This window comes from Streptomyces sp. NPDC019937, from assembly GCF_040631655.1.
Lineage (GTDB): Bacteria > Actinomycetota > Actinomycetes > Streptomycetales > Streptomycetaceae > Streptomyces.
Genome location: NZ_JBEYAL010000013.1, coordinates 115,344 through 173,014 on the forward strand (window position 1 = coordinate 115,344; position 57,671 = coordinate 173,014).

Annotated in this window: 43 protein-coding genes and 3 pseudogenes (2 of these 46 cut by a window edge); 20 read left to right on the forward strand and 26 right to left on the reverse strand. The window is 72.9% G+C overall.

Annotated features, from left to right (window positions below):
- Positions 1 to 556: the 3' portion of a LacI family DNA-binding transcriptional regulator gene (locus ABZ562_RS15575; RefSeq protein WP_361478719.1), read on the forward strand. It extends 539 nt beyond the left edge of the window; the window shows 556 of its 1,095 coding nt (coding positions 540-1,095); the start codon falls outside the window, past its left edge; it ends in the stop codon at positions 554 to 556.
- A 99-nt stretch (positions 557 to 655) separates the two neighbouring features.
- Here the strand turns inward: ABZ562_RS15575 and ABZ562_RS15580 are convergent, their stop codons facing one another.
- Positions 656 to 2,251 carry a cation acetate symporter gene (locus ABZ562_RS15580; RefSeq protein ID WP_361478722.1) on the reverse strand — a complete coding sequence of 532 codons (1,596 nt, stop codon included), beginning with the start codon at positions 2,249 to 2,251 and terminating at the stop codon, positions 656 to 658.
- A complete protein-coding gene (locus ABZ562_RS15585) occupies positions 2,248 to 2,643 on the reverse strand; it encodes a DUF485 domain-containing protein (protein ID WP_361478725.1) in 396 nt (131 codons plus the stop codon). The genes ABZ562_RS15580 and ABZ562_RS15585 overlap by 4 nt, the downstream gene beginning before the upstream one ends.
- Before the next feature lie 556 nt (positions 2,644 to 3,199).
- Here ABZ562_RS15585 and ABZ562_RS15590 point away from each other — a divergent pair.
- The 5 genes from ABZ562_RS15590 to ABZ562_RS15610 all read left to right on the forward strand — a co-directional run bounded on the left by ABZ562_RS15590 (position 3,200) and on the right by ABZ562_RS15610 (position 8,895).
- Positions 3,200 to 4,615 (forward strand): OFA family MFS transporter, encoded by a 1,416-nt coding sequence (locus ABZ562_RS15590; RefSeq protein WP_361478727.1) that lies wholly within the window; start codon positions 3,200 to 3,202, stop codon positions 4,613 to 4,615.
- On the forward strand, positions 4,615 to 4,758 hold the full coding sequence (locus ABZ562_RS15595) for a hypothetical protein (RefSeq protein WP_199830980.1): 144 nt from the start codon (positions 4,615 to 4,617) through the stop codon (positions 4,756 to 4,758). The genes ABZ562_RS15590 and ABZ562_RS15595 overlap by 1 nt, the downstream gene beginning before the upstream one ends.
- Before the next feature lie 228 nt (positions 4,759 to 4,986).
- Positions 4,987 to 7,794, forward strand: coding sequence for a nitrate- and nitrite sensing domain-containing protein (locus ABZ562_RS15600; protein ID WP_361478730.1), 2,808 nt, complete (start codon positions 4,987 to 4,989; stop codon positions 7,792 to 7,794).
- 32 nt (positions 7,795 to 7,826) lie between these two features.
- Positions 7,827 to 8,261 (forward strand): roadblock/LC7 domain-containing protein, encoded by a 435-nt coding sequence (locus tag ABZ562_RS15605; protein ID WP_361478733.1) that lies wholly within the window; start codon positions 7,827 to 7,829, stop codon positions 8,259 to 8,261.
- A gap of 16 nt (positions 8,262 to 8,277) precedes the next feature.
- Entirely contained in the window at positions 8,278 to 8,895 is a 618-nt protein-coding gene (locus ABZ562_RS15610; RefSeq protein ID WP_361478736.1) for a DUF742 domain-containing protein, read from the forward strand.
- Here ABZ562_RS15610 and ABZ562_RS15615 read toward each other — a convergent pair.
- The 4 genes from ABZ562_RS15615 to ABZ562_RS15630 form a co-directional block, all read right to left on the reverse strand.
- Entirely contained in the window at positions 8,892 to 10,253 is a 1,362-nt protein-coding gene (locus tag ABZ562_RS15615) for a hypothetical protein (protein ID WP_361478889.1), read from the reverse strand. The genes ABZ562_RS15610 and ABZ562_RS15615 overlap by 4 nt on opposite strands.
- 62 nt (positions 10,254 to 10,315) lie before the next feature.
- Positions 10,316 to 11,701, reverse strand: coding sequence for an MFS transporter (locus ABZ562_RS15620; RefSeq protein WP_361478739.1), 1,386 nt, complete (start codon positions 11,699 to 11,701; stop codon positions 10,316 to 10,318).
- A 241-nt stretch (positions 11,702 to 11,942) separates the two neighbouring features.
- The gene (locus ABZ562_RS15625; RefSeq protein ID WP_361478742.1) at positions 11,943 to 12,764 is read right to left on the reverse strand and encodes a PaaX family transcriptional regulator C-terminal domain-containing protein; all 822 of its coding nucleotides are present in this window, start codon (positions 12,762 to 12,764) and stop codon (positions 11,943 to 11,945) included.
- A gap of 31 nt (positions 12,765 to 12,795) precedes the next feature.
- On the reverse strand, positions 12,796 to 13,236 hold the full coding sequence (locus tag ABZ562_RS15630) for a zinc-binding dehydrogenase (RefSeq protein WP_361478745.1): 441 nt from the start codon (positions 13,234 to 13,236) through the stop codon (positions 12,796 to 12,798).
- 123 nt (positions 13,237 to 13,359) lie between these two features.
- Between ABZ562_RS15630 and ABZ562_RS15635 the strand changes: the two genes are divergently transcribed.
- On the forward strand, positions 13,360 to 15,585 hold the full coding sequence (locus tag ABZ562_RS15635) for a family 43 glycosylhydrolase (protein ID WP_361478748.1): 2,226 nt from the start codon (positions 13,360 to 13,362) through the stop codon (positions 15,583 to 15,585).
- Positions 15,586 to 15,672: 87 nt separating this feature from the next.
- Positions 15,673 to 17,098, forward strand: a pseudogene (locus ABZ562_RS15640) (glycoside hydrolase family 2 TIM barrel-domain containing protein).
- A 15-nt stretch (positions 17,099 to 17,113) separates the two neighbouring features.
- On the opposite strand, the gene ABZ562_RS15645 reads toward ABZ562_RS15640, so the two are convergent.
- The 3 genes and pseudogenes from ABZ562_RS15645 to ABZ562_RS15655 all read right to left on the reverse strand — a co-directional run.
- Entirely contained in the window at positions 17,114 to 18,568 is a 1,455-nt protein-coding gene (locus tag ABZ562_RS15645; protein ID WP_361478751.1) for a glyceraldehyde-3-phosphate dehydrogenase, read from the reverse strand.
- Positions 18,569 to 18,871: 303 nt separating this feature from the next.
- Positions 18,872 to 19,303, reverse strand: a complete 432-nt coding sequence (locus tag ABZ562_RS15650; RefSeq protein ID WP_361478892.1) for a M20/M25/M40 family metallo-hydrolase — start codon at positions 19,301 to 19,303, stop codon at positions 18,872 to 18,874.
- A gap of 97 nt (positions 19,304 to 19,400) precedes the next feature.
- A pseudogene (locus ABZ562_RS15655) lies at positions 19,401 to 19,877 on the reverse strand (M20/M25/M40 family metallo-hydrolase); the annotation flags it as partial.
- On the opposite strand from ABZ562_RS15655, the gene ABZ562_RS15660 reads away from it, so the two are divergent.
- Entirely contained in the window at positions 19,758 to 20,033 is a 276-nt protein-coding gene (locus ABZ562_RS15660) for a hypothetical protein (protein ID WP_361478901.1), read from the forward strand. The pseudogene ABZ562_RS15655 and the gene ABZ562_RS15660 sit on opposite strands and share 120 nt — an antisense overlap.
- A gap of 158 nt (positions 20,034 to 20,191) precedes the next feature.
- Here the strand turns inward: ABZ562_RS15660 and ABZ562_RS15665 are convergent, their stop codons facing one another.
- The 4 genes from ABZ562_RS15665 to ABZ562_RS15680 all read right to left on the reverse strand — a co-directional run bounded on the left by ABZ562_RS15665 (position 20,192) and on the right by ABZ562_RS15680 (position 35,274).
- Positions 20,192 to 20,758, reverse strand: coding sequence for a cupin domain-containing protein (locus ABZ562_RS15665; protein ID WP_361478754.1), 567 nt, complete (start codon positions 20,756 to 20,758; stop codon positions 20,192 to 20,194).
- A 1-nt stretch (position 20,759) separates the two neighbouring features.
- The gene (locus ABZ562_RS15670) at positions 20,760 to 22,727 is read right to left on the reverse strand and encodes a class I adenylate-forming enzyme family protein (RefSeq protein WP_361478757.1); all 1,968 of its coding nucleotides are present in this window, start codon (positions 22,725 to 22,727) and stop codon (positions 20,760 to 20,762) included.
- Positions 22,724 to 34,384 carry an amino acid adenylation domain-containing protein gene (locus ABZ562_RS15675; protein ID WP_361478760.1) on the reverse strand — a complete coding sequence of 3,887 codons (11,661 nt, stop codon included), beginning with the start codon at positions 34,382 to 34,384 and terminating at the stop codon, positions 22,724 to 22,726. The genes ABZ562_RS15670 and ABZ562_RS15675 overlap by 4 nt, the downstream gene beginning before the upstream one ends.
- A 407-nt stretch (positions 34,385 to 34,791) precedes the next feature.
- On the reverse strand, positions 34,792 to 35,274 hold the full coding sequence (locus ABZ562_RS15680) for a hypothetical protein (protein ID WP_361478763.1): 483 nt from the start codon (positions 35,272 to 35,274) through the stop codon (positions 34,792 to 34,794).
- Positions 35,275 to 35,507: 233 nt separating this feature from the next.
- Between ABZ562_RS15680 and ABZ562_RS15685 the strand changes: the two genes are divergently transcribed.
- Positions 35,508 to 36,041: a calcium-binding protein gene (locus ABZ562_RS15685; RefSeq protein WP_361478766.1), complete on the forward strand. Its 534-nt coding sequence runs from the start codon at positions 35,508 to 35,510 to the stop codon at positions 36,039 to 36,041.
- A gap of 26 nt (positions 36,042 to 36,067) precedes the next feature.
- Positions 36,068 to 36,600, forward strand: a pseudogene (locus ABZ562_RS15690) (class I SAM-dependent methyltransferase).
- 24 nt (positions 36,601 to 36,624) lie between these two features.
- Here the strand turns inward: ABZ562_RS15690 and ABZ562_RS15695 are convergent.
- Genes ABZ562_RS15695 through ABZ562_RS15715 form a run of 5 tightly spaced genes read right to left on the reverse strand, consistent with a single transcriptional unit; the run spans position 36,625 to position 39,440 of the window.
- Positions 36,625 to 37,491, reverse strand: coding sequence for an AraC family transcriptional regulator (locus ABZ562_RS15695; RefSeq protein WP_361478769.1), 867 nt, complete (start codon positions 37,489 to 37,491; stop codon positions 36,625 to 36,627).
- Positions 37,492 to 37,520: 29 nt separating this feature from the next.
- Complete coding sequence (locus tag ABZ562_RS15700; RefSeq protein WP_361478895.1) at positions 37,521 to 37,967, reverse strand: DUF6010 family protein; 447 nt, start codon at positions 37,965 to 37,967, stop codon at positions 37,521 to 37,523.
- The gene (locus ABZ562_RS15705) at positions 37,967 to 38,257 is read right to left on the reverse strand and encodes a hypothetical protein (protein WP_361478772.1); all 291 of its coding nucleotides are present in this window, start codon (positions 38,255 to 38,257) and stop codon (positions 37,967 to 37,969) included. Before ABZ562_RS15705 ends, ABZ562_RS15700 begins: the two co-directional genes overlap by 1 nt.
- Before the next feature lie 7 nt (positions 38,258 to 38,264).
- Positions 38,265 to 38,726 (reverse strand): hypothetical protein, encoded by a 462-nt coding sequence (locus tag ABZ562_RS15710; protein WP_361478775.1) that lies wholly within the window; start codon positions 38,724 to 38,726, stop codon positions 38,265 to 38,267.
- 24 nt (positions 38,727 to 38,750) lie between these two features.
- The gene (locus tag ABZ562_RS15715) at positions 38,751 to 39,440 is read right to left on the reverse strand and encodes a DJ-1/PfpI family protein (protein WP_361478778.1); all 690 of its coding nucleotides are present in this window, start codon (positions 39,438 to 39,440) and stop codon (positions 38,751 to 38,753) included.
- 222 nt (positions 39,441 to 39,662) lie between these two features.
- On the opposite strand from ABZ562_RS15715, the gene ABZ562_RS15720 reads away from it, so the two are divergent.
- From ABZ562_RS15720 to ABZ562_RS15735, 4 genes are all read left to right on the forward strand, one after another.
- Positions 39,663 to 40,601 carry a helix-turn-helix domain-containing protein gene (locus tag ABZ562_RS15720; protein WP_361478781.1) on the forward strand — a complete coding sequence of 313 codons (939 nt, stop codon included), beginning with the start codon at positions 39,663 to 39,665 and terminating at the stop codon, positions 40,599 to 40,601.
- 83 nt (positions 40,602 to 40,684) lie between these two features.
- Positions 40,685 to 41,944 carry an MAB_1171c family putative transporter gene (locus tag ABZ562_RS15725; protein ID WP_361478784.1) on the forward strand — a complete coding sequence of 420 codons (1,260 nt, stop codon included), beginning with the start codon at positions 40,685 to 40,687 and terminating at the stop codon, positions 41,942 to 41,944.
- 177 nt (positions 41,945 to 42,121) lie between these two features.
- Positions 42,122 to 42,562, forward strand: coding sequence for a helix-turn-helix domain-containing protein (locus ABZ562_RS15730; protein WP_361478787.1), 441 nt, complete (start codon positions 42,122 to 42,124; stop codon positions 42,560 to 42,562).
- Entirely contained in the window at positions 42,559 to 43,140 is a 582-nt protein-coding gene (locus ABZ562_RS15735) for a toxin (RefSeq protein WP_361478790.1), read from the forward strand. The genes ABZ562_RS15730 and ABZ562_RS15735 overlap by 4 nt, the downstream gene beginning before the upstream one ends.
- 31 nt (positions 43,141 to 43,171) lie before the next feature.
- Here ABZ562_RS15735 and ABZ562_RS15740 read toward each other — a convergent pair whose 3' ends face one another.
- The 6 genes from ABZ562_RS15740 to ABZ562_RS15765 form a co-directional block, all read right to left on the reverse strand.
- Positions 43,172 to 44,452, reverse strand: coding sequence for a YeeE/YedE family protein (locus ABZ562_RS15740; RefSeq protein WP_361478793.1), 1,281 nt, complete (start codon positions 44,450 to 44,452; stop codon positions 43,172 to 43,174).
- Positions 44,453 to 45,024: 572 nt separating this feature from the next.
- Entirely contained in the window at positions 45,025 to 45,489 is a 465-nt protein-coding gene (locus tag ABZ562_RS15745; protein ID WP_361478796.1) for a ribose-5-phosphate isomerase, read from the reverse strand.
- Entirely contained in the window at positions 45,486 to 47,252 is a 1,767-nt protein-coding gene (locus ABZ562_RS15750; RefSeq protein ID WP_361478799.1) for a dihydroxyacetone kinase family protein, read from the reverse strand. Before ABZ562_RS15750 ends, ABZ562_RS15745 begins: the two co-directional genes overlap by 4 nt.
- Entirely contained in the window at positions 47,249 to 48,709 is a 1,461-nt protein-coding gene (locus ABZ562_RS15755) for an FGGY-family carbohydrate kinase (protein WP_361478802.1), read from the reverse strand. The genes ABZ562_RS15750 and ABZ562_RS15755 overlap by 4 nt, the downstream gene beginning before the upstream one ends.
- Positions 48,706 to 49,776, reverse strand: coding sequence for a 2-hydroxyacid dehydrogenase (locus tag ABZ562_RS15760; protein WP_361478805.1), 1,071 nt, complete (start codon positions 49,774 to 49,776; stop codon positions 48,706 to 48,708). Before ABZ562_RS15760 ends, ABZ562_RS15755 begins: the two co-directional genes overlap by 4 nt.
- A gap of 5 nt (positions 49,777 to 49,781) precedes the next feature.
- Positions 49,782 to 50,450 carry an HAD family phosphatase gene (locus ABZ562_RS15765; protein ID WP_361478808.1) on the reverse strand — a complete coding sequence of 223 codons (669 nt, stop codon included), beginning with the start codon at positions 50,448 to 50,450 and terminating at the stop codon, positions 49,782 to 49,784.
- Positions 50,451 to 50,557: 107 nt separating this feature from the next.
- Here ABZ562_RS15765 and ABZ562_RS15770 point away from each other — a divergent pair, with 107 nt between their 5' ends.
- Both ABZ562_RS15770 and ABZ562_RS15775 read left to right on the forward strand, forming a co-directional pair.
- Positions 50,558 to 51,343 (forward strand): DeoR/GlpR family DNA-binding transcription regulator, encoded by a 786-nt coding sequence (locus ABZ562_RS15770; protein ID WP_361478811.1) that lies wholly within the window; start codon positions 50,558 to 50,560, stop codon positions 51,341 to 51,343.
- 114 nt (positions 51,344 to 51,457) lie between these two features.
- Positions 51,458 to 52,720, forward strand: coding sequence for an MFS transporter (locus tag ABZ562_RS15775; RefSeq protein WP_361478814.1), 1,263 nt, complete (start codon positions 51,458 to 51,460; stop codon positions 52,718 to 52,720).
- A gap of 83 nt (positions 52,721 to 52,803) precedes the next feature.
- Here ABZ562_RS15775 and ABZ562_RS15780 read toward each other — a convergent pair whose 3' ends face one another.
- Complete coding sequence (locus tag ABZ562_RS15780) at positions 52,804 to 53,739, reverse strand: serine hydrolase (RefSeq protein ID WP_361478817.1); 936 nt, start codon at positions 53,737 to 53,739, stop codon at positions 52,804 to 52,806.
- Between the two features lie 190 nt (positions 53,740 to 53,929).
- Here ABZ562_RS15780 and ABZ562_RS15785 point away from each other — a divergent pair, with 190 nt between their 5' ends.
- Both ABZ562_RS15785 and ABZ562_RS15790 read left to right on the forward strand, forming a co-directional pair.
- A complete protein-coding gene (locus ABZ562_RS15785; protein WP_361478820.1) occupies positions 53,930 to 54,802 on the forward strand; it encodes an SAM-dependent methyltransferase in 873 nt (290 codons plus the stop codon).
- A gap of 244 nt (positions 54,803 to 55,046) precedes the next feature.
- Positions 55,047 to 55,739 carry a haloacid dehalogenase type II gene (locus ABZ562_RS15790; protein WP_361478823.1) on the forward strand — a complete coding sequence of 231 codons (693 nt, stop codon included), beginning with the start codon at positions 55,047 to 55,049 and terminating at the stop codon, positions 55,737 to 55,739.
- On the opposite strand, the gene ABZ562_RS15795 is transcribed toward ABZ562_RS15790, so the two are convergent.
- Positions 55,637 to 56,740: a LacI family DNA-binding transcriptional regulator gene (locus tag ABZ562_RS15795; protein WP_361478898.1), complete on the reverse strand. Its 1,104-nt coding sequence runs from the start codon at positions 56,738 to 56,740 to the stop codon at positions 55,637 to 55,639. The two genes, ABZ562_RS15790 and ABZ562_RS15795, sit on opposite strands and share 103 nt — an antisense overlap.
- A gap of 231 nt (positions 56,741 to 56,971) precedes the next feature.
- Here ABZ562_RS15795 and ABZ562_RS15800 point away from each other — a divergent pair, with 231 nt between their 5' ends.
- Positions 56,972 to 57,671 carry the beginning of a sugar porter family MFS transporter gene (locus tag ABZ562_RS15800; RefSeq protein WP_361478826.1) on the forward strand. It continues 755 nt past the right edge of the window, so 700 of the gene's 1,455 nt are visible here — the first part of the coding sequence; its start codon is at positions 56,972 to 56,974; the stop codon falls past the right edge of the window.

Consider the following 57,671-nt stretch of genomic DNA (forward strand, 5'->3'; position numbering starts at 1 on the left):
TACGGTGGTCGACACCGACCAGGCGGGCGGCACCCGCGAGGCGGTGGACCATCTGCTCGGCCTCGGCCATCGGACCGTGTGGCATCTCGCCGGACCCGAGGGGTCCTTCGCGGGACAGCGCCGCGCCGACGCCTGGCGGACGGCGCTCACCGAGGCCGGGCGCGTCCCGCCGCCGCTCGTACGGGGCGACTGGTCGGCCGAGTCCGGCTACCGGGCCGGGCTGGCACTCGCCGCCGAGGAGGACTGCACGGCGGTGTTCGCCGCCAACGACCAGATGGCGCTCGGCCTGCTGCGGGCGCTGCACGAGAAGGGGCGGAGGGTGCCGGACGACGTCAGCGTCATCGGCTTCGACGACATCCCCGAGGCCGGGTCGTTCCTGCCCCCGCTGACCACCGTGCACCAGGACTTCGCCGAGGTCGGACGGCGCTGCGTCGAGGGCGTCCTGCGCCAGATGCGGCCGAGCGCCCCGCGCCGTGGCACCACGCTCGTCCCCACCCGGCTCGTGGTGCGCCACAGCACCGCGCCCCCGCCTCCGCGGTCAGCGCGCTCGCGGTAACCGCCCGGGCGGTAGCCGTCCTCGGGGCACAACGGGCGCGGCCGGTACGGGAGACGTCTGCTCCTCGTACCGGCCGCGGCGGCGACTCACGCCTGTCGGCTACACCTTGCTGCCGATTCCGGTCAGCGACCGCACTTCCATCTCCGCCTGCTTGGCGGGGTCCGCGGGCTCCTTGCTGAGGACCGTGCCGAGGAATCCGCAGAGGAAGGAGAGCGGGATCGACACGATGCCGGGGTTGCTGAGGGGGAACCAGTGGAAGTCGACGCCCTTGAAGATGGACGTCGAGGTGCCCGAGATGGCCGGGGAGAAGATGATGAGGATGAGCCCCGACCCCAGGCCGCCGTAGATGCTCCACAGCGTGCCCGTCGTGTTGAACCGCTTCCAGTACAGGGTGTAGAGGATGGTCGACAGGTTGGCGGACGCGGCGAGCGCCAGGGCCAGCGACACCAGGAAGGCGACGTTCTGGCCGTTGGTGACGATGCCGCCGACGATGGCCAGGACGCCGACCGCGATGGCCGTCAGCCGGGCGACCCGGATCTCGGACTGCGCGTCGGCCTTCCCCTCCTTCATGACGTTGGCGTACACGTCATGGGCGAACGAGGCCGACGCGGTCAGGGTCAGACCGGCCACCACCGCGAGGATCGTCGCGAAGGCCACCGCGGAGACGATGCCGAGGAGCACCGCGCCGCCGATCCTGAACGCGAGCAGCGGCGCCGCCGAGTTCTCCCCGCCGGGGGCCGCCAGGATCGCGTCCGGGCCGACCAGCGCGGTGGCGCCGTAGCCCACGACCAGGATGCCCAGGTAGAACAGGAACATCGTCCAGGAGCACCACACCACCGACCGGCGCGCCTGCTTGGCGTCCGGCACGGTGTAGAAGCGCATCAGCACGTGCGGCAGGCTGGAGATGCCGAGGACCAGCGCCAGGGACAGCGAGACGAAGTCGAGCTTGTCCATCGCTCCGTCGCCGTACCAGCCGCCCGGTTCGAGCAGGCTCTGCCCCAGCGGGCTGCGCGCGGCGGCCTGGTCGAGGAGCGCCGAGAAGCTGAAGCCGAACTTGCCGATGATGAACACGCTGATGAACGTCACGCACATCAGCAGCAGACCGGCCTTGATGATCTGCACCCAGGTGGTGCCCTTCATGCCGCCCACCAGGACGTAGAAGACCATCACGAGTCCGACGGCCGTGATGACGAGGGCCTGCCCGCCCTTGCTGTGCACGTTCAGCAGGAGGGCGATCAGTCCGCCGGCGCCGGCCATCTGGGCGAGCATGTAGAAGAACGTGATCACCAAGGTGGCGTTGGCCGCCGCCGCGCGCACCGGGCGCTGCTTCATCCGGTAGGCCATCACGTCGCCCACGGTGAACCGGCCGGTGTTGCGCAGCCGTTCGCCGACGAGCAGGAGGGCGACCAGCCAGGCGACGAGCCATCCCACGGAGTAGAGGAAGCCGTCGTAGCCGTGGACGGCGATGGCCCCGGAGATCCCGAGGAAGGACGCCGCCGAGAGGAAGTCGCCGGAGAGGGCGATGCCGTTCTGGACGCCGGTGAAGGCGCTTCCCGCGGCGTAGTAGTCGGAGGCCGTCTGGTTCCTGGTGGTGGCCTTGTAGACGATGAACAGCGTAATCAGGACGAAGACGACGAATACGCTGACGTTGATGACCGGGCTGCCGGTCGCCTCACCCGCGATCTGCAATGTCATTCCTTGTCGGCCCCCGCCAACTCGCGCACCTTGTCCACCTGCGGGTCGATTTTCCTGTCGGCGAAACTCCGGTACAGCAGGACGATCGTGATCGTCGACACGAACTGCAGCAGACCGAAGAGAGTCCCCATATTGACCGAGCCGAACACCTTACGGCTCATGAACCCATGACCATACGCCGAGAAGAGCGCGAAGGTCATGTACCAGCAGAAGAAGAGCGCACTCATGGGGAAGACGAACCGGCGCAGCCTCTTGCGCAGCCGGTCGAATTCCGGACTCTGCTGGATCGCGGCGAAGTCGGGCTCGCCGTTTTCATTGCCGCGGTCGGCGAACCCGTGTCCAGTGGCCCGCTCGGATGAAATGGGCGCGGGAGGCCGCACCGCTTTCGTCATGGCCCTCTCCCGGGAGTTTCGGGCAGGAGAATTCGTACGGATCTGCCTGCAGTGGATGGTGGGGAGGAGGAGCAACCCGCAGCCCCATGGCGGGGTCAGTGTAGTAAGGCGCCGGACGCAGTCAACGACCGGGGATCCCCTGGAGACCGGCCCGGTCCGGGATGTGCGGGGAGCGCCTGCTTCCGGATGACAGCACGCCACATATCGGGCTACGGGATGCTTGTGAACTCCTGTCAGAATTTCTCAGGATGTGCACTTTTCCCGATCCTTCCTCCTTTCGATCCGTCTGACCAGGTGTCATCCGATGAACGCGCACCGACACCACCGGACTTGCGGATTTTTCGTGAACAGAGGATGCACGCGATGTGTTGATGTTGGTGGATCGCCCCATGTATGCGAACGTGTGGGAGGCTGCTCCACTGCGGGGCCCATGACGATCTCCGGTCGTTGTTGCCGCTGATCAGGGTGCTCTACACTCACCACCGCCCGAGACGTTTGACGTCTCCAGAAATAGAGCCTGCGGCAATGGGTTCCCGAGGACGGAGGTAGGTAATCGGTGGGTTTTCTCGACCGCTCTCGCATTATCGCAGGGCCGGGGTGGAATCGATGGCTGATTCCTCCGGCGGCACTGGCGATTCACTTCTCCATCGGCCAGGCATACGCCTGGAGCGTCTTCAAGACGCCGCTGGAAAAAGCACTTGACATCTCGGGGACGGCCAGCGCGCTCCCCTTCCAGATCGCCATTCTCGTCCTCGGTCTCTCCGCCGCCTTCGGTGGCACGCTCGTGGAGCGCAAGGGGCCGCGGTGGGCGATGTTCGTGTCGCTCGTGACCTTCTCGTCGGGCTTCCTGATCGCCTCGCTGGGTGTGGCCACGAGCCAGTACTGGCTGGTCATCTTCGGATACGGCGTGGTCGGCGGAGTCGGCCTCGGCATCGGTTACATCTCGCCGGTGTCGACGCTGATGAAGTGGTTCCCGGACCGCCCGGGCATGGCCACCGGCACCGCCATCATGGGCTTCGGCGGCGGCGCGCTGATCGCCTCCCCCTGGTCGTCGCAGATGCTGTCCTCCTTCGGCAGCGACACCAGTGGCATCGCCCAGACCTTCCTGGTGCACGGCCTCGCCTACGCCGCGTTCATGACGCTGGGCGTGCTGCTCATCCGGGTACCGGCCGAGGGCTGGCGCCCGGCCGGCTGGGTCCCCCGCGAGGAGACCGGCAAGCAGCTCGTCACGACCGCGAACGTATCCGCGAAGAACGCGGTGAAGACCCCGCAGTTCTGGCTGCTGTGGATCGTGCTGTGCATGAACGTCACCGCGGGCATCGGGATCCTCCAGAAGGCCGCCCCGATGATCCAGGACTTCTTCCAGGACACCGACGCCCCGGTGAGCGCGACCGCCGCCGCCGGGTTCGTCGCCCTGCTGTCGCTGGCCAACATGACCGGCCGCTTCGTGTGGTCCTCGGTCTCCGACGCGATCGGCAGGAAGAACATCTACCGCCTCTACCTGGGCGCGGGTGCTCTGCTCTACCTGACCATCCTGCTCGGGAAGAACAGCAGCACCGTGCTGTTCGTGGTCGCGGCGATGGTGATCCTGTCGTTCTACGGCGGCGGGTTCGCGACCGTACCGGCCTATCTGAAGGACCTGTTCGGCACCTACGAGGTCGGCGCGATCCACGGCCGGCTGCTGACCGCCTGGTCGGTCGCCGGAGTCGCCGGGCCGATCATCGTGGACGCCGTCGCGGACTCGGGGAAGAAGTCCGGGGAATCCGGACCCGGCCTCTACGCCGTCTCCTTCTACCTCATGATCGCGCTTCTGGTCATCGGCTTCGTCGCGAACGAGCTGGTGCGCCCGGTGAACCCGAAGTTCCACGAGCCGGAGCCGGTGGCCGCGGGTGACCGGACCGCCCAGGAGCAGCAGGGCGAGCAGGGGGAAGAGGGCGGCACCGACCGCATCCCGGCCGAGAGGGGCAACTGATGGCTCACCAGGACGAACCTTCGCAGAGCGCGGCCGTGAAGTCCTCGCCCGTTCTGCTGGCCGTGGCGTGGCTGTGGGTGGCCATTCCCTTCGCGTACGGCCTCTATGAGCTCGCCATGACGAGCCGAAAGCTGTTCGAGTAGAGGTGGGCGAGCCGGCACATCACCAGTCCGGCCGTGGGCGTTTCCGCCGCCCCCGGCCAGGCCGGTGTGCCGCCGGTCGTTCGACTTCCTCTTCAGGAGAAATCCCAGGAGAAAGCGCATCGTGATACATCGCTGTGGCCAAGCCGTTCCGGGCGCGGAGCGCGTCTCGTGACCCCGGGAAGGCATGCGGCCGAGGTTGCACGCGGCCCGGGGCTGTGGGCCACCATCGTGCAATGGCGAAACTGGCGGCTGCCGGTGAAGCTGGGCGCCGTGCTGGTGGTGCCCGCGCTGCTGGCCGTCGCCCTGGGCGTCGTACAGATCCAACGCGAAGTCGAACGCGCGAACTCGTACGCGGACATGCAGCGGCTGGTCAAGCTGCGCTCCGGGCTGATGCCACTGCTGGGTAGCCTGCAGATGGAGCGGACCATGGCCGCCGAACAGCTGCGGGGTGCGGCGGACGGCGATTCCGCCATGCGGCGGCAGGCACAGTCCACCGACCGCGCCCGGACCGTCCTCGTGGGCAGCACGAAGCGGGCGCCCCAGCTCGACGGCGCCGCGCGCAACCGCTACCAGGACGCGGTCAAGGCCCTGGGCGGACTGACCGCCCTGCGCGGGCAGGTGACGTCCGGCGACATCAGCTCCTGGGACGCGGTGAACAAGTACCGCACCGTCATCAACAGCCTGCTCGACCTGGACCAGGCCCTGGGGAGCCGGTTCGGTGAACCCAAGCTGTCCGGCCCGGCGTCCGCGCTGTACGACCTCGAGGCGGTCCAGGAGGAGGTCCATCTCCAGCATGTGACCCTCCTGGAGGCGATGAAGCCCGGCCGGCCCATGGACACCGAGATCGTCCGGGCGCTGGAGGAGTCCGACATCCGCCTGAAGGACAAGCTCGGCGACTTCCGGGCCGTGGCCACCCCGGCGGAGCAGCAGCTCTACCAGCGCACGGTCACCGGCGACCTGGTGACCCGGCGCGCGAAAATGGTGCGTACCGCGCTGTCCCGGGCACAGGGCGCCGGCGCCCAGCAGGGTGCCACCGCGCCGCCGATCCCCGCTTCCCAGTGGAACCGCAGCTCGGAAACGACCGCGAAGCTCATCGGGAAGGTCGAGACGAACCTCGCCAAGAAGCTGCGCGTGAACTCCGCCCAGCTGCAGGACGACACCAGCAACCGGGCCGGCGCGTACTCCGTGGCCCTGCTCGCGGTGCTGCTGATCGCCCTCTCCATCGGCTTCGCCATCGGCCGGTATCTGCTGCGCTCGCTGACCCTCCTGCGCTCCACCGCGCTCGACGTGGCCGAGCACCGGCTCCCGGCCGCCGTCTCCAGCATCCGCGAGGGCGAGAAGGCGGACACCTCGGTCAGTGCCGTGCCGGTGCACACCACGGAGGAGTTCGGGCAGCTCGCCCGGGCCTTCGACGCGGTGCACGGACAGGCCGTGCGCCTGGCGTCGGAACAGGCCGCGCTGCGCGGCGACCTGAGGGACACCCTGGTCAACCTCTCCCGGCGCAGCCAGACCCTGGTGGACCGGCTGCTGCGCCTGATGGAACAGCTCGAACGGCACGAAGAGGACCCGGACCAGCTGGCGAACCTCTTCCAGATGGACCACCTGGCGACCCGGATGCGGCGCAACAACGAGAACCTGATGGTTCTCTGCGGCAGCACGCTCGTCCGCACCCACGGTCATCGCGTGCCGCTGGAGGACGTCCTGCGGGCCGCGGTGTCCGAGATCGAGCATTACCAGCGGGCCGAGGTGCAGCCCTCCGCCTCCGTGGCGGTGACCGGCTACGTCGCCGGTGACCTGGCGCGGATCATCGCCGAACTCCTCGACAACGCCACCGCTTTCTCCCCGCCCGAGACCCAGGTGTTCATCAGCACCACACCGCGCCGCGACGGCTCCGCCCTGATCGAGGTGCGCGACCAGGGCATCGGGATGAGCGGCGCCGAACTGGCCAAGGCGCACCGGCGCCTGGAGGCGACCTCCTCCGAGGAGGCCTCGTCCTCCCGCCAGATGGGGCTGTTCGTCGTCGGCCGTCTGGCCAACCGGCACGGCATCTCGGTGAACCTCAGCTCGGAGTGGGGCGCGGGCCTGCGGGCCGGTGTGCTCGTCCCGGCCAACCTGGTGCCGGCGAACCGGCCCGACGAGGCTCCCCGGGGGAACGCGCCCCGGCGCCCCGCGCCGACGCCGATCGCCGCCAAGGCGTTCGAACCGGCGCGGCCGCGGCAGGAGTCGGGCCCCGCCCCGGCGGCCCCCGCCGTGCGCGAGTCCCCCAACGGGACCCGCCCCGCGGCCGCCGCCGACTCCGGTACGCGGACCCCGGGCCGGGGCGCCGCCGAGCCGGGCCGCCCCGACTCCGCCGGGACCGGCGCGGACTCGCCGCTGCCGCGACGGCTGCCGCGGCGGAACCCCGCCGGGGCCGACGGGACGAACGGGCCCGGGGCGAGCGGCCCCGGGGCAAGCGGGATCGGCCGCCCGGGACCGGGCGCCAAGGGCGCGCCGGAGGAGTTCCGCGACGGAGCACCGGCGGACGCCCAGGACGCCCAGCAGGCCCGTACCTCCGGGCCCGGCCTGGTGCCGCCGCAGCGGTCCGGACCGGAGCAGCAGCGCGAATCCGGAGCGGACGCCCCGCGCGCGCCCCGCGCGTCGTGGTTCCAGCCGCCCGCCTCGGACGACGCGGCGCCGACGTCGGCGGCTCCCCGCTCCCCGTCGGCGAGTCCCCGGCCCCAGGGCTCCTCGCGCCTCTTCACCCCGCCCGGGCAGCAGACGGAGCCCCTGCCGGGCCCTGCCGCTCCCCGCGCCGGGGAGGACGCGCCGGACCGCCGCCCGGGCGGTGCCGCCGAGCCCTCGGACGCCCCGGAGGGCGCCGCCCGCACCCAGTCCGGGCTGCCGAAGCGGACTCCGCGTACGCCCCGGCCCGGTGAGCGTGCCGAGCCGCGCACGGCCCCCGGCAAGGCGAAGCCGGCCCAGGACGCGGGCCGTACGCACAGCTTCCTCAGCAACTACCAGTCAGGCATCCGTCGGGCCCGTCCCGACGAGCGATAAGATCCCATCGACGAACGGGCAGGAAAGAAGCCATGACCTCACCCCACCCGCGGGAGGTGAGCCAGTTCGGATGGCTGGTCACCAACTTCACCGAACGTGTTCCCAATGTGGCCCACGCCGTGGTGGTATCAGCCGACGGGATTTTGCTCACCGCCTCCAACCGGCTGGCGGACGACTATGCCGAACACCTCGCCACCATCGCCGCAGGTGCCATCAGCTTGATCCAGGGCGCCGCCCGGTGTCTGGACACCGGTGAGGTGAAGAGCACCGTGATCCAGATGGAGTACGGACATATGCTGCTGATGTCGATCAAGGACGGTTCGTGCCTGGTGACCCTGGCCGCGCCGGACTGCGAGATCGGTCAGGTGGCCTATGAGATGACCGTGCTCGTGGACCAGGTCGGCGAGATGCTGACCCCTGAACTCCGCGCGGAGCTGCAGGGAATCCAGCAGACGGCACCCCACTAGCCCGGATGAGGAGATCATGAGCACCGGTGAAGGCCCTTCCGGGCACACTCGGAGAAATCAGGGAGCGGAGGACGAACAGACCTTCGCCGACGTGCTCAACGCGTTCAGTTTCGGCAAGGCACGGCGGCCACGGAAGAGGTCCGGTTCCGACTCCGGTTCCGGGCCGGAGTCCGCGGACCCCCGCCGGCCGGAGGAGGCGCCGCCCCCCGCTTCCCCGGAGCCGTACGCGTACCCGCCCTCGCAGGACGAGCAGCACGCGGCGTGGGAGGGCGGACAGGAGCAGCAACAGCAGGGCTCGCCCTCGTTCGTGCGGGCCTACACGTGGACGGGCGGCCGCACCAGGTCCCAGCATCACTTCGAGCTGGAGACCCTGGTGACGACCACCGAACTGGGGCACCAGTCCGCCGCCTTCACGCACGCGGACCACGTTCCGGTGATCTCGCTGTGCCAGGAGCCGACGTCGGTGGCCGAGGTGTCGGCACGGCTCTCGGTGCCGCTGGGGGTGGCCAGGGTGCTGCTCGGCGACATGGCGGACCGCGGGCTGATAGCCGTCCACCAGACGGAGACCAGCGAGGGCGAGGCCCCGACCGTCGCGCTGATGGAGCGCGTGCTGACGGGGCTGCGCAGGCTTTAGCGTTCCTGGGCGCGGTGGCGCGGGCCGTCCCGGTGCGCCAGGTCGTAGGGGCGCGGGTAGGTGGTGGGCCGGTAGTCGGCGTAGCGTGGCTCGGCCGCCGGGTCCTCCGCCTTCGCCGCGGAGTTGAGCGCCTCCGGCGAGGTGTCCCAGTGGCCGGTGGCCAGGCGCCGCTCCAGCGTGTGCAGGGCGGCGAGTTGTTCACCGGTGGTGAAGGCGCAGTGGCCGGGCCCGTCGACGTACGCCTGGCGCAGCAGCCCCGCCGATCCGCCGGCGGTGGCGGCCCGGCGGTAGGCGCTCTCGGCCTGCACGGGGATCAGCCCGTCGCCGGTGGTGTGGATGTTCAGCTGCGGGTCGGTCAGCCTGCCGGTGAAGGCGCTGGTGTTCCGCGTCCAGGCCACGGCCCGCGGGTCGGCGGTGATGCGGGGAGCGCGGGCCAGGGCCCTGAGGTCGTCGCGCGGCGTCAGTCCGGCCTCCTTGTACAGCGCGGTGACCTCCTTGTACACCGAGGAGTGCCGCAGCATCGCCGCGTAGTCGACATCGGTGTTCCAGGACGGGTTGCCGCCCGCCCGGGATTCGGCCTCCTGTCGCCAGGAGAACGCGGCGGTCCGGAGCAGGCCGCCCACCGCCGCGTACTGGTTCGCCTGCTGTCCGGCCCAGTCGGCCGGGCCGGGCTTCGGCTGTGACGGGTCGTTGTGGCCGGGGATGTTGTGCAGGGCGGCGGCGAGCGCGATCCGGGCCCGGCCCTTCGGGGTCCGCTGGGCCGCCGTCACCTTGTCCGTGAGGGCGCTCGCGGCGCTCTTGGCGTCCGCCTGGTCGGTGAAGCCGGTGAGGCGGATGCCGGAGTCCGGCGCGAGGAGGGTCCTCAGCGCGAAGACGGGGTCGAGGGTGCTGTTCCAGTTGGCGACCCCGCCCTGGACGAGTCCGCACATCGACAGCGATCCGTCGATCCGGTCGGCGTGCCGTTCGGCGATGGCCGTGGTGACGAATCCGCCGTACGACTGGCCCCAGGCGAGGGTCCGCCGGGCCGCGCCGAACCGCTGCCCGAACAGGTCCAGCGTGGCCAGCTGGTCGGGCACCGCGTCCGTCACGGCCCAGCCGGTCGTGGCGTAGGAGGAACCGATCAGCGCGTAGCCCTGGTCCAGCAGCCGGGCGCGGGTCTGTGGACTCGGCGCGTTCTGGGCGGGGTTGGGGCTGCCCTGCGGGGCGTAGCCGTGGCTGAAGAGCAGTACGGTGCCGTTCCACCGCGCGGGCATGTCCATCATGTACGCGGCCCCGGACGCCAGGCGGCCTTCCAGGTGCTCGCCCTCGGCGCTCGCGGCCTGCGCGGGCAGGGCGGGCAGGGCGGTGGCGGCGAGCACGGCGGTCGCCGCGAGGGCGAGGGCACGGGCGCGGTTACGGGCGCGGGCGCGGGCACGGGGCTTCACGGGCGGGCTCCTTCGGCGGCGGGAACGTCGGCGGGAGGGGTGGCGGTGCGGGCGTCGAGCGTGTCGGTGTGGGTCTCGCGCAGCCGCCACACGGTGAGCGCGGTGATGGCCGCGCCGCCGCACAGCAGCAGCGAGACCGGAGTGCTGCCGCCTCCGTGGGCCGCCAGCAGACTGCTCGCGATCATCGGCGAGAGACCGGCCCCGACCAGGGTCGCGAGCTGGTAGCCGAGGGAGGCGCCGGTGTAGCGGACCCGGGTGCCGAACATCTCGCTGAGCAGGGCCCCGAGCGGCCCGTACATGGTGGACTGCGCCAGGCCGTGACCCAGTGCCAGGGCCAGGATCAGCAGCCCGGGCGATCCGGAGTCGACGAGCGCCAGGACGGGGAAGGCCAGCGCGGCGGACGCCACGGCCCCGGCGAGCACGACCGGGCGGCGGCCCACCCGGTCCGACAGCGCGGAGGCGGCGGGCAGCGCGGCGAGCGCCACGCAGGAGGCGACGGTCACGGCGGTGAGCACCTGCGGCCGGGTGTACCCGTGGTCGACGGCGTAGGAGATCATGAAGCTGGTCAGCAGCGCCTGCGCGGTGAACGCGCCGATGCCGACGCACCCGGCGAGCAGCAGCGGCCCGGGACGGCGCAGCACCTCGGCGAGCGGCGGCTTGTCCCGCGCGGGCTCGCCCGGCCCGTGCGTGCGGGCCTCGGTGAACAGCGGGCTCTCGGTCACCCTCAGCCGTACGAACAGCCCGACGGCGAGCAGCGCCACGCTCAGCAGGAACGGCACCCGCCAGCCCCAGGCCCGGAACTCGTCGTCCGGCAGCGTCGAGACGATCGTGACCACGCCCGCGGAGAGCATCGAGCCGAGCGGGGCGCCGAGTTGGGTGAAGCTCGACCACAGACCGCGGCGCCGCCGGGCGCCGCCGGTGCGCTCGGCGTGCTCGACGACCATGAGCATGGCGCCGCCCCACTCGCCGCCGATCGCGAGGCCCTGCACGACGCGCAGGGCGACCAGCAGCACCGGCGCCCAGACGCCGATCGCGTCGTAGGTCGGGAGGAGTCCGATGAGGAAGCTGCACGTGCCCATCAGGACCATGGTGAGCAGCAGCATCGACTTGCGGCCGAGCCGGTCGCCGAAGTGTCCGAAGACGATGCCGCCGAGCGGCCGCGCCAGGTATCCGGCGGCGAAGGTGCCGAAGGCGGCGATGGTGCCGACCGCGGGGTCGGCCCGGGGGAAGAACAGCTCGCCGAAGACGAGCGCAGCGACCGTGCCGTACACGAGGAAGTCGTAGAACTCGACCGCGGTGCCGAGCAGCCCTGACAGTGCGACGCGGCGCAGCTGGCGGTCGTCCGGGGGCGGCGGGGGAACGGGGGCGGGGGCTGGCTGCACGGGAGGCTCCCTGGTGCCGTCGGGGGTGGCATCGAGGTGGTGCCGTCGTCCCCGCGAAGGTAGGCAGATATTCGACCGCGGTCAATGTTCTGCACAACATTTGTGCCCGGAGGAGGACCCGGAGGAGGACCCGGAGGAGGACCCGGAGGAGGACAGCGCGACGGGCAGCCCGACGGGAGAGCGGGCAGGGCTCAGCGGCGTGTTCGCGGAGGGAAGGCAGACGGCCGGGGGGCCGCCCCGGCTATCGCACCGGCACCAGGTCGAGCAGGCGCTCGGCGGCCGCCCGCGCACCCGGCGCAAGGCGCTCGTGGACCGCGCGGAACGTCTTCTCGGCCTGCTCGGCGGGCCAGTCGTCGGGCAGGTGCTCGACCGGGAGCCGCGGGTCCTGCCGGATGATCCGCAGCCACTCGGTGGACAGCCGCAGCCGCGCCACCAGCGCTTCGTCATCCCCGGCGGACGTGTGCTCCTGGGGCTGCCAGCGTCGTACGAACTCCTCGTACCGCCCGGCCAGCGCGGGCAGGTCCCAGGTCTCCTCGATCATCGTGCCGATGTCCATGCCCGCGTCGGCGTGGGCGCGGAACACCTTCACATGCGCGGCCAGGCCCAGCTCGGCCAGGAGCGGGCCCACCTCGACCTCGCCCTGCGCGATCCACAGTCCGCTGAACAGCGGCCCGAAGCCGCTCCAGGTGAGCTGCGAGCGCAGGTCGTGGCGCTGGCGCTGCCAGGACTCGGGCAGCGAGAAGCCGAGGAGGGTCCAGGTGCCGTCCCAGTTCCGGTTGACCGCTCCGGTCTGCCAGATGCGGCTCTCGCCGTCCCTCAGCACGGCCTCCGAGCGCTCGGTGAGCCCGAAGTACATGCGCCGGCCCTCGCGCTGCCGCCGCAGCAGGCCACGCCCCACCATGCGGGTGAGCGTCGAGCGGGTCGCGTGCTCGCCGACACCGGCGCGGCCGAAGAGGTCGATGACGCTCCCCGAATACACGCACACGTCCCGGCCCATCACCCAGTCCCCCAGGAACGTGAGCATCAGCGACTGGGGCCGAGGGGCGGCATCAGCAGTGGTCACGCAGCCAACGGTACGCGCAGTCCCCCGGATGTCACTCCCGCTCCATCGCCGGCACCAGCTTGCCCGTGGTGCGGCCGCTCTCGATGCGGCGGTGGGCCTCGGCGGCCTCGCGCAGCGGCAGCACCTCGCCGACGTCCACGCGCAGTTCGCCGTCGAGTACGGCGCCGACGGCCTGCCGCAGCACACCGGACACGGCCTCGGGGCGCTCGCCGCTCAGCGCGCCGAGGTTGAAACCGAGGACGCCCTTGCCGCTGAACCACAGCTCGTTCGCGCTGAACGGGACGTCGTCCGCACCCGAGGCGTTGCCCATGGCGATCAGGCGCCCGCCCCGTGCCAGCGCGTCGAGGCTCGTCCGGCGGGCCGCACCGCCGACCGGGTCGATGGCCACGTCGGAGCCCCGCCCGTCGGTGAGGGCGCGGATCCGCCCCGCGGCCTCGATGCCCGGTACGTACGGCAGCCCGGGAGCGCGCACCGATCCGTCGAAAACTTTCGCTGGGCATGAGGGGCGACACACCGTTGACGCACCGGGTCCCCACTGGACACACTCCGGTGCAACCAGCTCAACAGAACCCACCAGACTCCCACAGGATGTGTCATGGGTCCCCGCACAACCCGCATGCTCTTCCTGCCGCTGCTCGCCGCCCTGCTCACGCTGGTGACGAGCATCTTCGCCGCTCCGCCCAGCCCCGCGCTGAGCGGAACGCCGTCCGCGGCCCCGCACAAGACGAAGTACGCCGGGTATCTCTTCACCTATTTCACCGGTGAGGGCACCGCCGACGGCGAACAGATACGGATGGCACTCAGCCGGGGCAACGACCCCCTGCACTGGCGGGAGTTGAACGCCGGGAAGCCCGTCCTCACCTCCAGCCTCGGCGAGAAGGGCCTGCGCGACCCCTTCGTCATCCGCTCCCCCGAAGGCGACAAGTTCTATCTCATCGCCACCGATCTGCGGATGTACAAGAACAGCAGCGGCACCTGGGACCAGGTGCAGCGCACCGGCAGCAAGTCGATCATGGTGTGGGAGTCGAAGGACCTCGTCAACTGGACCGACCAGCGCCTCGTCAAGGTCTCCCCGGACACCGCGGGCAACACCTGGGCGCCCGAGGCGTACTACGACGAGAAGCTCGGCGAGTACGTCGTCTTCTGGGCCTCGAAGCTCTACGCCGGGGACGACCCGCAGCACACGGGCTCGACCTACAACAAGATGCTGTACGCGACGACGAAGGACTTCCGCACCTTCAGCGAGCCCAAGGTGTGGAACGACCCCGGCTACTCGGTCATCGACTCCACCGTCATCAAGGACAACGGCTCCTACTACCGCTTCACCAAGGACGAGCGCGACCCGTCCTCAGGTACGCCCTGCTCGAAGTTCATCACGGCCGAGAAGTCCACGTCGCTGACGGACACCTCGTACGACTTCGTCTCCGACTGCATCGGCAAGGGCGCGATCGACCGCGGCGAGGGCCCGACCATCTTCAAGTCGAACACCGAGAACAAGTGGTACCTGTTCATCGACGAGTTCGGCGGCCGTGGCTACATCCCCTTCGAGACCACCGACCTCGCCTCCGGGAAGTGGACCCCGTCCCAGAACTACCAGTTGCCCGCCAGCCCCCGGCACGGCACGGTGCTCCCCGTGACGCAGGCCGAGTACGACCGGCTGCTGCGCATGTACCCCGCCTCCCAGGCCGCGCCCGCCGATGTCACGGCGCAGGGTCAGAAGGGGTACGCGATCGTCACCGAGGCGGCAGCCAAGGCCGTGCTGCCGATGGACCCGAAGGCCGATCTGCGGCGGTTGGCGCCCCGCTTCGCGCTCCCGGCGGGCGCCACCATCAGCCCGCCCTCCGGCACCCGGCGTGACTTCCGCAAGCCCCGGACGTACACCCTGAAGTCCGCCGACGGCACGACCCGTGAGTGGACCGTCGAGGCCGTGCCGATGCGCAGCCCCATCCTGCCCGGGCTGAACGCCGACCCGGACATCTCGTACGCCGACGGCCGCTACTGGATCTACCCCACGACGGACGGCTTCCCCGGCTGGGGCGGGACCAAGTTCACGGCGTACTCCTCGAAGGACCTGGTCCACTGGAAGGACCACGGCGTGATCCTGGACCTCGGTCCGGACGTGAGCTGGGCCGACAAGTACGCCTGGGCGCCCGCGATGGCCGAGCGGAACGGCAAGTACTACTTCTACTTCTGCGCCGAACAGCAGGTCGGTGTCGCGGTCGCCGACTCCCCCGCGGGCCCCTTCAAGGACGCGCTGGGCAAGCCGCTGGTGCCCAAGGGCCAGCTGGAAGGCCAGATGATCGACCCGTCGGTGTTCACCGACGACGACGGCCAGGCCTATCTGTACTGGGGCAACGGCCAGGCGTACGGTGTGCCGCTCAACGACGACATGACGTCCTTCGACTCCTCGAAGATGCGCAAGTTCACCCCGGACAACTTCCGGGAGGGCTCCTTCGTGGTCAAGCGCAAGGGCACCTACTACCTGATGTGGTCCGAGGACGACACCGGCAGTGAGAACTACCACGTCGCCTACGCCACCGGCTCGTCGCCGATGGGGCCGTGGACCAAGCGGGGCACGATCCTCTCCAAGCGGCTCGACTACGGGATCAAGGGGCCCGGCCACCACTCGGTGGTGAACGTCCCCGGCACGGACGAGTGGTACATGGCCTACCACCGGTTCGCCGTCAACGGCCCCGGCAAGGCGGGCGGCGACGGTACGCACCGGGAAACCACCATCGACCGCATGGAGTTCGCAGCCGACGGGACGATCAAGCCGGTGGTGCCGACCCTGGAGTCGATCGACCCGGTCCGCCACCGCTGACGCGGACCTGCGCCGGGCCCCGCGCTCTGACGGGACCCGGCGCACGCTGACCCGATTGCGCCTCACCATCGAGGAGGGGAGATCGCCGTGGCGGTCACCCGGAGATCGTTACTGATCGCAGGCACCGCCGCCCCCGTGGCCGGGGCGCTCGTCACCGCCACCCCGGCATCCGGCGCGGCACCCTCCCGCGCCCTCGGCGGCCGGACCCTTCCGCTCTCCGACGGCTGGCGCTTCGCCCTCGCCACCCCGGACGGGAACGCCGACCCGAGCGGCGACTACGACAACGCCCATGAGCCCGGCCACGACGACTCCGCATGGCGTACGGTCGCCATTCCGCACGACTGGAGCATCGAACGCACACCGACCACCGAGCACGGCACCACGGGCGGCACCGGCTTCCTGCCCGGCGGGCTCGGCTGGTACCGCAAGTCCTTCACACTGCCACCCGGGGCCGCGGGCAAGCGGATCTCCGTCGAGTTCGACGGCGTGTACATGGACGCGTACCGCACCAGCGTCGTCAACGCGTCGGGCGATGAGAAGTCCCTCACCGTCCTCTCCACCCTCAAGGACCCCGACGGCCGCACGGTCACCCACGCCCGCTCCACCCTCACCGTCGGCGCCGACACCACCCGCGACGCCACCCAGGAGATGACCGTCGACTCACCACGGCTGTGGTCCCTCGACATACCCCAGCGCTACACCCTGGAGACCGAGCTACGGACCGGGGACCGGACCACCGACCGCTACCGCACCCCCTTCGGCATCCGCCACGTCACCATCGACCCCGACCACGGCCTCACCCTCAACGGCCAATACACCAAGCTCCAGGGCGTCAATCTCCATCACGACCTGGGGGCGCTCGGCGCCGCGTTCCACGCCGACGCCGCGCTGCGCCAGCTGACCATCATGAAGAGCATGGGCGTCAACGTCCTGCGCACCTCGCACAATCCGCCCGCGCCCGAGGTGGTCGAGGTGTGCGAACGGCTCGGCGTCGTCATGATGGTCGAGGCCTTCGACTGCTGGCGCACCGGCAAGACCGCCCACGACTACGGCCCCGCCACACCGACCTACCCGCTGGCCGACGCCGGCTACTCGGGCTCGCTCACCACGCTGCCGGCCGCCATGCTGGACGGCGATTGGGCCACGGGCTGGTCCAACGCCGTCGCCAAGGCCGCCACATCCCTGCTCCCGGCCTTCAACGGGGCCCCGCGAGAGCGACTGGGTCTCGGTGACCTGGGCCAGGAAACGCCGAGTGCGCCGCGTCGAGGTGTCCTTCACCCTCGACGCGACGCACTCCCTGCCCGCCTCGATCACGGTCTCCGCCTGGGACGGCCGCGACTATGTGCCCGTGTCCGGAGCGAAGGTGGCCTGGGCCACCTCCTCCGACGCCGCGAGCGTCATCACCTTCGACCCGGTGCGCACCCCACGGCTGCGGCTGGACCTAGTGAGCGCGCGCCCCGGGGCCGCGGACGGTGCCCAGCGGATCAGCGCGCTGGAGGTCCCGGACGCGTAGCGGTCGGCTTGCCGATCAGACCACCGGGGCGGGGTAGGTCGGGTACTCCACCCCGGACACGTGCTGGACGACGCGGATGACCTGGCAGGAGTAGCCGAACTCGTTGTCGTACCAGAGGTAGAGGATCGCGTTGTCGCCGTCGACCTTGGTGGCACCGGCGTCGATGATCGAGGCGTGGCGCGAGCCGATGAAGTCGCTCGACACCGCGTCGGGCGCGCTGATGAAGTCGATCTGGCGCTTGAGCGGCGAGGTCAGCGACACATCGCGCAGGTGGTCGAGGACCTCCTCGCGGGTGGTCTCGCGCGCGAGCTGGAGGTTGAGGATCGCGATCGAGACGTTCGGCACCGGGACCCGGATCGAGCTGCCGGTGATCTTCGCCTTGAGGTCGGGCAGCGCCTTGGCGACGGCGGACGCGGCACCGGTCTCGGTGATGACCATGTTGAGCGGCGCCGAGCGGCCACGGCGGTCGGAGTTGTGGTGGTTGTCCAGCAGGTTCTGGTCGTTGGTGAACGAGTGGACGGTTTCCACGTGGCCGCGCAGGACGCCGTACTCGTCCTCCATCGCCTTCAGCGGCGGGACGATGGCGTTGGTGGTGCAGGACGCGCAGGACAGGATCTGCTCGTCCGGCTTGATCGTGTCGTGGTTGACGCCATGGACGATGTTGGGCACGTCACCCTTGCCCGGCGCGGTGAGGACGACCTTGGAAACGCCGGGACGCAGGTGCTTGGACAGGCCCTCGCGGTCGCGCCACTTGCCGGTGTTGTCGATGAGGATGGCGTCCTTGATGCCGTGCGCCGTGTAGTCCACCGACGTCGGATCGTCGGCGTAGATCACCTTGATCTCGTTGCCATTGGCGACGATCTTGCTGTTCGCCTCGTCGACGGTGATCGTGCCCTGGAACTGGCCGTGGATGGAGTCACGGCGCAGCAGCGAGGCGCGCTTGACCAGATCGTCCGCGGCCCGGCTGCCGCCTCCGCGGACGACGATGGCGCGCAGCCGCAGGCCGTTGCCGGACCCGGCCTTCTCGATGAGCAGACGGGCCACGAGCCGCCCGATGCGGCCGAACCCGTAGAGGACGACGTCACGCCCCTCGCGGCGCTCGATCTTGTTGGCACCGGTGGCACCGGCCACGGCCTCGGCCGTGAACTCCTCCACCGACAGACCGCGGTCGTCGGTCTTGTACGTGGCGGCGAGCATGCCGATGTCGATCTGGGACGGGCCGAGATCGAGCGTGGTGAGGGCCTGCAGGAACGGCAGTGTCTCGGTGACCGACAGTTCGTCGCCGGCGATCTGCCGGGCGAACCGGTGGGTCTTGAGGATGCTGACCACCGACTTGTTCACCAGGGAGCGGCTGTGAAGCAGGACGGTGACGTCCCGCTCCCGGTGCAGCTTCCCGATGATCGGGATCATCGACTCCGCGATCTCCTCGCGGGTGTTCCAGTTGGTGAACGAGTCCTCGTTGGCAGTCACAGTTCATCTTTCGAGCTAGGCGGTGCTCATATGGTAACCCGCCTGCACCTTTGATCAGTCCGGTGGTCCCGCCGAGGGCCCCGGGCTCCAGGAGTCGCCGGGGCCGCGCGGTGTCCTGGGGGGTGTCTTCCGGATCATGCCGGGCTCGCCGGCCCTGGCACGCACGCTCGCCGCGTTGTCGTCGTCGCACGCAGCGCCGCTGCGCTCTCCTCCTCCGCCTTGCGATCGCACGCGCCCCCAGCTACCGCTGGGAGGTGCCCCCTGACCCCGCTCCCTGATCCGGCCTGATCCGAAAGACACCCCCTACGCCCCGGCCAGGCGCAGCAGGGTGCCGGTGGTGAGGGCGGTGCGGTCGGGCAGGTCGTCGAGGAGCACGCGCTCGTGCCGGGCGTGCGCGCCGTCGCCCGTGCCGCCCATGCCGCACAGCACCGGGCGGCCGAGGGCGGCCACGAAGTTGGCGTCGCTGCCGCCGCCGACGTGGAGCGGGGCGAGCGGGGCGCGGAGGTGGGCGGGCGCCTCGTCGGCGACGGCGAACAGGCGGTCGGCGGCGGCGTCGGGGCGCATCGGCGGCCGGGACCAGTGGCCCTCGACGGCGATGGCCACCCGTGGGTCGGTGGCGTGCAGCCCGGCCAGGACCCGGTCCATCCGGTCGGTCTCGGCCCGGGTGCTCACGCGGAGGTCGATCAGGCAGGACGCCTCGCCCGCGGCGACGTTGCGCGCGGTGCCGCCGCTGATGCGGCCGACGTTGACCGTCGTCCCGCGGGAGGTCCGCGGCGGCGGTGAGCTGCTGGATGACGTCGGACAGCCCGTGGATGGCGCTGGCGCCCTTGGTAGGGTCCAGACCGGCGTGGGCCTCCATGCCGGTCGCGGTGACGGTGAAGATGCCCACGCCCTTGCGGCCCGTCTTGACGCCCCACTCCCCGCCGGGTTCCAGGACGAGCGTGGCGTTCGCGTCGTCGGTCGCCCGTTCGATGTACGGCCGGGACGTGACGCTGCCCATCTCCTCGTCGCCGTTGAACACGAAGCGCACGGTGGGCCGGGGCAGCCCGAGTTCGCGCAGGGCGCGCAGGGCCCAGATTCCCTGGGCCAGACCTGCCTTCATGTCGAAGACGCCGGGGCCGCCGGCCCGGCCGCCGTCGACGGTGAACGGCCACCCGGCGAGGGTCCCGGCCGGCCAGACGGTGTCGTAGTGGCCGACGACGGTGACCAGGGTGCCGGGGGCGCCCGCGTACTCGGCCTCGATGACGTCGCCGAGGTCCGGGTTCCGGTGACGTACCGTACGGCTCGGCGGGCCCAGCCGCTCGGCCAGCAGCTCCTCGAGCAGGCCGGCGGTGGCGTCGAGCGGCTCCTTGTCGTCGCTGGGCGACTCCTGCTCGACCAGGCGCCGCAGGTCGGCGAGTTGCGCGTCCTGGTGGCGCTGGTCGCGGCACCAGGAGGCGATCCGGGGCAGGTCGTCCACGGGTGAGGGCTTCCTCCGCCACGGATGAGGCCGGAGCGGGCCCCGATGCCCGGCCCGCCGGGCGCGGCGGGCCGGGAGGGCCTGCTCCGTCCTCTTCCCGGTCAGCTCCTTGTCATGGGCCTCCCCGCCGTACGGCGGGGAGGCCCAGGCCGGCCATTCGCTGCCTAACCGTTCTCGCCGGGCATGCCCGCACACGCCCGGCAGGGACAGTGCGGACAGCCCACGGAGTGCAGGAAGCGCGGCGGACCGGCCGTACACAGGCAGAGCATGCAGGTCAGCTCGCCGTCGTCGGCGACCACTTCCTCGTACGCCACCGGAGTCATCCGGTCGTCCGCGCCGATCCGCTTGTGCGGCGCGCCGACGGCGAGGATCAGATGGTCGGTGATCGCGCCGACCGCGTGCGGGATGCCGCCTTCGATCAGCAGGGTCTGCCCGGCCTGGGTCTCATGGATGCGGCCGTCGTAGGTGATGGTGCCGATACCGGCCACCACGGTCAGGATGTGGTGGCCGGGGTGGGTGTGCGGGACGAACCCGGCGCCCGCGGGCAGCCGGATCAGGTCGGCGCCGATGGCTCCGTTGGTCACCAGTTCGCGCCCGCTGGCGTTCGACGTGCCGTGCACCGGGACCGGCAGCGGGGCGTGCTCCACGTGCAGTCCGGTGTGGTCGGGGCGTATCGACTTCTGCGCCCATGTGGCGATGTTCAGCGCGGACTTGGTGTCCTGCTCCTGCATGTCACTCCCTCGGTTGTGATTCCCATACGACGCCGCCCAGGTCGTGGCGGCCGGATCGCAGCGCGGAGAAGCCCACCGCGGCCGAGGGGCCGGTGCGCGACCGCCCCGCCCAGGTCCAGCGGTCGGCACGGGCTGTCCCGTGGTCGTCCGCGAGACAGCGCCACAGGTAGTCGAGCGCCCATGGCACGCCGTCGGTGGTGGCGGCCGGGGCATGGGGCAGCAGCCGCAGCCCGCCGTCCCCGGACTCCCACCACGTGCCGAACCGCGGTGCGTCCGATATCTCGGGTGCGATGCCTTCGGTGGCGCAGATGTCGGCGGCGAGGGCGGCGTATTCCGTCAGGGGCCACTGGGACCGCAGCCGCTCGCGCCACCGCGCCTTCTCGGCTTCCGGCAGCGGCTCCCACAGCCCGTGTGCGCGCATGTGGTCGCGCAGGAAGTCGAAGGCGGCGAAGACGGGCTCCTCACCGGTGGGGACCAGCTCGTACACGGCGTACGGCGCGATCGCGCGCAGCGCGCGGTGCAGATCGCCCGAGGGCAGGTCCGGGGAGGGTGCGGGGCCGGTGCCGAGCAGGGTGCGGGCGGTGACGGCGGCGTAGCGCAGCAGCCGTTCGTAGCGGACGGCGGAGATCCGCCGCACGGCCAGGGTGCGGCCCATCGCGGTGCGCTGCGGTTTGCCGGTGGCGGTGGCGAGGAAGCCGCCCCACCGGACGGCGGCGGGGCGCACGGCGGCCCGCTCGCACACGGTGCGCACCGCGTCGAGGGTGCCGGCGGGAGGGCCGTCGGTGACGAGGCCGGTCTCATGGCCGAGGGCGGCCTCGGCCACGGGGACGGCGGCGAACCGGCCGCGCAGGCCCGCGTCGTGCCAGGTGCGCTCCACGTCCAGCGGGTAGTGCTTCTCGCCGCCCCGGTCGATGCGCTCCTTGGCGCGGCCCCTGAGCACGAGCAGGCCGTCGCGCAGCTCTCCGAGGTCGCCGGTGCGCAGCCAGCCGCCGGGGGCGAAGGCCTGGGCGGTGGCGGCCGGGTCGCGCCAGTAGCCGTTCATCATGTCCGGCGTTCTGATCCACACCTCGCCGGATTCGAGCCGCACCTCGGTGTCGGGCAGCGGGAGTCCGACCGGCGGGAAGCGGTCGAGGTACTGGGCCGTGAAGTCCTCGCCGGTCAGCTGGGGCATGGTGAGGCTGAAGTTGACCGCTTCGGTGAGCCCGTAGCCCTGGCGGAGCCTGGGCCCGTAGCGCTGGTGGAAGCGCCGGGCGAGGTCGCCGGTGAGCGGGGCGGCCGCGGTGATCAGATAGTCCAGGCCGTCCGGCCAGGCGGGTGCGGCCTCCACCAGCTCCGTGAGGAGGGCGGGGACGATCGAGGCGGTGCGGGCGCCACCCGCCGCGAGGTCGCGCAGATAGCGTTCGGGGTCGAAGGCGGTGTGCAGGATCAGCGGGGTGTGCGTGATGTGGGCACCGATGAGCGACATCACGAGCGCGTTGCAGTGGTACAGCGGCAGGCAGGTGCCGTGCGGGCGGTCGGGGGCGAAGCGGTGCAGCCGCGCCGTCTTGGCGGCGTTGCCGAGGACGGCGCGGCGGCTGAGCATCACGCCCTTGGGGACGCCGGTGGAGCCGGAGGTGAACATGATGAACGCCAGCTCCGCCGCGCCGGGATCGGGCTCGGCGGGCGCCCCGGGGAGGATCCGCAGTCCGATCGGGTGCGCGTGGTCGGCTGGGGTGTCGATGACGGCCGAGGCGTCCACGCGCCGCACGGTGGCGGCCAGCTCCGCGTCGGAGGTGCGCGGGTGTTGCGGCACGGCGACGAGCCGCAGGTCGAAGCAGGTGAGCAGGGCCCCGGCCAGGGGTGCGCCGTGCGGGAGCCGGATGACGACGCGGGCGCCTGCCGGAAGGGTGTCCAGGCCCAGCAGCTCCGCGCGGAAGCGTTGCGCCAGTTCTGTCGTGTCCAGCGGGGCGCGCTGCGCCACGGATGTCATGGGTTCTCCGTCCCTCGGGCGGTGCGGGTGATCCGGTTCTGGCGGTCGTGGCGCCGCAGTTCTTCGGTGAGGATCCGGCCGAAGTCGCCGATGTGCCGGCGCTGCATGATCCGCTCGTGGTCGCCGGCCACTTCGTGGAGCGTGAGCGCGCCGGTGACCAGCGGGCGCCACGCCTTCTCCAGCGCCGTGCGGTTTCCGGCCCCGGCCACGTGGACGGCGTCGCCGTCCAGGACGGGGGGCCGGTAGCCGCGCAGCAGCCGGGCGTTGTTCTTCGCCACCGCGACGATGCGGCCGATGTCGTCTTCGGTGAGGGTCGACAGCGCGCTGCCCTCGGTGCGGAGCAGGGCGGTGACGGCGGCGAAGTCCAGCCCGCCGGGCGGGAAGCGGCGCTCGTCGTGTCCCGCGGCGGTCACCAGGATGCGGTGGATCCGTTCCTCGTCGATGTGTTCACCGGCGCCGTCCCCGTCGCCCCCGTCGTCGCCGGGTGGCAGGGTGTCGACGACGCACACCAGCCCCGGCGCGACGCCCAGCTCCCGCAGCCGCACGGCCATGGCGTGGACGACGAGCCCGCCGAAGGACCAGCCGATCAGGTGGTACGGGCCGTGCGGGCGTACCGACCGCAGCTCGTCCACGTACCGCGCGGCCATCTCCTCGACGCTGGACGGCAGTGCGCGGACGCCACCGGGGCCCTCGCCCCGGAACGCGTAGAGCGGATGGGCGCGGTCGAGGTGGTGCAGCAGCCCGGCGTACAGCCAGCCGATGCCGCTCAGGGGGTGCACACAGAACACCGGCGCCGCCTCGCCGGTGGCGCGGTACGCGATGAGGTGGCCCCGGGTGGTGGGGGTGCCGTCGTCGAGGCGCGCGGCGAGCGTGGCCGGGGTGGCCGCCTCGAACAGGTCGCGGACGGTGGGCCGCAGACCCAGTACGTCACGGATGCGGGTGACGAGCCGGGTGGCGCTCAGCGAGTGGCCGCCCAGGGCGAAGAAGCTGTCCGTGGCGCCGACCCGGGGCACGCCCAGCACCTCGGCGAACAGCCGGCACAGCGTCTCCTCCCGCAGCGTGCCCGGCGCCCGGCCACCGGTGCCGCTCCCCCAGTCCGGCTCGGGCAGCGCACGCCGGTCCACCTTGCCGTTGCGGGTCAGCGGGAGGCGGTCGAGCGGGTGGAGGCGGGCCGGGAGCATATAGCCGGGCAGCCGCGCGGCCAGGTGGTCCCGTACGGAGTCGAGGTCGGCCCGGGACGGGTGGCCCACGACGTACCCGACCAGCCGACGCTCGTCCGGGCCCACGTCCCACACCGCCGCGGCGGCGGCCCGCACCCGGGGATGCGTGGCCAACGCCGCTTCGACCTCGCCGAGTTCGACGCGGTGGCCGCGCAGTTTGATCTGGTCGTCGTCGCGGCCGTGGAAGCGCAGCGTGCCATCGGCCCGCCACGAGGCCAGGTCGCCGGTGCGGTACATGAGGGCGCCGGGCGGGCCGAAGGGGTCGGGGACGAAGCGCCGCGCCGTGAGCGACGGGCGGTGCAGATAGCCGTGGGCGAGGCCGGCGCCCGCCAGATACAGATCGCCGATGGCGCCGGGCGGCACGGGCCGCAGCCGGGGGCCCAGGACGTACGCGCGCGTGTTGGCGACGGGCCGGCCCAGCGGCACTCCGGGCTCCTGGGGGCCGTCGACCGGGTGGCAGGCGGACCAGACGGTGGTCTCGGTGGGGCCGTAGTAGGCGAACAGGCGGCAGCCGAGGCCGGTGAGGGTTTCGGCGAGCGGGCCGGGGACGGCCTCGCCGCCGATCACCGCGCGCATGCCGCGCAGCACACCCGGCCGCCGGTCGGCCAGGATCCGCCAGCGCGAGGGGGTGGCCTGCATGACGGTGACGCGGTGCCGGGCCAGGAGGGCGAGCAGGGCGTCCGGGTCGCGGAGCGTGGCGGCGTCGGCGACCACCGTGGCGGCGCCGGTGACGGGGCCGAGGAACAGCTCGGGCACCGACATGTCGAAGTTGGCGGGTGCGGCGGCGAGGACGCGGTCGCCTTCGTGGACACCGAGGCGGTGGCGCATGGTCGCCAGCAGGTTCGCCAGCGCGGCGTGCGGGACGACGACGGCCTTCGGGTGGCCGGTGGAGCCGGAGGTGTGGATCGCGTACGCGGCGTCGCCGGGCAGCAGGGCCGGACCGGGTGGGGTGGCGGCCGGTCCGGCGGTGAGCGTCCACGGCTGACCGCCGGTGTCGCCCGTGCCGCCGGTGCCGCCGGTGTCCGGGGCGCGCAGGACGAGGGCGGGGCGGGCGTCGGCGAGCAGGGCGGCGATCCGGTCGGGCGGCAGCTCGGGGTCGAACGGCAGATACGCGGCCCCGGTGGACAGCACGGCCAGGCACGCCGTGATCAGGGCCGTGTCGCGCGGCAGCCCGACGGCGACCAGCCGGCCCGGGCCCGCGCCGCGCGCCCGTAGCGTCCGGGCCAGGTCCGCGACCCGTTCGGCGAGCTGCCGGAAGTCCAGCGTCTCCGTGGCCCCGATCACGGCGGGCGCGTGCGGGGTACGGCGGGCCCGGGCGGCGAACAGCTCGGCCACGCCCGCCCCTGGAACGTCCTCCACGGTGTCGTTCCAGGTGGTGACGGTCCGTCGCTCCTCGTCCTCCGTGAGCAGCGGCAGGTCCGCGACGGCCCGGCCGGGGTCGGCCACGGCGGCGCGCAGCAGTCGGGCCAGCCGCTCGTTCAGCGCGTCCGCCGTGCTCGGGGTGAACAGGTCGGCGTTGAACTCCAGCACCCCGGCCACGCCCGCGGGCGCGCCCGTCGCGTCGTACTCCTGCCGCAGGCTCCACAGCAGGTCCAGCCGGGCCCGGTCGCCGTGCACCGGCACCGGCCGCGCGGTGATCCCGGGCAGGTCGAGGTCGGCGGGAGGCGTGTCCTGGAAGGCCAGCATCACCTGGAAGACGGGGTGGTGGGCGGTGGACCGCGGCGGGTTGAGGATCTCCACCAGCCGCTCGAACGGCAGCTCCTGGTGGTCGAAGGCGTCCAGGTCGGCCGTGCGCACCCGGCGCAGCAGCTCGGCGAAGGTCGGCGTGCCGGACAGGTCGGTGCGCAGCACCAGCGTGTTGACGAAGCTGCCGACGGTGTCGTGCAGCGCCGCGTCGTGGCGGCCTGCGACCGGGGTGCCGACCGGGATGTCCTCGCCCGCGCCGAGCCCGGACAGCAGGGCGGCGATCGCGGCGTGCAGCACCATGAACACACTCGCGCCGTGCGCGTGGGCGAGGTCGGCGAGCCCCCGGTGCAGTGCGGCGTCCAGGGTCACCGGGACGGTGCCGCCGCGGTGCGAGAGGGCGGGCGGGCGCGGATGGTCGGCGGGCAGGGGCAGCACCTGCGGGATGCCGCTCAGGGCACGCGTCCAGTACGCGACGTCGTCGTCGGTGGGCAGGTCCCGCTGCCAGAGGGTGAAGTCCGCGTACTGCGCGGGCAGCGGCTCCCACCGCGGGGCGTGCCCCGCGACCCTGGCCCGGTAGGCGGCCGAGAGGTCGCGGGTGAGCGGGGCCAGTGACCAGCCGTCGGCCGCGATGTGGTGGAGCAGCAGCATCAGGACGTGTCGGTGGGGCCCCAGCCCGTACAGCGTGGCCCGCAGGGGCGGTCCGGCGGTCAGGTCGAAGGGGCGGGCGGCGTCGCCGGCGAGCCGCCCGGCCAGGTCCGCCTCGACTGCCCCGTCCAGCTCCGCCGTCTCCAAGGGCGGCGCGGCGGGGGTCGTCGGGCGCTGCCGGGGTTCGCCGTCGTGGACGTCCACGACGGTGCGCAGGATCTCGTGCCGGGTCATCACGTCCAGGAGGGCGGCGCGCAGCGCCTCGGTGTCCAGCGGTCCGTCGAGCGCCACGGCGAAGGGCATGTGGTACGTCGGGCCCGCGTCCTCGAACTGGTGGAGGAACCACAGGCGGGCCTGGGCGTACGACAGCGGTACGCGGTCCGGGCGGGGGCCGGGGCGCAGCGGCGGCCGGGCCGCCCCGGGCGAGGGGGTGACGCGCGGGGCGAGCGCGGCGACGGTGGGCGCGTCGAACAGCGTGCGGATGCCGAGGTCGGCGCCGAGGCCCGCGCGGATCTTGTTGATGAGCTGGGTGGCCAGCAGCGAGTGGCCGCCGAGGTCGAAGAAGCCGTCGTCCACGCCGACTTCGGGCACGCCGAGCGTGTCGGCGAAGGCGCGGCACAGGAACCGCTCCACGTCGGTGGCGGGCGCCCGCCCGGCCCCGGCCCGCAGGCCCTCGGTGGGGGCGGGCAGGGCGTGCCGGTCGAGTTTGCCGTTGCGGGTCAGCGGCAGCCGGGCGATCGGCACCACGAAACCGGGCACCATGTAGCCGGGCAGGTGGGCGGCCATGTGGTGGCGCAGCGCGGCGGGGTCGAGTGGGGTGTCCTCCGCCGCGGGCACGGCGTACGCCACGAGCCGGGCGCCGCTGTTCTCGGCGGGCAGGGCGAGGACGGCGGCCCGGGCGACATCGGGGTGACGCTCCAGGACGGCCTCGATCTCGCCCGGTTCGATCCGGAAACCGCGGATCTTCACCTGGTGGTCGGTGCGGCCCAGGTACTCCAGCGTGCCGTCCGGCCACCGCCGCGCCAGATCTCCCGAACGGTACATCCGGGCGCCGGGCGGGCCGAAGGGGTCGGCCACGAAGCGGGTCGCGGTCAGCGCCGGGCGGCCGAGGTAGCCGCGCGCCACGCCGGGGCCGGAGAGGTGGATCTCGCCGGGGCAGCCGGGCGGTACGGGCCGCAGCGCGTGGTCGAGCAGATGAAGCCGCAGGTCGGCGAGCGGTTCCCCGATGGCGCCGCGGGTGTCGGCCGGGTCGGTCAGCTCGGCGTACGTGGAGTGCACGGTGGTCTCGGTGATGCCGTACATGTTCACGAGCCGGGGGCTGCCGGGCGCGCCGGGGCCCTCGGGGTACCAGGCGCGGACGCGGCGCGGGTCCAGGGCCTCTCCGGCGAAGACCACGACGCGCAGCGCGTGTCCCGGCGGCGCGCCGGTCTCCCGCTCCATGCCGGCGGCCGCCTCGGCGAGTTGGTAGAACGCCGACGGCGTCTGGCACAGGGCGGTGACCCGCTCGCGGACCAGCAACCGCCACAGGTCGCGCGGCGACCGGCTGACCGTGTGCGGTACGACGACGAGCCGCCCGCCACGGCCGAGGGCCGCCCACAGCTCCCATACGGACACGTCGAAGGCGTACGAGTGGAACAGGGCGTGCACATCGCCCGGCCCGAAGCCGAAGCGCTCATCGGTGGTGTCCAGCAGCCGTACGACGTTGTCGTGCGTGACCACGACGCCCTTGGGGGTGCCGGTCGAACCGGAGGTGTGGATCACGTACGCGGTGGTGCGCGGGTCGGTGCACCGGCCGGGGTCACCGGCCGGGCCCGTGGCCAGGGCGGCGGCCACCTCCGGGTCGTCCAGCAGCAACCGGTCCCGGACGGGCGGCAGCAGGGCCGCGGTACCGGCCGTGCCGACGGCCAGGGGCGGGTCCGCCTCGCCCAGCACCTGGCGGACGCGCTCGGGCGGGGTGGCCGGGTCCAGCGGCAGATAGCCGGCGCCGGACTTGAGCACGGCGAGGACCGCGGTCACCAGGCCCGCGCCGCGCGGCAGGGCGAGGGCGACGAGCCGGCCGGGGCCCGCGCCGCGGGCCATGAGCAGCCGGGCGAGGCGGTTCGCCCGCTCGTTCACCTGCCGGTAGGTGAGGGTGTGTTCGCCGTCGGTCAGCGCGGGGGCGTCGGGTCGCGCCGCCGCCTGTGCCTCGAACAGCGCGGGCAGGGTGGGGCGGGCCGGTGCCGGATCGGTGACCGGATGCCGGGGTGTCCGCTCGTCCGGCAGCAGCAGGCCGATGTCGGCGAGCCGGGCGCCGGGCGCGGCGGCGATACGGCGCAGCAGCGCGCCGAACCGGTCGAGGAGCCGCCGGGCGGTGTCCCCGTCCAGGACCGTGGTGCGGTGGTCGAGCTGGAGCCGCAGCCGCTCCTGGTCGCCGGGCAGGACGGCGAGCGTCAGCGGGTAGTGCGTGCTGTCCAGCACCCGCAGCCCGCTGATCTCGATGCCGGGCGCGACGTCCCGCAGGGCGCCGGCGTCGAGGGGGTAGTTCTCGAACACGACCAGGGTGTCGAACAGTTCCCCGTATCCGGCGAGGCGCTGCAGCCGGGTGAGGTCGGCGTGCTGGTGCTCGACGACGGCGAGCTGCTGGTCGCGCAGCGCGCGCAGCGTCTCCTCGACGGTGCGGGAGGGGTCGAGGCGGACCCGGACCGGGATGGTGTTGATCAGCAGGCCGACGATGTTCTCCACGCCGGGCAGCTCGGGCGGGCGGCCGGAGACCGTGGTGCCGAACACCACGTCGTCGCGGCCGGTGTGGGCGCCCAGCAGCATCGCCCAGCCCAGCCGCACGAGCGTGCTGACGGTCAGCCCGTGCGCGCGGGCCGCCCGCCGCAGCGCGCCCGTCGCGTCGGCGTCCAGCTCGGCGTGGAGGCGGGCGTGGCCGGTGGTGCCGGTGGTGTCCCGGTCGGCGGTCCGGCTCCGGTCCCCGGCGATCAGGGTGGGGCCGTCCAGGCCGGACAGCACGGCGCGCCACGCGGCCTCGTCGGCGTCGGCGTCGCGGCCGCCGAGCCAGTCCAGGAAGGTGCGGTACGGAGTGACGGCGGGCGGCGTCCCGCCCGCGTAGAGGGTGAACAGCTCCCGTACGGCGATGGGCCAGGACCAGCCGTCCAGCAGGATGTGGTGTGCCGTCAGCACGAGCACGTGCCGGCGCGGTGTGCCGGTGCGCAGCAGGGTCGCGCGCAGCGCCGGGGGCCGGGCCAGGTCGAACCGCAGCCGCCGGTCCCGGTCGAGGAAGGCCGCCTCTTCCCGGGCCGACGCCACCCGTTCCTCCCGCCACGCGACGTCGATCCGCTCCGGCCACACCTGCACGGGCCGTCCGTCGGAGTCCGGCCGGAACCCGGCGGCCAGGTTCGGGTGCCTGCGCAGCAGCGCGTGCACGGCCTCCCGCAGGGCGGTGACGTCGAGCGCGCCGGTCAGCTCGAAGACGAACTGGACCAGATACGGGTCGGCGCCGCCGCTCTCGCCGTGCTCGTACTGCGAGTGGAACAGCAGCCCCTGGGCGAGGGGCGGCAGCGGCAGCACCTGGCCCCCGGGCTCGGCCACGGGTGCCGGGGGCGGGCCGTCCGCGTGGGCGGCCAGGGCGGTGAGGTGGGTGAACCAGCGGTCGGCCAGGGATGCCAGGCGGGCGTCGTCCAGCACCTTTCCGGCCCAGGACCACATGGCGGTGAGCCGGGGGCCTTCGGGGTGGTCGGCGATCACGGCGTCGAGTTCGATGGCGTGCGCCAGCGGCAGGTCGCGCGGCGCGCTGGACGCGAGGACGCCGTCCCGCTGGCTCCAGTCGCGCTCGCCGCCCGCGTCGAAGCGGCCGAGGTAGTTGAAGGCGATCGGCGGCGGGGCGGGGGCGGCCAGCCGGGCGGCGGTCCGCGGGTTGAGGTGGCGCAGCAGTCCGTGGCCGAGGCCGTGGGCGGGTACGGCGCTCAGTGCCGTACGGACCTGGTCCACGGCGCGGTCCCAGGGCGTGTCCCCGTCACCGGCGTCGAGCAGGGCGGGGTGGAGGGTGGTGAACCAGCCGACCGTGCGGGACAGTTCGAGGCCGTCGGCGAACTCCTCCCGGCCGTGGCCCTCCAGCTCCAGGCCGACGGCCGAGCCGCCGCTCCCCCGCCACTCCGCCACCGCCCGGACGAACGCGGTCAGCAGCAGGTCGTTGAGCGAGGCGCCGAAGGCGGCGGGGGCCCGCTCGGTCAGGGCCGCGGTGACGGCGGCCGGGAGGGTACGGGTGTGCCGCCGTCGCGTGGCCTCGGTGTCGCGCGCCGGATCCAGCCGCAGATCCGCCGCGAGGCGGCCCGCCGCGTCGGCGACCCGGGTCCAGTACGGGAGTTCGGCCAGCACCGGGGCGTCCTGCGCGTGGGCCGCGAGCGCGCGGCTCCACGCCGCGAAGGAGGTGCCGTCCGGTGGCGCCGTGGGGGCCCGGCCGTCCCGTACCGCGCACCAGGCGTCCCGCAGGTCGTCGAGGAGCACGCGCCACGACACCCCGTCGACGGCGAGGTGGTGCACGGCGAGGACGAGGGTGCCGGGCCGGTCCGCCCCGACGTCGAACCACTCCGCGTGCACCACGCGCCCCGCCGTGGGGTCCAGCCGCTCCCGGGCCCGCGCGGCGCGCTCCCGTACGAGGGCCCGCAGCGCGTCCCCGTCCAGCCGGCCCACGTCGTGCCGGACCAGGCCGGGCCGCCCATGGGCTTCGGTGCGAAGCTCCCAGGCGGAGCCGCGTGGGGTCAGCCGGAGGCGCAGCATGGCGTGGCGGTCGAGCAGCGCCTGGAGGAGGCCGCGCAGCCCCGGGGTGTCCAGCCCGGCGGGGGTGCGCAGGCTCACCGACTGCGCGAACCCGGCCACGGGGCCGCCGCGCCTCCGCAGCCAGTGCATCACCGGAGTCGGCTCCACCGTCGGGTCGTCGTCGGCGGTGTCGGTGCCGCTCGGCGGGACACTCGGCGGGGCGGAACGGTCTGCCAGCGTGGCGGCCAGCGCGGCGACCGTGGGGTGGCGGAAGACGTCCTGGGAGGTGAGCGGGAGGCCCGCCCGCCTGGCCCGGCTGACCAGGTGGATCGCCAGGATGCTGTCGCCGCCCAGGGTGAAGAAGCCGGTCTCCGGCGGGATGTCCTGCTCGCCCAGCACCTCGCGGAACAGCGCGGTGAGCGTGTCCTCGGCGGGCGTACGGGGCCGCCGGTCCGCGTCGCCGCCGCCGCCGTGCGTGCCGTCGCGTCGCGGGGTGGGCGGCGCGGGCAGCGCGGCGCGGTCGAGCTTGCCGTTGCGGGTGAGGGGGAGCCGTTCGACGGGGACGATCGCCGAGGGCACCATGAACGCCGGAAGGTGCTCGGCGGCGTGGCGCTTCAACTCGTCCACGCCGACCGCATGGGTGACGACGTACGACACGAGCCCGCGCTCGCCGGGCCGGTCCTCGCGGAGCACGGTGGCGGCCCGGGTCACGTCGGGGTGGCGGCAGAGCGCGGCGTCGATCTCGCCGGGTTCGACGCGGTAGCCGCGCAGTTTGACCTGACTGTCGGCGCGGCCCGCGAAGTCGAGGGTCCGGTCCGGGTTCCAGCGGGCGAGGTCTCCGGTGCGGTACATCCGGGCGCCGGGCGGGCCGAACGGGCAGGCCACGAAGCGCTCCGCGGTCCGGCGCGGCGCGCCGAGATAGCCGCGGGCGAGCCCGGTGCCGGAGAGGTAGACCTCTCCGGTGACGCCGGGCGGGACGGGGCGCAGCGCGTCGTCGAGGAGGTGCACCCCGGTGCCGTCGAGCGGGCCGCCGATGGGCACCGACGCGGTGTGCTCGGGGAGGTGGTCCACCGGGTGCCGGGTGGCGAAGACGGTGGTCTCGGTGGGTCCGTAGCCGTTGACGACGGCGGGGGCCCGGTGCGCGGCGCGGACGCGCCGTACGGCCTCGGGCGCGACCACGTCGCCGCCGGTCCACACCTGGCGGACGCCGGAAAGGCACCCCGGGTCCTCCTCGGCGAGCGCCGCGAACAGACCGGCCGTCAGCCACAGCCCGGTGACGCGGTGCGCGGCGATGACCTCGCCCAGCACGCCGAGGTCCGTACGGCCCGGTGGGGCGATGACGATCTCTCCGCCGGTGAGCAGCGGCACCCACAGCTCCAGGGTGAGCGCGTCGAAGGCGTGTGGGGAGTGCAGCAGCACCCGCTCCGCGCCGCCTTCGCTCCACCAGCGGTCGGAGGCGAGCCGAACGAGGTTGCCGTGGGTGATCGCGACGCCCTTCGGGGCGCCGGTCGAGCCCGAGGTGTACATCACGCACGCGAGGTGGTCCGGGTGGACGGTCGGCGGCTGATACGGCGGGGTGGACGGCTCGTCGCCGACGACGAGGGTGTGGTGCCCCCGGTCGCGGAACCACGCGGCGATGTCGTCGTCGCGGGTCGTGGTGTCGGTGATCAGGAACCGTGCCCCGGCTCCGGCGGCGATCGCGGCCAGGCGGCTGGGGCCGTCCGCGCGGTGCAGGGGCAGATACGCGGCGCCCGCCTTGACCACGCCCAGTACGGCGACGACGAGATCGGGCGAGCGCTCGAGGAGGAGGCCCACCGGCGTCTCGGCGGTGACGCCCGCCGCGGTCAGCCGGGCCGCGAGGGCGGTGGCGCGGGCGTCGAGCTGACGGTAGGTGAGCCGCTCGCCGGTGGCGGCCGAGCGCACGGCGAACGCCTCGGGGGTGGCGGCGGCATGGTCCTGGAACCGGGCGAGCGCCGTGCGCGCCGGTCCGGTGTGCCGCTGTGGCCGCCCGCTGCCCGCCACCCCGATCCGGTCGCGCTCGGCGGCCGAGGTGACGGCGTAACGCGCCACCGGGGTCCGGCCCGGGCGGGTGGCGGCCTGGCGCAGCACGCGCAGGAAGCGGTCGGCGGCGTCGCGCAGCAACTCCGGGGAGTGGTTGGCCGGGTTGGCGTCGGCGTCGATGGTGAGCGGGCCGTCGCCACGGTCGTACGCCACCAGGGACAGGTCCTCCGAGGGCGGCGCCTGGACGTTGTGCACGGTGGCGGTGGCGGGCCCGAAGCGCAGCCCGTAGGCGAAGCGCTGGATGTTGAGGACGGGCCCGAAGAAGCGCCGCCCGTCCTGGGGGTAGCCCAGGTCGCGGCGCAGTTGCTCGCCCCGGTAGCGCTGGTGCCGCTGGACGCGGGCGATCGCCTCGTCGGCCCGGGCCGCCAGGTCGGTGAAGGGGGCGGCGGGGTCGACGGACAGGCGCAGCGGCAGCACGTTGGCCGCCATGCCGGGCACCTGCCGGCTCCGCTCGCTGACCCGCCCGGTGACCGGCAGGCTGAGGACGATGTCCCGGCTGCCGGTCATCGCGTGGACGAAGACGGCGGTCGCCGCGATGACGAGCCGCGACCAGCGCTGCCCCATGTCCCGTGCGGCCGAGCGCAGTCGGGCGAATTCCGCTTCGGGCAGGGTGCTGGTCAGCCGCAGCGACGCGGCCGGCACCGGGGCGGGGCGCGGGGCCAGGCTGAGGAACCCCGGATGGCCTTCCATATGGTCGAGCCACCACCGCCGGTCGGCCTTCCAGTGCGGTGAGGCGCGGTAGGCGCGGTCCTCGTCGAGGACGGCCCGGAGCGGACTCCAGCCGGTCCCCGGTATCGGGCCGCCGTCGAGCAGGCTGCCGTAGAGGTCGGCGACGCGGCGCGAGAAGAGCGTCATGCCGAAGCCGTCGAGGACGATGTGGTGCACCCGCGTGAACAGCAGATGGCGGTGGTCGGCGACGCGCAGGACCGCGCCGTCGAACAGCTCGCCCTCGGACAGGTCGACGGGCCGGGACAGCTCCTCGCGCATCCAGTCCAGGGCCGTCGCGCACGGGTCGGGCTCGTGCCGCAGGTCGCGCACCGGAAGGGGGACGGAGCGCGGGCGGGCCACACGCTGGACCGGCCGCCCGTCGGGCGCCTCGGTGAAGCGGACGTGGAGGGCTTCGGTCTCGCGCACGGCCTGCCGGACGGCGGCCACGAGGACGTCGGTGTCGAGCGGGCCGGTGATGTCGGTGTACTCGCCCCAGAGGTAGGGCGAGGTCAGGTCGGGCCGGGACCGCTCGGCCAGCCACACGCCCGACTGCGCCTCGGAAAGGGGGAGTTCGGTGCCGGTTTCGTCCAGGGCCATGAGATTCCCGCCCGGCCGCCGTGTGGACGACCTCAACGTCGAAGTGGCTTCGCAGGGCGATGTGCGTCAGTCGTCGGGGTGTGCGGGCACGGGGCCGCTCGGCGGTGGTCCGATCTTGTCCGGTTCACCGGAAGACTAACAGGCCAGTAAAGGCATCGCAAAGAGATGGCAATGAATAGGATCATCACTCCGCATCGCCGGAGCGCGTCCCAACCCGGCGGAACCAGCCGGAACATGGCGGACCGCGGCGGCTCACGCCCCTGAAACACCACCGCGCGCACCCGTCCCATCCGCAAACGCGGCGCGGGGCGCGCACGCACGAAGCCGCCCGCCGAAGGCCGCATCAGGCGGTCTTCGGCGGGCGGTGGGCAGGCCGGGCGGTTCGGGCGGTTCGGCGGGCGGGCCGGTCAGATACGACCGCCCGTCATCCGCGTGACGGGACCATGGCCGCTGCGCTCCGCATGGCGGCCCACGGCGTAGGAGGCCGCGGTGAGGGCGGTGACACCGGCCGCGGCACCGGCCGCGACGAGCTTGCGATTCTTCAGCACGGTCCAGGCGGTCGCCGCGGCAGAGGTCATCTGCCCGGCCGCCGAGGTCACCCCCTTCAGCGTCGCCGTCATGGCGGTACCGGCGGACTCGGCCGCCTTGCCCGCCGTGGCCCCCGCCGACGTCACGGCGTTGCCGACGGCACTGCCCGCGCCGGCCGCGGTGCGCGCCGCGCCGGTCCCGGCGGACTTGGCGGCATCGGCGGTCGCCTGGCCTGCGGACTCCGCCTTCGACGCCGTCTTCTCCGCCGCCTTCGCGGAGGTCTCCTTGGCCTTGGCGGCTGTCGCCTTCGTGGCCTTGGTGGCGCGGTCGGTCGATTCGTTGTTCGCTCCTGCGTTAGCCATGGTGTGCGAATTGCCCGATCCGGCCGATGCAAACAAGGCATGAAGATTCCGGTGAGATCCCGTGGCCATCGGGCCTGCACAGCCGCGACCTGACGGGTGCTCTATCGGCGCGATTCCATTCCTTCGAGTGAACGGCGCTCGATTGCCGCCGCATGCGGGGGGTGGCGACCGGATAGTGAGCCGGCGGCCGGACAACGGAGCTTGCCGGCCATGGACCGGAAGGGACACGGTTGATGCGCACAGAGGCCACCCAGCGGGTCGCACTCGTCTTCTCCCTGCTCGACGCCGATGGAAACGGCGTCCTGGAAGCCGAGGACTTCGAACTCATGGCGGGCCGCGTCGTCGAGGCGGCGCCCGACGCGGACGAGGCGGCCAAGGACGCCATGCGCGCGGCCTTCCGTCAGTACTGGAGGACCCTGCGCAGGGAAGCGGACGCCGACGGAAACGGCGAGATCACCTTCGAGGAGTACAGCGGCTGCGTGCTCTCGCCCGAGCGTTTCGACGCGACGATCGACGCGTTCGCCCGGGCGCTGGCCGCGCTCGGGGACCAGGACGGCGACGGGACGGTCGAACGCCCCAGGTTCATGGCGCTGATGACGGCGATCGGCTTCGAGCGCGCGAACATCGACGCCCTCTTCGACGCCTTCGGCCCCTCGGACGCGGACCGGATCCCGGCGGCGACCTGGGTCGAGGGGATCAAGGACTACTACGCCCCGGGCAAGGCCGGCATCCCCGGCGACCATCTGGTCCCGGGCACGGCGGTCTGACCACGGGTCACGGCGGCCGCGTGGCCATGACGCCCCGGGGAGGAGACAGGGCCGAGGCGAGCCGGGAGAGCACCGGCGAAGGAGTGGAAGGGGGCGTCGGGCAGACCGCTCTCACGGTGGCCGCGGCGCGGGCGATCGAGGCCCAGGCGCTACGTCGGCCTGCGGACCCGGGCCCTCGACGACTTCCTCCTGGCCCGGGCGCGCGCGGGCACCTCCCAGGTGGTCTCGCTCGGGGCGGGCCTCGATACCCGGGCGTACCGGCTCGACTGGGCCGGGGCGCACCGCCGCGGGCCTCGATCCGGCCCAGCCGGCCGCCTGGCTGGCGGAAGGGCTCCTGCTCCACCCGCCCCGCGCCGCCGAGCAGGGACTCATCGACACGGTGGACGGGCTGAGCGCGGTGGGGAGCGCCCTCGCGTACGAGGTGAAACTCGGCACGGAGTCGGCGGTGGTCCGCGCCCCGTTCGACTTCACCCGCCGTTACGGACGCGGCGCGCGCCCCGAGCCGTACGACGCCCTGGCCGCCAACCGGTGGGTGTTCGCCCACCGTCCGGGCGCGTGACGCTCAACCACCGCCCGCCACCGCTCAGACCGCGGTCCGCTCCACGGGGATCCACAGTTCCGCTTCCGCCTCCGACCCGTCCTGCGACAGCCGGGTGCGCAGGATCTCGGGCCCCGGCCTGCTCCGGTACGGGTTGGACGGGAACCACTGCGTGAACACATCGCGCCACAGGAACTGGAGCGCGCGCGGGAACGGCCCGGAGTTCTCGAAGACGGCCCAGGCCCCCGCCGGGACGGTGAGCGTGTCCAGGTCCTTTGGACCTGCGGACCCGGTCACCACGCCGTGGTAGTAGTCGAGTTCGGTCCCCTCCGCCCGGCTCGGGTCGAGGTCGTCGCTGACCCCGACGATCCCCTCCGGCTCCTGATCGGACAGTGCGGCGACGCGCCGCATCGTCTCCTGGTCGATGCCGCGGATGAACGCGGCGATCGCCGGGTTCACCCCCACATGAACGAGCGGGACCCGGGCCTTCTTGCCGACCACATGGAACCGCTCCCTTTCCACCACCCGGTATCGCATGGTGCTCCTCCCTTCGACGATGAGGCGGAAGGACATCCGTGGCTGGGAGTTCAGCGCGGCACCGCCGCGCCGGGCCTCGCCCGGGCCCACGCCGTGCAGAGCGCGGAACGCACGCGCGAACGCCTCCCCTGAGCCGTAGCCGTAGCGCACCGCGATCTCCAGCAGCGTCCGCTCTCCGGCGATCACCTCGGCCCCGGCGACGGTGAGCCGTCTGCGCCGGATGTAGTCCGACAGCGAGATCCCCGCCAGCGCGGAGAACATCCGGCGGAAGTGGTATTCCGACGTCACCGCGATCCGCGCCAGCTCGGTCACCTCGATCCGCTGATCGAGATGCGACTCGATGTGGTCCAGGGCCTCGTTCAGCCGCTCCAGCACCTCGGTCTCCTTCCCTTACGACCCTCACGTTAGGAAGACCGCACCCTGCCGGACCCGACATTTTGTGCCCGCTCCGATCGGGTGGGCCCGACCCGGCCGCGGACGAAGTCGATCAACGAGGGGCCGCCCCGGAAACACCACAGGGCGATGACGGGGTCGCAGATGGCGCAGCCGAGGGAGGAGTCATGGGCGAAGGGGATGATCGGGTTGCCTTTGGCATGGTGCACCACGTCCCAGGCGGTGTGCATGAGCCACGCGATGCCGATGAACGTCCAGGACTCCAGTCCGCGGTAGGCGACGTAGGTGATGGCGGCGGCGGCGAGGAATTCCCAGCCCCCCAAGCCACCGCCACTGAGGTAGGCCGCTCCCGCGCCCGCCACCATGATCGCGTTGAAGGGGCGTCGGTGCGGTTCGCGGATCAGCGACATCACCAGGGCGTAGACGACGCCGACCAGGATCGGCGCGAGGTAGGTCATCATGGCTGCGTTGCCCTTTCGGGGTGTCCGGGGCGTGGAAGGGCTGTTCCGGCGCGGCTGAGTCGCCGCAGTGCGAGGAGGCCGCCGACGCCGGGGATGACGGCAATGGCCTTGGTGGCGTTCGTGGCCTGCCGAAGGCACCAGGTCGCGCCGACGACGAACAGATAGGCGCAGCCGTGGGTGGGGCCCATCAGGGAGGAGATGGGCCCCAGATGGGCGGTGGCCAGGTTGGCCAGCATGATGATCAGTGAGACGAGTTCGGCGTGTGCCGCGATACGCAAGGGCCGCACGTGCACGTCATACCCCCGTGGTGGAGCCGGGGCGGATGATCATCAGGATGGTGACCGTGGCCCACAGCAGGTTGAAGACACCGGTGAGCATGGCGAGGCGGCCAGGGGCCCGGACGGCGGCGCCGGGAGCCCCCGCCGCGGTGAGGGCCCCCTCCTGGGCGGGCAGGATCAGCAGGGCCAGGACGGCGGCGGCCGCGGCGGTCAGGACGATCGAGGCGATCAGCCATGCGCTGCCGAGGACGCCGAGGCTGCTTGCGGTGGCGAACCCGAAGAGCGGTACGGCGATGCCGACGGCGGCGTAGACCCGGCAGATGCGGTGCAGCGTCCGCAGCGTGGCGAACGCCTCGTGGTCATCCGGATCGCTGTGGGCGCGGCGCAGGGCGGGCGGGAACATGCTCGCGGCGACGGTGACCGGGCCGATGGCCACCACGGCGGCCAGTACGTGGAGACAGAGGAAGAGTTTCGTCATGGTCCAGTGGTTTGTGGTGGGTGGTCAGAAGCCGACGGGCGCCAGGCCCCGATCGCGCCAGACGATGCCGCGGCGCTCATGGGCGAACAGCTCTTCGACGGCGTGCGCGATCCGCGGGCCCACCTCGCGCTCCAGCAGATGCAGGCCCAGGTCGAGTCCGGAGGTGACACCGGCGCCGGTGACGAGGTCGCCGTCGTCGACGACGCGGGCGCTCACCGCGTGGGCGCCGCTCGCGCCGAGCGCGTCCAGACCCGTGTGGTGGGTGGTGGCGTGGCGCCCTTCCAGCAGCCCGGCCCTGGCCAGGAGGAGCGACCCGCCGCACACCGTGGCGACCGTCACCTCCGGGTGCTCCATCGCCGCCTTCACCAGCGCGGGCAGCCCGGTGGCCGCGGCGCGCCCGAGAAGGACGGAGATGAACTCGTCCGGCTGCCACGTCCCCTCCCCCGCCCCCTGCCCGGGCACCTCACCGGGCTCGCCGAGGCGGCCCGCGGCGCCGGGGACGAGGATCACACCGGCTCGCTCGGGGTCGAGGGCGGCGGTGGCCCACAGGGTCAGGCTCCCGGCGCCACTGGGCACTTCGCGAGGCCCTTCGGCGGACACCAGTTCCACGCTCACCGCGCCCGCCGAGGCGGCGCCACCGGCGTACAGCACCTCGTAGGGGGCGATGACATCGAGCGGGTCGAAGCCGTCGAACAGCACAACCTGGACATGCATGGAGGGCCCTCTTTCACCAGGCTCGCGGTGGCGGGAAGTCCGGCCTGCGCCGGGAACGCCCCCGAAGCTAACCGGCTGCCGCCCCTCCTCCCAGTGGCATGAGTGCCACCTTTCAACGGGATAGTGCCACCGTCGGCGAGAGCGCTCCTGAACTGCGGCGAAGGGGAGAACTCGGCGGTCCGGGCCGCTTCGGGCCATCCGGCGAGGGGGTATCTTCCGGCCATGCACACCATCGCCGTACTCGCCCTGGACCAGGTGATCCCGTTCGACCTGTCCACGCCGATCGAGGTCTTCAGCCGCACCCGCCTGCCGGACGGGCGCCCCGGCTACCAGATCCGGGTGTGCGCCGAGCGCCAGGACATCGACGCCGGGACCTTCGCCCTGCGCGCGCCCTGGGGCCTCGACGGGCTGAGCGGGGCGGACACCGTCATCGTGCCCGGTACCGCCGATCCCTCGGCCCCGCTCGCGCCCGATGTCCGCGACGCCCTGCGGGCGGCGGCCGCGGACGGCACACGGATCGCCTCCATCTGTTCGGGCACCTTCGTCCTGGCCGCCACCGGTCTGCTCGACGGGCTGCGGGCCACCACCCACTGGATCGCGGCCGGTCTCCTGGCCGAGGCCTACCCGGACATCGAGGTGGACCCGGACGTCCTGTACGTGGACAACGGCCAGTTCCTCACCTCCGCGGGCGCCGCCGCGGGCCTGGACCTGTGCCTGCACATGATCCGCCGCGACTACGGCTCGGCCGTCGCCGCCCACGCCGCCCGGCTGTCCGTCATGCCGCTGGAACGCGAAGGCGGGCAGGCGCAGTTCATCGTCCACGACTACCCGCCCACCCCCCAGGGCTCGGTCCTCGAACCCCTGCTCGCGTGGCTGCAGGACAACCTGGGCCGCGACCTCACCCTCGCCGACATCGCCGCCCACGCCGGGACCAGCACCCGGACCCTGATACGCCGCTTCCGCGAGCAGACCGGCACCACCCCGCTCCAGTGGCTGCACCGCGCCCGCGTCCGCCAGGCCCAGCACCTTCTGGAGACCACGCCCCACTCCGTCGAACGCATCGGCGCCCAGGTCGGGTTCGGCTCCCCCACCGCCTTCCGCGACCGCTTCAAGCGGACCACCGGCGTCAGCCCGCACACCTACCGCCGCACCTTCAGCTGATATGTGACCGGGATCACGGCGCACGCCCGCACGACTCCGGCGACTTCCCGATGACCGTTGTAGCCGACAGGTATCGTGCGGCCATGGACGTTTCCGGAATGAGGGACACCGGGGAGAACGCCATCAACACGCTCTGCTTCGTCATCGCGGCGCTCGCGTCGTATGCCGCGCTCATCTACCGGCTGTGCCAGGTCAGGCGGAGCCGGCGGGACAGCGTCCACCGCGTCCTGGTCGTCACGCTGCTGCTCCAGTGCCTCACCTTCACGATGGGCGTCCTCATCGTGAAGAGCGGGAGCTTCCTGGGCGTCGGCAACCTCGCCATCCTGGTGATGCATCTGTCGGCGGTCGGCAGCGGCGTGAGCGCGCAGATCATCCTGTTGCGCTGGTCGGCCGCCGATGAGGAGGCGGCACGGAAGGCCCGCTACTGGCTGATCGCGGGCATCGCCCTCACCGTGTTCCTGAGCGCGCTGTTCTTCGTCGCCGACGGCCCCCGGCGCCCGGCGTCGGACTTCAACAGCGGCAGCGACCGGCCGCTGGTCCTCACCTACCTCCTGGTCTTCACCGCCTCCCAGGCGGTTCCGTGCGTGGCCATCTACCGGCAGTGCGGCCCCTACGCGCGGATGACCGACAAGGTCTCGCTGCGGCAGGCCCTGCGACTGCTGTCCGTCGCCGCGGTGGTCCTCTTCCTGTACTGCCTGGCCAGGACGGCCAGCATCCTCACCGCCGCGCTCGGGATCGACGTCGGCGTCTGGACGGTCGCCCCGACCGTCCTCAGCACCGCGGGCATCGTCATCCTCTCGGCCGGCCTGACCATCTCCTCCTGGGGCGCCTCGGCGGCCAGGCTGCTGGAGTGGGCGCGGCGTTACCGGTCCTACCGGGCCCTGTATCCGCTCTGGCGGGATCTGTACGAGTCCTCCCCGGACATCGTCCTGGAGCCGCCGGGGGCCGCGGTGTCCGACCTCGACTACCGGCTCCACCGGAGGGTGATCGAAATCCGGGACGGCTGGCGGGACTTGCGCCCCTACATCGACCGCACCGCCGGGGCCGCCGGCGGCGCGGCGGCGCCGGGCGTGCGTGAGGGCGTCGGGGAGGAGCACCGGCAGGCGTTCGCCGAAGCGGCCCGGATCCGGCAGGCCCTGGACGCGAAGCGCACCGGCACCCTCCCCGATCACAGCGAGGACGCGGGCGGCTCCGACGACCGCGACACGGGCAACTTCACCGCGGAGGTCGCCTGGCTCACCCAGGTGGCGTCCGCCTATCGCAGGCTCAACGGCGCGGGACGAGAGGTCCCGCCCGGACTGCCCCCGTCAGACCGGGCGGGCTTCTCCCCCGTTCCCCCGTGATCCCCCGTTCTCCGACAGGCCGTTCACCAACTCGGCTACCCCCGAGAGCGAAGTTAGCTGACAGCTATCGGCGCGGTCCCACGGTGGCGGAATGGCGGCAGATTGTCAACTGACAGCTAATCTGGGAGACTGACGGCGAGCCAAGAGCACATTGAGGAGGTGAAGGGAGGAGACCGCGTGTCCGAGACTGACGACCGGCCCGTGCTGGCAGTGCGCCTGGACAACCTCTTCAAGACGGTTCGCCCCAAGGGCAAGCACCGGACCAACGCCGAGGTGGCGGAGGAGCTGAAGCGGGCCAACCCCGAGCTGAAGGTCGGGGGTGTGTATCTGTCGCAGTTGCGGACGGGGAAGCGCTCCAACCCCTCACCGGATCTCCTGGCCGCCCTGGCGCGCTTCTTCGGCGTGTCGGTGGCCTACTTCTTCGACGACGAGGTCGCCGAGTCGGTGCTCAGCGAGGTCGCCGCCATCGAGGCGCTGCGGCAGGCGGGGGTCCGGGCCGTGGCGATGCGGGCGGCCGGGATGAAGAAGGAGAACCTGCAAGCCATCACGACCATCATGGATCAGTACCGGCAGCTGCAGGGCCTGCCGCCCGTCACCGACGCCGTGGACCCCGAGTGAGGGGCCTGAGAGGGGTGCGGCCGGCCGGTCAGGACCGCCGCAGCCAGCTCAAGCGGCTCCGGAAGGCCGGTGCCCGGCTGATCGCCGAACTGGATCTGCCGGAAGTGGCCGATGTGGCCGAACTGTGCCGCTGTCTCGGCGAGATCCGCGCACGTCCGATCACGCTGGTCCCGATGCGGATTCCCCCCTCGCACCCGTGCGGCATGTGGGTCGCCGCACGCGACGAGGACCTCATCTTCTGCGACGCCAACACGACCAGCGTGCACCAGGAGCACATCGTCCTGCACGAGCTGGGCCACATCATCTGCCGCCATCGCGGGGCGGGCGGGCTGGACGAGGCCGGCTCCCGCCTCCTCTTCCCCAACCTCGACCCCGACCTGGTGCGGGACATGCTCCTGCGCGCCACCTATGACGACGTCCAGGAGCAGGAAGCGGAGATCATCGCCTATCTGCTCTCCCAGCGGGTGGGCGGCACCGTGGAAGCGCATGGCGTGCCGTCCGCGGAGGAAGCCGGTGACGGCGCCGCGCGGGGACGGGACGACTCCCCGCTCAGCCGGATCGAGCGCACCCTGATCTGACCGGAGCGCGTCCCCGCGGCGCGCGCCGCCCTCAGCAGACGCCGTCGCCCGGCTTGGGGTTCCCGAGCCCGAACAGCGGGCGCAGCTTCAGCCCGGCCCAGGTGCCGAGGAGCGCGAAGGCTCCCCAGAGCCAGCCGTGGAGGCTGCCGGAGGCGATGCCCGCGAGGTACGCGCCGATGTTGCAGCCGCCCGCCAGCCGGGCGCCGATGCCCATCAGCACCCCGCCGAGCACCGCCGCGACCGCCGTCCGCCACGGCACGCCGCGGTGGAGCGTCCACGTGCCGCCGAGCGCCGCGGCGGCCGCCGCGCCGATCATGATGCCGATGTCGGTGAGGCTGGTCTTGTCGCCGAGCACGGGCCCGGCGAGCATTTCCTTGTTCCCGGGCTGCTGCCACCAGCTCCAGTTCTCCGGGTGGCCGCCGAGGGCTCGTACCAGCTCCGCACCCCACAGGCTGAAGGCGCTGGTGACGCCCCACGCGCCGCCGGACACCAGCAGCACTCCGGCCCCCAGCACGGCCAGCGCCAGGGCCCCGACGGCCAGCGGCCACGAGCCGCGCAGCACCCGGGCGGCGGCACCGCGCGCGGAGGGCACCGGGCCGATCGGCGGCGGGGTGCGGCGGGCCTGCACCCGGCGGCTGACCAGGACGATGGCGGCGAGCACGAGGATCGTCACGGCCCAGGAGCCGAACCAGCCGATGTGGTCGGCCATGACGACCGGCTCCAGCGCGGGCAGGTCCTTCCACAGGTCGAACTGCCAGGCGGCGAGGGTCGCACCGGCGATGAAGCCGCCGAGGGTGAGGAGGATCGACGTCTGCCCCGAGCCGACCGCGAAGAGCGTGCCGGACGCGCAGGCGCCGCCGAGCTGCATCCCGACGGCGAAGACGAACGAGCCGATCAGCAGTCCCAGGCCGAGCGGTCCGGCCGAGGGCGCCGGAACGGACCCGAACAGCCCGGTCCCCGTGCCGATGAGCAGGGCGAACAGGGTGGCCGTGGTGCCGAGCAGCAGGGTGTGGGCGCGCAGCCCGGTGCCGTTGCCGACGGCCACCAACTGCCGCCAGGCGGAGGTGAAGCCGAAGCGGGAGTGGAAGAGGGCGATGCCCAGGCCGAGTCCGAGCAGCAGCAGGACGCCGGGCTTGGCCCCGTGGGCGGACCACACGTACGCGGTCAGCGCCACGCCGAGCAGCCCGGACACGGCGAGCGGCACCCGGCGCACCGGCGGCGCGGCGGGCGCCTCGGGCCGGGGCGCTGAGGTGGGTGAGGGGGACAGCAGGGCGGCGGTCTTCGCCGCCTGAGCGGGCGGGGCGGTGGTCACGGGCGGGCTCCGGGGCGTTCGGGGAGGCGAGCGGGGGGACGGGGTTACGGCGCCGGGCCGGACGACCCGGCCGGGGCGCGGCACCACGGGGCGCGGCGGCGCGCCGGGGACCGGCCGGTTCCGGCTCAGCGGCGACAGAGGCCGTCGTCGACGCACCACGCCGAGTTCGCGAACAGCGCGAGACACAGCAGACGGGCGGGTGCGGACATGCCCTCGAGGATACGTTCCCCCGGCAACCATCCGGAACGGCAGGTCACCGGCCGGGCTGTGGAGTGAGCCACAGCGTGGAGACGGCGGCGCGAAAGGGCCTTGCGCCGGGCACCGGCTTTTAGGGGGTGTCTTGCCGACTGCCCCTCATGAGGAGCACGAGGGCTGTGATGAGGACTTCGCGGAAGCGGAGCACCGCCACGGTGGTCTGCGGGTCCTCCTCCGGTTCGGCCGCCGCGCTCACCCTGTCGGTGACGGCCCGCTGCTCTCGCTGGGGGCCGCGGTGGGGCGGCGGCCGCGCGCCTGGCGGGCGGCGCGCTCTCTGCCGTCGGTCACACCCTCGGGGGTCAGTTCTCTTGGGCGCGTCAGTTCTCGTAGGCGCGGATGGCGGCCACCTTCTCCGCCGAGGGGGAGGTTTCGTCGAACCGCTGGGCGAGCCAGTCGTCGGTGAGCGCGCGGGCCAGTTCGAGGCCGATGACGCGCTGGCCGAAGCAGAGGACCTGGGCGTTGTTGCTGAGGACGGAGCGGCGTACGGAGTAGCTGTCGTGGGCGGTGACCGCGCGGATGCCGGGGACCTTGTTGGCGCTGATGGCCACGCCGAGGCCGGTGCCGCACACCAGGAGGGCGCGGTCGGCGGTGCCGTCGGCGACGCGGCGGGCCGCCTCGACCGCGACGTGCGGGTACGCGGTGTGCTCGTCGCTGCCCACGCCGACGTCGATGACCTCGGCCACCCGGGGGTCGGCCAGCAGGTCCTGCTTGAGGGCTTCCTTGTAGCCGTAACCGGCGTCGTCACAGCCGACGACGATCCGGAACGGAGTCGCGGTGGTCATACGGCATCGCTTCCTGTCGTCGTGTGCCGGGCGGGAAGGTCGGCGACCGCGGTCAGGACCGCGGCGAGGGAGGTGGCTCCGGGGTCGGGGGTGCCCACGCTGCGCTCGGCGAGGGGGCGGGCGCGGCCGAGGCGGGGGCGCAGGGCGGCGGTGTGCTCGGCGGCCGTACGGGCTTCGGCGACGGCGGACGCGTACGCCCCGGCCACCGGGGCCCCGGCGCGCAGTTGGCCGGCGAAGCCGGTGGCGAACGGGGCGAGGGCGTCGACCAGGGTCTTGTCGCCCACCTCGGCCCCGCCGAGCGAGGTGACGGCGGTGAGCGCTTCCGTGGCGGCGGACGCCAGTTCCTCGCGCCCGGGCGCCCGGTCCGCCGGGAGTACGGCGCCGAGGGCGCGCAGCGCCGCGCCCCACAGGGCGCCCGAGGTGCCCCCGGCCTCCGCCGCCCAGGCGTCCCCGGCGGCGGCGAGCACGACCGCCGGGGCGAGGCGTTCGGCGTGTGCCTTCTCGGCGGCCGCCAGCGCCGCGTCGACGCCCTTGCACATGCCGCGGCCGTGGTCGCCGTCGCCCGCGACCGCGTCCAGCCGTCCCAGGGCGTCCGCGTCCCGGTGCAGCGCGTCGCGGGCGGCGCGCAGGGCGTGGACGGCCCGCTCGGCGACCTCGGCCGCCGCGCCGGACGCGGTGGCGGCGGGCCGGTCCCGGCGGCGCTGGGCGGCTGCGGGCCGTACGGCGGCGGCTTCGGCCGGGACGTCGGCCGGGGGTGCGGGCGGGGCGCCCCGGCGGAAGGCCGGGGTGTCGGCGGGGGCGCGCCACAGCCGCTCCAGCTCGCCGTCCAGCCAGGTCAGGGTGAGGGAGCAACCGGCCATGTCGAGGCTGGTGACGAGTTCGCCGACCTCGGGGCGTACGGGGGTGAGCCCGGCCTCGCGCAGCAGCCGGGACACCGCGCCCCACAGCACGTACAGCTCCTCGTACTTGGTGGCGCCGAGCCCGTTGAGGACGACGGCGACGCGCCCGCCGTCGCCCGCGTCGGCGGGCCGGTCCGCCAGCACCCCGGTGACCAGGGTGCGGGCCAGCTCCTCCGCCGTGCCCAGGGTGTCCTCGCTGACGCCCGGTTCGCCGTGGATGCCCAGGCCCAGGCCGAGGCGGCCCTCTGGGACGGTGAACAGGGGCGCCTCGCCGCCCGGCAGGGTGCAGCCGTCGAAGGCCACGCCGAGCGTGCGGGTCCGGGTGTTGGTGTGCTCGGCGACGCGGACGACCTCCGCCAGCGGGGCGCCCTCCTCGGCCGCCGCCGACGCGGTCTTGAAGACGACGAAGCCGCCCGCGATGCCGCGGCGCCGCGCCGTCTGGTCCGCGGGCGCGGAGGCGATGTCGTCGGTGACGGCGAAGCAGCGGGCGGGTATCCCGTCGCCCTCCAGCTGCCGTGCCGCGAGGCCGAAGTTCATCACGTCACCGGCGTAGTTGCCGAAGAGGAAGAGGACACCGCCGCCCGCCTCCGCCGCCTCGGCGACCGAGCGGGCGCGGGCGGCCGACGGGGAGGTGAACACGTCGCCGATGACCGAGCCGTCGGCGAATCCGGGGCCGACGACCCCGCAGAAGGCGGGGTAGTGGCCGGAGCCGCCGCCGGTGAGGACGGCCACCTTCCCCTCGGGGGCGGGGCGGGCGCGCACCACGCCGCCGGGCACGGCCCGTACGTGGTCGGGGTGGGCGGCGGCGAACCCGGTGATCATGTCGTCGGTGAACCGGGAGGGGTCGTTGAAGAGCCTGGTCATCGTGTGCTCCAGCCGTCGCGTGCGGCATCGAGGGCGAGGCGGTAGTCGGCGTAGCCCTCGGCGTAACTGTCGATCAGCCCGGCTTCAGCGGGCACGGTGCGGCGGGGCGCGCGCCAGGCGGCGGGGTCGACGGGCGTGCCGAGGGAGTGCCAGGCGGTCTGGGCCGCGCCGCGGATGCCCACGGCGTCGTCGCAGACCTCCAGGTCGCGGCCGAGGACTCCGGCGAAGACGCGCGCCCACTCCCCGGAGCGCGCGCCGCCGCCGCACGCGGTGACGGGGCCGCGGACGCCGAGGGTTTCCATGCAGTGCCGGGCCGAGTAGGCGACGGCCTCGCACAGCGCCCGTATCAGGTCGGCGCGCCCGGTCAGCGGGGAGAGGCCGTCGAACCGGCCACGGGCCCGGGCGTCGACGAAGGGGGCGCGCTCGCCGCTGGCGGACAGGAACGGCAGCGCGGTGACGCCCGAGGCGCCGGGCGGGGACTGGACGAGCAGCGCGTCCAGCGCCTCGATCTTCACGTCGAGCAGTTTCAGCAGCCAGTCCAGGCCCGCGGTGCCGATCATGGCGGGCATGACGCGCAGGAACCGGCCCTCGTAGGGGGTGGCCAGGACCATTCCGGCCGGTTCGTCGGCGGCGGCCGGGCGCGGCTCGCTGTCGAGGGTCTGGGCGGCGAGGGTGGTGCCGATGATGAGGTTGCCCTCGCCGGGTTCGGCGACGCCCGAGCCGAAGGCGCAGGCCGGGATGTCGAACGGACCGGCGGAGACCGGCAGTCCGGCGGGCAGGCCGAGGCGCCGGGCGGCGCCGGGCAGGAGCGGGTGCAGGGTGCCGGGAGGCGCCGGGTCCGGCAGCAGCTCGCGGTGGTCGGTCAGTCCGCACAGGTCGAGGGCGGTCTCGTCGTAACGGCGGGTGGCGACGTCGAGGAACGGCTGCGAGGCGTCGGAGGCGTCGACGGTCACGGCGCCGGTCAGCCGCTGTACGACGGCGTCCACGCAGTACCCGGCGACGTGGGCCGCCGCCAGCCGCTCCGGCTCGTGTTCGGCGAGGTGGGCCAGCAGGGGCGCGGCGGAGCCGGGGAACAGGCCGACGCCGGTGCGCCGGTGCAGGGCGCGCAGGGTGCCGTCGGCGGTCCACGTGTCGAGCCGGTCCGCGGCCCGGCCGTCCATCCAGGACAGCGCGCGGCCGACGGGGGCGCCGGTGGCGTCGCGCAGCCACAGCCCGTCGCCCTGCCCGGTGAGGGCCAGGGCCTCGACCGGTTCGCCGTCCAGGTCCGCGGCGTCGGCGAGGGCGGCCCGTACGACGGTCTCCACGGTGCCCACGACGTCGTCCAGGTCCTGTTCGACGCGCTGCCCGGGCAGGGTGTAGACGGTGCTGCGGGCCTCGTGGGCGGGGGTGGTGCGGCCGTCGCGGGATATCAGCTGGGCCTTGGTGACCGACGTACCGATGTCCACTCCGACGATCATGATCGGCCTCCGGTCAGCACCTCCGGGTTGGCGACGTGCCGCAGTGGTTCGCCGCGCAGGAAGCGGGCGGCCTCGGCGGCGGTGATCGCGGCGGCCCGGTCGGCGGTCTGCCGGGTGGCGCCCGCCAGATGGGGGGTGGTGATGACGTTGGGCGCGCGGTGCAGCGGCCAGTCCGCCGGGGGCGGTTCGACGTCGTAGACGTCGAGAGCGAGCGCGCCGAGCCGGCCGGACTCCAGCAGCCCGGGCAGCGGGGCGTAGTCGAGCAGGTCGCCGCGGGCGGAGTTGACGAGGACGGCGCCCTCGGGCAGCAGGGCGAGGTTGCCGGCGTTGAGCAGATGCCGCGTCTCGGGGGTGACCCGGGCGTGCAGGCTCACCACCGAGCTGCGCCGCAACAGGTCGTCCAGGGCGGTGAGTTCGACGCCGTCGGCCCGCGCCCGGTCCGGGTCCGCGTACGGGTCGGACACGAGGACGTGGGCGCCGAAGGCGCGCAGCACGCGGGCGACGATCGCGCCGATGGCCCCGTAGCCGACGAGGCCGACGGTGGCGCCGTCGAGTTCGAGCCCGGCGTTCTCGTAGGCGTAGTAGTCGCCGCGCCACACGCCCTCCTTCAGGGCGGCGTCGGCGAAGGTGATGCGGCGCAGGGCGGCGAGGATCAGGCCGACGGCGAATTCGGCGGCCGCGGCGGCGTTGCGGCCGGGGGTGAAGGTGACGGGGATCCCGGCGGCGGTGGCGGCGGCCACGTCCACGTTGACGGGGCCGCCGCGGGCCACGCCGATGAACCTCAGCCGCGGTGCCTCGCGGATGACCCGGGCGGTGAAGGGGGCCATCTGGGTGAGGGCGACGCTCGCGTCACCGAGGGCCTCCAGCACCTGTTCCTCGGTGCCGCTGGCCTCCTTGACGCCGCCGTCGCCCCGCGCGTCGGCCCCGACCGGGCCGAAGGGCTCGTTCGGCCAGCGGGTGCGCAGGGTGCGGAAGGCCAGCCCGGCGGAGGGCAGGGCGTCGGCGAGGGCGGTGGAGAAGAGTTCGGGGGCGATGAAGTCGTCGCCGGCTACCAGGACCGTGGTCATGTCGGTCACTCCCCTCGGGCGTCGAGCCGCCCCAGCAGGAAGTCGGTCACGGCGCCGTGGTCCGGGGAACGGAAGGCGGCGGCCGCGAGGGCGTCCTCGGCGGGTGGGTACTGCGGATTGGGGATGGCCACGACCGTCATCCCGGCGGCCGCGGCGGCGCGCAGTCCGTTGCTGGAGTCCTCGACCGCCAGACAGCGCTCCGGGGCCACGCCGAGCGCGCTCGCGGCGGCGAGATAGACGTCCGGGCTGGGCTTGCCGCGCTCCACCTCCGCGCTGGAGACGGTCGCCTTGAAGTGGTGATCGACGCCGTGGTGGACGAGGACGGCGTCGATGACGCGGCGCGGCGCGGAGGAGGCGAGCGCGACGGGTCCGCGCTCGGCGGTGGCGGTGATCATCTCGCGGGCGCCGGGCAGCAGTTCGATGCGCCCGTCGGCCAGCGCCCGGACCATGCCGTCGACGACGGTTCGTTCGGTGTCCTCGGCGGAGCCGCCCGCCCCGCAGAACCGGGTGAGGTACGCGGCCCACTCGGGGGCGCTCATCCCCTGCACGTCACGGGTCTGCTCCGGGCCCCAGGAACGGCTGTGCGCGGCGGCGTACGCGGTCCACAGCTCCTCCCACAGATGCTCGCTCTCCACCAGTACGCCGTCCATGTCGAAGACCACTGCGTCGGCCATGCGTACCCCTGATCTGCTGGCTGGTGATTCCGTCCCAGCGAAATTAACAGTGATGCTGTGAGTTGTCACTGGTTACATGTGAGAAATTGGCACGGCAGGATGGAGTCATGACTCTCCCGTCTTCGCGCGGTGCGCGGCAACAGCGACACCAACTGATCGTCGACCACGTCCTGGCCCGGGGGGACGCCACCGTGGCCGAGCTGGCCGAGCTGACCGGCGTCAGCCTGATGACGGTCCACCGGGACATCGCCGAGCTGGCGGACCGCGGCATCCTGCGCAAGTACCACGGCGGGGTCTCCGCGCAGCCCTCGATGGTCTTCGAGTCCAGTTCGGACTTCCGGCTGCACGCGCACACCGAGGAGAAGCGGGCGCTGGCCCGCGCCGCGCTGTCGTTCGTGGCGCCGGGGATGTCGGTGATGCTGGACGACTCGACCTCGGCGCTGGCCCTGGCGCGGCTGTTGCCCGAGGTGGGGCCGCTGACCGTGGTGACGAACTACCGGCTGATCACGGAGGAGCTGCGGGGGGTCGAGGGCATCCGGTTGATCTGCGTGGGCGGCGAGTACTCGCGCACCCACGACTCGTGGATCGGGCTGCCGGCGATCGACATGATCAGCGGCGTCTCCGTCGATCTGACCGTGCTGTCCACCTCCGGGATGACCGCGGGCATGACCTTCCATCAGGAGCAGGAGATCGTCAGCATCAAGCGGGCGGCCCGGCAGGCGGGCGCGACGAGCGTGCTGCTCATGGACCACAGCAAGGTGGGCCGCCGGGCGCTGCACCGGCTGGAGAGCGTGGACTCCTTCGACCATGTGCTGCTGACCGGCCCGGTGGACGAGGAACTGCTGCGGGAGATGCGGGAGCAGACGGATGTGCGGGTGGTCGACGCGGAATAGTTAACATCGCACCTCGTTAGTCTTACCAAGACTCTTGATATTTCTCTCGGCGCGCTTGAGTATCTGCGGTCGTACTCCGTCACACCGCAGACACACCTCGAAGTGGAGGCAGCGATGCCGAAAGCCTTGGTCCTGGGCTATGTGGGCGTGCTCCTGTTCATGATCGGCGATGGTGTCGAATCCGGCTTCATCGCCCCGTACATGGCCGACCACGGCGCCGCGACGGACGTACGGGCCGGGTATGTCATCACGGTGTACGGCATCGCCGTCATGCTGGCGTCCTGGTTCTCCGGCGCGCTCTGCCAGGTGTGGGGGCCGCGCCGGGTGATGTGGACGGGCCTGGTGATCTGGGCCGTCTTCGACGCCGCGTATCTGCTGTTCGCGCTGGGCACGGAGAACTACCCGCTGATGCTGCTCTTCTACGGCATCCGCGGCTTCGGCTATCCGCTCTTCGCGTTCGGCTTCCTGGTCTGGATCACCAACACGGCGCCGAAGGCCCGGCTGGGCACCGCCGTCGGCTGGTTCTACTTCGCCTTCACCGGGGGCCTGCCCACCCTCGGCTCGCTGTGGTCGAGCCTGACCATCCCGTGGTTCGGCCGCCTGGGCACGCTGTGGTCCGCCCTCGCCCTCATCCTCATCGGCGGCGCCATCGCCCTGGTCGGCGCGCGCCGCAGGCCCGGCGGCGACCGGATGGCGCCGCCGGAGGTCACCACCCGGCAGAGCCTGCTCAACTCCGTCTCCATCATCTGGACCCATCCGCGCGTCCTGGTGGGCTGCCTGGTCCGGGTCATCAACACCGCCCCCGAGTTCGGCATGCTGGTCTACCTGCCGCGGATCTTCTCCGACGACATCGGGTTCGGCGAGGACAAGTGGCTCCAGCTGCTGGCGATCATCTACGGCACGAACATCTTCTTCAACCTCATCTTCGGTGTCCTCTCCGACCGCATCGGCTGGCGCACCACCATCGCCGGTTTCGGCGCCCTGGGCTGCGCGATCAGCGTCACGACGCTGTACTTCGTCCCGGTGTGGCTCGGCCCGGACCACTTCTGGGTCGCGGTGCTGGCGGGCATGTTCTACGGGGCCACCCTCGCGGGCTTCGTCCCCATCTCGGCGCTCATCCCGTCGATGGCCCCGGAGAACAAGGGCGGTTCGATGGCCCTGCTCAACCTGGGCGCGGGCGGCGCGGCCTTCGTCGGCCCGGCGCTCGCCAGCCTCTTCTTCCCGCTGGTCGGCGCGGGCGGCGTCACACTCGTCTTCCTCGCCCTGTACCTGGTGGCCTTCGTGCTGACGCTGCTGCTGAAACTGCCGGAGGAGCGGGACGGCGAGCCGGCGGCGCCGGACGCGTCCCGCAAGGACGCGGCCACGACGTCGTCGTAGAGCCCGGCCGGAAACACCGGTGCCCCGGCCGGGGTCGTCTCCGGCCGGGGCACCGCGCTCTCACCCCGAAGGGGCTCCACGGGTCAGTCCCGCTGAGCGTCCTCGGGGAGCTTGCGCCACTTCACCTGGGTGTCGGTGTCGTACGCGAAGTCGAGCATCTTCTGCGCGTCCGGGTAGCGGTCCGTCGCGTCGTTCAGGACGACTCCCACGACCGTACGGCCATCGCGCTCGGCGGCGAACACCAGACAGGGACCGGCGGGGGTGGTGGTCCCGGTCTTGACCCCGATGGCGCCCTTGTAGGAGCCCAGGAGACGGTTGGTGTTGTCCCAGGAGTAGTACCGGGTGCGGCCGTTGGCCGCCGGTGCCTCCTGCTTGGTGGACACCGACTTGACGACGGTCCGGAAGGTGGAGTTCTCCATCGCCCGCTGCGTCAGCTCGGCGATGTCACGGGGCGTCGAGTAGTTGTCACTGCTCGCCGAGACACCGTCGAAGGAGTCGTAATGGGTGTTGGTGAGGCCCAGGTCCTCCGCCTTGGCGTTCATCTTGGAGACGAACGACTTGGTACGGTCGGCCACGGTGTCGCCGGTGCCGAACGTGTCGGCCAGCGCCATCGCCGCGTCACAGCCCGACGGGAGCATCATCCCGTACAGCAGCTGGTTGACGGTCAGCTTGTCGCCGGTCTGCAGGTCCGCCGTGCTGGCCTCCGTCTTGGTGACGTAGTCACGGTAGTCCTGCTTGACGGTGATCTGCTTGTCGAGATCCACGTTCTTGGACTCGAGTACCACGAGCGCGGCCATGATCTTCGTAGTGCTCGCCATCTGACGCCGGGTGTCGGCGTCCTTGGCCATCAGCTCCTCGTCGGAACCGGTGTCGAGCAGATACGCGCCCTTGGCGCCGACCTCCGGTGGTTCGGGAGAGGCCTGGGCCACCGCCACCGGGACCGCGATCGCCACGGCCACCGTGGACGCGACCGCCGCCACCCTCCAGCGGCGGGTCACGGTTCCACGACGTTTATGCATTCGCCCTCCGTTTCGGTAGAAAATCGTTTCGGCGGGCGCATCGTCTCACTGTGCGCAGCGCGAACTCCCCTCGGGGGCCCCGCTCCGCGGAGGTGTAGGGAATCAACTGGTCGCAGCTCAGGGGTGTTCGCGGACCGCATACCCTACGCGGGACCGCACCGACCACCCCGCCCCGTCGAGGAGAGCGCCCATGCCCGCCGATGGCCAGACCCCGCAGACACTCGGCTTCACGCCCGAGCAGATCACCACGGACCGGCCGCACCCCGCCCGCATGTACGACTACTACCTCGGCGGCAAGGACCACTACGCGGTCGACGCGGCGGCCGCCGAGGAGGTGTTACGCCGCACGCCGCAGGTGCGGGACAGCACGCGCGGGAACCGGGCGTGGATGCACCGGGCGGTGCGGTACCTGGCGGAAACGGCGGGGGTGCGGCAGTTCCTCGACCTGGGCACCGGGGTGCCCACGTCACCGAACCTGCACGAGGTCGCGCAGCGGGCGGACCCGGCCTGCCGGGTGCTGTACATGGACAACGATCCCATCGTCCTGGCCCACGCCGGCGCCCTGCTGACCTCCGGACCGGCGGGCCGCGTGGCCTACCGCCACGGTGACCTGCGGCAGCCCGCCGCGGTGCTCGGCGAGGCGCGCGCGGCGGGCATCTTCGACTGGGACCGGCCCATCGCGCTGATCCTCTCCGCCATCCTTCACTTCGTCCCCGACGAGGCGGACCCGGCCGGCCTCCTCCGCGCGTACCGCGACGCCCTGCCGGACGGCAGCTACCTGGCCATGTCACACGCGACCGGCGACTACTCCCCCACCACATCCGCCGGGGCCGCCGTCTACGCCGAGCGCAACGTCGCCGCCCCCATGGTGCTGCGCGGCCACGCCGACGTCCTGCGGCTGTTCGACGGCACGCGGCCGGTGGAGCCCGGAGTGGTACGGCTGCCGGAGTGGCATCCCGAACTCGGCGCCGCGCCACGGCCGGAGGACGGGCTGGGCTACGCCCCCGACCGGGTGTGGGCCTACGCCGGGGTGGCCAGGATCCGGCGCCGGGACCGCTCCTGACGTAACTCCTCCGCCTCACCAGCGGACCACGGTGAAGCCGACGGGCCGGTCCGCGGCAGCCGCGTGCACTCCGCCGGCGCCCCCAGCCGCTGGGGCATCTGGCCGGCGGTCAGCCAGGCGCTTGCGGGCTGCCCCCTGGCCTCTCCGACCTGCGTCACCGCCTTGAACGGTGACGGATCCGATGACAGACTCATCACCGGTTGAACCGGTAACGCTGACAGGCGCACGCATCGCGGGAGGACGCATGGACGGGATCCGCGGCATCGAGGTGGTCGTCTTCGACGTCCTGGGAACGCTGGTCGACGAGCCCGAGGGGCTCCGCGCGGCACTGCGTGAGGCACTGCCCACGGCGGACGAGGCGTCCGTCGACGCGCTGCTCACCATGTGGCAGCGGCACGTCGAGCGCGAGCAGCGACGCATCGCGCACGGGCACCGCGCGTACGCCACCCCCGAGACCCTCGACGCGGAGGCCGCCGCGCGCGTGGCCCACCACGCCGGGCTCAGCGACCCGGCGGCCATCGCCCGGCTGGCCACGGCGGGGCAGCGCCTGCCTCCCTGGGGCGACTCCGCCGCCGGTCTGGACACCCTCGCGCGGCACTTCCCCGTCCTCGGCCTCTCCAACGCCGGCCGCACCGCGCTGCCGCGGCTCAACGCACACGCCGGACTGCGCTGGCACCAAGCCCTGTCCGCCGAGGCCGCCCAGGCGTACAAACCGGCGCCGGAGGTCTATCGGCTCGCCCTCGACGCCGCCGGATGTCCGCCGGAGCGCGTACTCATGGTGGCCGCCCACGCCTGGGACCTCCGCGGCGCCCAGGCGACGGGCATGCGCACCGCCTACGTCCGACGGCCGGTCGGCGATCCGCCGACCGGCTCCGATGTCTTCGACGGGCAGTTCGGCGGGCTGGACGAGCTGGTCACCGCCCTGACGGCACGCTGAGGGGTGTCCTGCGACCGGGGTGGTGCGCTGGTGTCCCGCACCACCAGCTTCGGTTCCAGCACCGCTTCCCGCGGCTCCGCCGCATCGTCCTCCAGCCGCTCCACGGCGAACCGCACCGCGTACCGGGCCATGCGCGCGGCGTCCTGACGGACCGTCGTCAGTCCCACCGGCATCACATGCGACAGATGGCTGTCGTCGTAGCCCACCACCGACACCTCGCCGGGGACGTCGGCGCCCGCCCGCGTCAGTGTCATCAACAGGCCCATCGCACACCGGTCGTTGCCCGCGAGCACCGCTGTCGGCAGGGGGTGGCCGCGGTCGCGCTCGGCCACCAGCAGATGGCCCGCCGCGAAGCCCGACTCCTCCGTATGGGCGCCGGGGACCACCCGCGCCCCGGCCGCGAGGCCGTGGCGGCGCATCGCGGCGCGGTAGGCGCGGCGGCGTTCCGCCGAACCGGGCCCGCGGCCGCCGTCGATGTGCACGATGTGGCGGTGGCCGAGCGCCACCAGATGGTCCATGGCCTGCCGGACGCCCTTGCCCTCCGAGGTGTGGACGGTGTCGACCCGGGCGCCCGGCACGCGGCGGCCGACGGAGACGGCGACCGTGCGCCGCCCCAGCGCGTCCAGGTCGGCGGCCGGCGAGTCCGGGCCGAGCAGGATCACCGCCTCACAGCGGTGGCCGATCAGGGATTCGATCGCCTGGGACTCGCCGCGGCCCTGAGCGGTCGCGGCGAGCAGGACGTCGTAGCCGAGCCGCTCGGCCTCGGGGTGGATGGCCGTGACGAGGTCCGCGTGGAAGGCGTTCTGGACGGTGAGCATCACGCCGAGGGTCCGGCTGCGGCCCCGGGCGAGGAGCCGGGCCGCGTTGTCGGGGCGGTAGCCGATCTCGTCGGCGACGCGCAGCACCCGGTCACGGGTCGCCCGGCTCGCCCCCGGCTGGTCGCGGAAGACGATCGAGACCAGCGCCCGGGACACCCCCGCCTCCGCCGCGACGTCCGCCATCGTGGGGCGCCGCTTGCCCGTTCCGTCCACCGTTCGACCCCGCCTTCCCCGCGCCCCGCGTGTCATGTCGTTCCCGCTCGCCCCGGTCCGCGCACCTGAAAACGTACGGCAACCCTCTATTGACATGACATTTGGACAAGCGCCATCGTACTCCTACTGGAGCGCGCTAGTAGAGCGCGGCAGATCCCCCAACAGCCCCACACCCTCACGCCGTTCGGCAAAGGACTGACCATGGACGTCAGGGACGACGCAGCACGCCCCGCCCCCGCCCCGCCCATCGACGACGCCCCGGCGGCGGTGACCCGGCGGCTGCGGGTCATCACGATCATCGCCACGTTCGGCGGGCTCCTCTTCGGCTACGACACCGGTGTCATCAACGGCGCCCTGCCCTATATGACCGACGATCTGGGCCTGACCCCCGTCACCGAGGGCATGGTCACCAGCTCGCTGCTGCTGGGCGCGGCACTGGGCGCCGTCGCCGGAGGGCGGCTCTCGGACGCGCGGGGGCGGCGGCGCAACATCCTGCTGCTGGCCGTGGTCTTCTTCCTGGCCACGCTCGGCTGTACGCTCGCCCCGAACACCGAGGTCATGATCGTGGCACGGTTCGCGCTCGGCCTCGCGGTCGGTGGCGCCTCGGTGACCGTGCCGGTCTACCTCGCGGAGGTCTCGCCCGCCGAGCGGCGCGGCGCGCTGGTCACCCGCAATGAACTCATGATCGTCAGCGGTCAGCTGCTGGCCTTCACCTCCAACGCGGTCATCGCGCGGGTGGGGGGTGAGTCCGGTGGCGTCTGGCGCTGGATGCTGGTCATCGCGACCGTCCCGGCCGTGGTGCTCTGGTTCGGCATGCTGGTGATGCCGGAGAGCCCCCGCTGGCTGGCCTCCCAGGGCCGTTTCCACCAGGCGTTCGAGGTGCTCCAGCAGATCAGGTCGC

Coding starts and splice junctions, on each gene's coding strand:
- ABZ562_RS15780 (WP_361478817.1), bottom strand. CDS start 53,739: ATGCATAAACGTCGTGGAACCGTGACCCGCCGCTGGAGGGTGGCGGCG.
- ABZ562_RS15750 (WP_361478799.1), bottom strand. CDS start 47,252: ATGACCAGGCTCTTCAACGACCCCTCCCGGTTCACCGACGACATGATC.
- ABZ562_RS15775 (WP_361478814.1), top strand. CDS start 51,458: ATGCCGAAAGCCTTGGTCCTGGGCTATGTGGGCGTGCTCCTGTTCATG.
- ABZ562_RS15610 (WP_361478736.1), top strand. CDS start 8,278: ATGAGCACCGGTGAAGGCCCTTCCGGGCACACTCGGAGAAATCAGGGA.
- ABZ562_RS15685 (WP_361478766.1), top strand. CDS start 35,508: ATGCGCACAGAGGCCACCCAGCGGGTCGCACTCGTCTTCTCCCTGCTC.
- ABZ562_RS15715 (WP_361478778.1), bottom strand. CDS start 39,440: ATGCATGTCCAGGTTGTGCTGTTCGACGGCTTCGACCCGCTCGATGTC.
- ABZ562_RS15595 (WP_199830980.1), top strand. CDS start 4,615: ATGGCTCACCAGGACGAACCTTCGCAGAGCGCGGCCGTGAAGTCCTCG.
- ABZ562_RS15745 (WP_361478796.1), bottom strand. CDS start 45,489: ATGACCACCGCGACTCCGTTCCGGATCGTCGTCGGCTGTGACGACGCC.
- ABZ562_RS15700 (WP_361478895.1), bottom strand. CDS start 37,967: ATGACCTACCTCGCGCCGATCCTGGTCGGCGTCGTCTACGCCCTGGTG.
- ABZ562_RS15670 (WP_361478757.1), bottom strand. CDS start 22,727: ATGACATCCGTGGCGCAGCGCGCCCCGCTGGACACGACAGAACTGGCG.
- ABZ562_RS15680 (WP_361478763.1), bottom strand. CDS start 35,274: ATGGCTAACGCAGGAGCGAACAACGAATCGACCGACCGCGCCACCAAG.
- ABZ562_RS15755 (WP_361478802.1), bottom strand. CDS start 48,709: ATGATCGTCGGAGTGGACATCGGTACGTCGGTCACCAAGGCCCAGCTG.
- ABZ562_RS15765 (WP_361478808.1), bottom strand. CDS start 50,450: ATGGCCGACGCAGTGGTCTTCGACATGGACGGCGTACTGGTGGAGAGC.
- ABZ562_RS15795 (WP_361478898.1), bottom strand. CDS start 56,740: ATGGCGGACGTCGCGGCGGAGGCGGGGGTGTCCCGGGCGCTGGTCTCG.
- ABZ562_RS15580 (WP_361478722.1), bottom strand. CDS start 2,251: ATGACATTGCAGATCGCGGGTGAGGCGACCGGCAGCCCGGTCATCAAC.
- ABZ562_RS15635 (WP_361478748.1), top strand. CDS start 13,360: ATGGGTCCCCGCACAACCCGCATGCTCTTCCTGCCGCTGCTCGCCGCC.
- ABZ562_RS15585 (WP_361478725.1), bottom strand. CDS start 2,643: ATGACGAAAGCGGTGCGGCCTCCCGCGCCCATTTCATCCGAGCGGGCC.
- ABZ562_RS15710 (WP_361478775.1), bottom strand. CDS start 38,726: ATGACGAAACTCTTCCTCTGTCTCCACGTACTGGCCGCCGTGGTGGCC.
- ABZ562_RS15720 (WP_361478781.1), top strand. CDS start 39,663: ATGCACACCATCGCCGTACTCGCCCTGGACCAGGTGATCCCGTTCGAC.
- ABZ562_RS15605 (WP_361478733.1), top strand. CDS start 7,827: ATGACCTCACCCCACCCGCGGGAGGTGAGCCAGTTCGGATGGCTGGTC.
- ABZ562_RS15785 (WP_361478820.1), top strand. CDS start 53,930: ATGCCCGCCGATGGCCAGACCCCGCAGACACTCGGCTTCACGCCCGAG.
- ABZ562_RS15665 (WP_361478754.1), bottom strand. CDS start 20,758: ATGCAGGAGCAGGACACCAAGTCCGCGCTGAACATCGCCACATGGGCG.
- ABZ562_RS15675 (WP_361478760.1), bottom strand. CDS start 34,384: ATGGCCCTGGACGAAACCGGCACCGAACTCCCCCTTTCCGAGGCGCAG.
- ABZ562_RS15790 (WP_361478823.1), top strand. CDS start 55,047: ATGGACGGGATCCGCGGCATCGAGGTGGTCGTCTTCGACGTCCTGGGA.
- ABZ562_RS15760 (WP_361478805.1), bottom strand. CDS start 49,776: ATGACCACGGTCCTGGTAGCCGGCGACGACTTCATCGCCCCCGAACTC.
- ABZ562_RS15725 (WP_361478784.1), top strand. CDS start 40,685: ATGGACGTTTCCGGAATGAGGGACACCGGGGAGAACGCCATCAACACG.
- ABZ562_RS15770 (WP_361478811.1), top strand. CDS start 50,558: ATGACTCTCCCGTCTTCGCGCGGTGCGCGGCAACAGCGACACCAACTG.